The organism is Pseudomonas sp. D4002, from assembly GCF_013385665.1.
Lineage (GTDB): Bacteria > Pseudomonadota > Gammaproteobacteria > Pseudomonadales > Pseudomonadaceae > Aquipseudomonas.
Genome location: NZ_JACAPN010000018.1, coordinates 56133 through 110471, shown reverse-complemented (window position 1 = coordinate 110471; position 54339 = coordinate 56133). Strand labels below are relative to the sequence as shown.

General features: G+C 60.8%; 60 protein-coding genes (1 of these 60 cut by a window edge). 34 read left to right on the top strand and 26 right to left on the bottom strand.

What is annotated here, in order from left to right; translation table 11 throughout:
• From HX824_RS12145 to HX824_RS12135, 3 genes are all read right to left on the bottom strand, one after another.
• A protein-coding gene (locus HX824_RS12145) for a type II toxin-antitoxin system VapC family toxin (protein WP_008432929.1) crosses the window boundary here: on the bottom strand, window positions 1–98 show its 5' end (the start). It extends 307 nt beyond the left edge of the window; 98 of the gene's 405 nt are visible here — the first part of the coding sequence; the start codon lies at window positions 96–98; its stop codon lies beyond the left edge, outside the window.
• A complete protein-coding gene (gene vapB / locus HX824_RS12140) occupies window positions 91–330 on the bottom strand; it encodes a type II toxin-antitoxin system VapB family antitoxin (RefSeq protein ID WP_003211510.1) in 240 nt (79 codons plus the stop codon). The genes HX824_RS12145 and vapB overlap by 8 nt, the downstream gene beginning before the upstream one ends.
• A 284-nt stretch (window positions 331–614) precedes the next feature.
• Entirely contained in the window at window positions 615–1574 is a 960-nt protein-coding gene (locus HX824_RS12135) for a LysR family transcriptional regulator (protein ID WP_102369727.1), read from the bottom strand.
• 262 nt (window positions 1575–1836) lie between these two features.
• On the opposite strand from HX824_RS12135, the gene argH reads away from it, so the two are divergent.
• The 6 genes from argH to HX824_RS12105 all read left to right on the top strand — a co-directional run bounded on the left by argH (window position 1837) and on the right by HX824_RS12105 (window position 8248).
• Window positions 1837–3264 carry an argininosuccinate lyase gene (argH, locus tag HX824_RS12130; RefSeq protein WP_134327176.1) on the top strand — a complete coding sequence of 476 codons (1428 nt, stop codon included), beginning with the start codon at window positions 1837–1839 and terminating at the stop codon, window positions 3262–3264.
• A gap of 138 nt (window positions 3265–3402) precedes the next feature.
• The gene (locus HX824_RS12125) at window positions 3403–4281 is read left to right on the top strand and encodes an amino acid ABC transporter permease (RefSeq protein WP_003211504.1); all 879 of its coding nucleotides are present in this window, start codon (window positions 3403–3405) and stop codon (window positions 4279–4281) included.
• A gap of 23 nt (window positions 4282–4304) precedes the next feature.
• Entirely contained in the window at window positions 4305–5069 is a 765-nt protein-coding gene (locus tag HX824_RS12120; RefSeq protein ID WP_177054592.1) for an amino acid ABC transporter ATP-binding protein, read from the top strand.
• Between the two features lie 25 nt (window positions 5070–5094).
• The gene (locus tag HX824_RS12115; RefSeq protein WP_177039785.1) at window positions 5095–5916 is read left to right on the top strand and encodes an ABC transporter substrate-binding protein; all 822 of its coding nucleotides are present in this window, start codon (window positions 5095–5097) and stop codon (window positions 5914–5916) included.
• A gap of 147 nt (window positions 5917–6063) precedes the next feature.
• Window positions 6064–7233 carry an MFS transporter gene (locus tag HX824_RS12110; RefSeq protein ID WP_177054591.1) on the top strand — a complete coding sequence of 390 codons (1170 nt, stop codon included), beginning with the start codon at window positions 6064–6066 and terminating at the stop codon, window positions 7231–7233.
• Between the two features lie 64 nt (window positions 7234–7297).
• Window positions 7298–8248 carry a hypothetical protein gene (locus tag HX824_RS12105; protein ID WP_177054590.1) on the top strand — a complete coding sequence of 317 codons (951 nt, stop codon included), beginning with the start codon at window positions 7298–7300 and terminating at the stop codon, window positions 8246–8248.
• Between the two features lie 12 nt (window positions 8249–8260).
• On the opposite strand, the gene HX824_RS12100 is transcribed toward HX824_RS12105, so the two are convergent.
• From HX824_RS12100 to HX824_RS12090, 3 genes are all read right to left on the bottom strand, one after another.
• Window positions 8261–8917 (bottom strand): hypothetical protein, encoded by a 657-nt coding sequence (locus tag HX824_RS12100; protein ID WP_023659241.1) that lies wholly within the window; start codon window positions 8915–8917, stop codon window positions 8261–8263.
• Between the two features lie 43 nt (window positions 8918–8960).
• Window positions 8961–9323 (bottom strand): hypothetical protein, encoded by a 363-nt coding sequence (locus HX824_RS12095; RefSeq protein WP_177054589.1) that lies wholly within the window; start codon window positions 9321–9323, stop codon window positions 8961–8963.
• 78 nt (window positions 9324–9401) lie between these two features.
• Window positions 9402–10208, bottom strand: a complete 807-nt coding sequence (locus tag HX824_RS12090) for a sulfite exporter TauE/SafE family protein (protein ID WP_177054588.1) — start codon at window positions 10206–10208, stop codon at window positions 9402–9404.
• A gap of 115 nt (window positions 10209–10323) precedes the next feature.
• On the opposite strand from HX824_RS12090, the gene HX824_RS12085 reads away from it, so the two are divergent.
• Window positions 10324–11094, top strand: coding sequence for a helix-turn-helix transcriptional regulator (locus HX824_RS12085; RefSeq protein ID WP_023659240.1), 771 nt, complete (start codon window positions 10324–10326; stop codon window positions 11092–11094).
• A gap of 104 nt (window positions 11095–11198) precedes the next feature.
• Complete coding sequence (locus HX824_RS12080) at window positions 11199–11579, top strand: helix-turn-helix transcriptional regulator (protein WP_008432936.1); 381 nt, start codon at window positions 11199–11201, stop codon at window positions 11577–11579.
• Window positions 11580–11596: 17 nt separating this feature from the next.
• Here the strand turns inward: HX824_RS12080 and HX824_RS12075 are convergent, their stop codons facing one another.
• A complete protein-coding gene (locus HX824_RS12075; RefSeq protein WP_008432938.1) occupies window positions 11597–12535 on the bottom strand; it encodes a GlxA family transcriptional regulator in 939 nt (312 codons plus the stop codon).
• Window positions 12536–12651: 116 nt separating this feature from the next.
• On the opposite strand from HX824_RS12075, the gene HX824_RS12070 reads away from it, so the two are divergent.
• Window positions 12652–13446 (top strand): SDR family oxidoreductase, encoded by a 795-nt coding sequence (locus tag HX824_RS12070; protein ID WP_087693110.1) that lies wholly within the window; start codon window positions 12652–12654, stop codon window positions 13444–13446.
• Between the two features lie 6 nt (window positions 13447–13452).
• Here the strand turns inward: HX824_RS12070 and HX824_RS12065 are convergent, their stop codons facing one another.
• From HX824_RS12065 to HX824_RS12055, 3 genes are all read right to left on the bottom strand, one after another.
• Window positions 13453–14835: an amidase family protein gene (locus HX824_RS12065; protein WP_256346998.1), complete on the bottom strand. Its 1383-nt coding sequence runs from the start codon at window positions 14833–14835 to the stop codon at window positions 13453–13455.
• A gap of 235 nt (window positions 14836–15070) precedes the next feature.
• Window positions 15071–15835 (bottom strand): amidase family protein, encoded by a 765-nt coding sequence (locus HX824_RS12060; protein ID WP_177054587.1) that lies wholly within the window; start codon window positions 15833–15835, stop codon window positions 15071–15073.
• Between the two features lie 123 nt (window positions 15836–15958).
• Window positions 15959–17017 (bottom strand): MBL fold metallo-hydrolase, encoded by a 1059-nt coding sequence (locus HX824_RS12055; protein ID WP_003211475.1) that lies wholly within the window; start codon window positions 17015–17017, stop codon window positions 15959–15961.
• Between the two features lie 124 nt (window positions 17018–17141).
• Between HX824_RS12055 and HX824_RS12050 the strand changes: the two genes are divergently transcribed.
• From HX824_RS12050 to HX824_RS12035, 4 genes are all read left to right on the top strand, one after another.
• Window positions 17142–17762, top strand: coding sequence for a TetR/AcrR family transcriptional regulator (locus HX824_RS12050; protein ID WP_003211473.1), 621 nt, complete (start codon window positions 17142–17144; stop codon window positions 17760–17762).
• Between the two features lie 188 nt (window positions 17763–17950).
• Window positions 17951–19009, top strand: a complete 1059-nt coding sequence (locus HX824_RS12045) for a diguanylate cyclase (RefSeq protein WP_003211472.1) — start codon at window positions 17951–17953, stop codon at window positions 19007–19009.
• A 239-nt stretch (window positions 19010–19248) separates the two neighbouring features.
• Window positions 19249–20568, top strand: coding sequence for a PAS domain-containing methyl-accepting chemotaxis protein (locus HX824_RS12040; RefSeq protein ID WP_003211470.1), 1320 nt, complete (start codon window positions 19249–19251; stop codon window positions 20566–20568).
• 80 nt (window positions 20569–20648) lie between these two features.
• Window positions 20649–21164: a DUF1003 domain-containing protein gene (locus tag HX824_RS12035; protein WP_003211469.1), complete on the top strand. Its 516-nt coding sequence runs from the start codon at window positions 20649–20651 to the stop codon at window positions 21162–21164.
• A gap of 105 nt (window positions 21165–21269) precedes the next feature.
• On the opposite strand, the gene HX824_RS12030 is transcribed toward HX824_RS12035, so the two are convergent.
• Window positions 21270–22154 (bottom strand): LysR family transcriptional regulator, encoded by an 885-nt coding sequence (locus HX824_RS12030; protein ID WP_177027669.1) that lies wholly within the window; start codon window positions 22152–22154, stop codon window positions 21270–21272.
• A gap of 79 nt (window positions 22155–22233) precedes the next feature.
• Between HX824_RS12030 and HX824_RS12025 the strand changes: the two genes are divergently transcribed.
• Together HX824_RS12025 and HX824_RS12020 are read left to right on the top strand one after the other, a co-directional pair.
• Window positions 22234–22929, top strand: coding sequence for a CTP synthase (locus tag HX824_RS12025; protein WP_177054586.1), 696 nt, complete (start codon window positions 22234–22236; stop codon window positions 22927–22929).
• Window positions 22926–23249 (top strand): antibiotic biosynthesis monooxygenase, encoded by a 324-nt coding sequence (locus tag HX824_RS12020; protein WP_177054585.1) that lies wholly within the window; start codon window positions 22926–22928, stop codon window positions 23247–23249. Before HX824_RS12025 ends, HX824_RS12020 begins: the two co-directional genes overlap by 4 nt.
• 276 nt (window positions 23250–23525) lie before the next feature.
• Here the strand turns inward: HX824_RS12020 and HX824_RS12015 are convergent, their stop codons facing one another.
• Window positions 23526–23849, bottom strand: a complete 324-nt coding sequence (locus HX824_RS12015) for a DUF2025 family protein (RefSeq protein WP_177054584.1) — start codon at window positions 23847–23849, stop codon at window positions 23526–23528.
• A gap of 232 nt (window positions 23850–24081) precedes the next feature.
• Between HX824_RS12015 and HX824_RS12010 the strand changes: the two genes are divergently transcribed.
• Together HX824_RS12010 and HX824_RS12005 are read left to right on the top strand one after the other, a co-directional pair.
• Window positions 24082–25209, top strand: a complete 1128-nt coding sequence (locus HX824_RS12010) for a glycerophosphodiester phosphodiesterase (protein WP_008432958.1) — start codon at window positions 24082–24084, stop codon at window positions 25207–25209.
• On the top strand, window positions 25210–25887 hold the full coding sequence (locus tag HX824_RS12005) for a helix-turn-helix domain-containing protein (protein ID WP_177054583.1): 678 nt from the start codon (window positions 25210–25212) through the stop codon (window positions 25885–25887). It begins immediately after the preceding gene.
• On the opposite strand, the gene HX824_RS12000 is transcribed toward HX824_RS12005, so the two are convergent.
• On the bottom strand, window positions 25828–26757 hold the full coding sequence (locus tag HX824_RS12000) for a sterol desaturase family protein (RefSeq protein ID WP_177054582.1): 930 nt from the start codon (window positions 26755–26757) through the stop codon (window positions 25828–25830). The two genes, HX824_RS12005 and HX824_RS12000, sit on opposite strands and share 60 nt — an antisense overlap.
• A 140-nt stretch (window positions 26758–26897) precedes the next feature.
• Between HX824_RS12000 and HX824_RS11995 the strand changes: the two genes are divergently transcribed.
• The 4 genes from HX824_RS11995 (at window position 26898) to HX824_RS11980 (ending at window position 31521) form a co-directional block, all read left to right on the top strand.
• The gene (locus HX824_RS11995) at window positions 26898–27203 is read left to right on the top strand and encodes a PepSY domain-containing protein (protein ID WP_177054581.1); all 306 of its coding nucleotides are present in this window, start codon (window positions 26898–26900) and stop codon (window positions 27201–27203) included.
• Between the two features lie 185 nt (window positions 27204–27388).
• On the top strand, window positions 27389–28564 hold the full coding sequence (locus tag HX824_RS11990; protein ID WP_102369740.1) for a GAF domain-containing sensor histidine kinase: 1176 nt from the start codon (window positions 27389–27391) through the stop codon (window positions 28562–28564).
• 100 nt (window positions 28565–28664) lie between these two features.
• Complete coding sequence (locus HX824_RS11985) at window positions 28665–29687, top strand: transporter (protein WP_177054580.1); 1023 nt, start codon at window positions 28665–28667, stop codon at window positions 29685–29687.
• 217 nt (window positions 29688–29904) lie between these two features.
• Window positions 29905–31521 carry an inorganic phosphate transporter gene (locus HX824_RS11980; protein ID WP_008432964.1) on the top strand — a complete coding sequence of 539 codons (1617 nt, stop codon included), beginning with the start codon at window positions 29905–29907 and terminating at the stop codon, window positions 31519–31521.
• Between the two features lie 123 nt (window positions 31522–31644).
• Here the strand turns inward: HX824_RS11980 and HX824_RS11975 are convergent, their stop codons facing one another.
• From HX824_RS11975 to HX824_RS11965, 3 genes are all read right to left on the bottom strand, one after another.
• Complete coding sequence (locus tag HX824_RS11975) at window positions 31645–32619, bottom strand: biotin-dependent carboxyltransferase family protein (RefSeq protein WP_177054579.1); 975 nt, start codon at window positions 32617–32619, stop codon at window positions 31645–31647.
• A complete protein-coding gene (locus tag HX824_RS11970; RefSeq protein ID WP_008432967.1) occupies window positions 32616–33494 on the bottom strand; it encodes an allophanate hydrolase subunit 1 in 879 nt (292 codons plus the stop codon). Before HX824_RS11970 ends, HX824_RS11975 begins: the two co-directional genes overlap by 4 nt.
• A gap of 76 nt (window positions 33495–33570) precedes the next feature.
• Window positions 33571–34329 (bottom strand): 5-oxoprolinase subunit PxpA, encoded by a 759-nt coding sequence (locus HX824_RS11965; RefSeq protein ID WP_003211441.1) that lies wholly within the window; start codon window positions 34327–34329, stop codon window positions 33571–33573.
• A 232-nt stretch (window positions 34330–34561) separates the two neighbouring features.
• Here HX824_RS11965 and HX824_RS11960 point away from each other — a divergent pair, with 232 nt between their 5' ends.
• Window positions 34562–35479, top strand: a complete 918-nt coding sequence (locus HX824_RS11960; protein ID WP_003211439.1) for a LysR family transcriptional regulator — start codon at window positions 34562–34564, stop codon at window positions 35477–35479.
• Here the strand turns inward: HX824_RS11960 and HX824_RS11955 are convergent.
• Entirely contained in the window at window positions 35400–36371 is a 972-nt protein-coding gene (locus HX824_RS11955) for a LysR family transcriptional regulator (protein WP_008432970.1), read from the bottom strand. The two genes, HX824_RS11960 and HX824_RS11955, sit on opposite strands and share 80 nt — an antisense overlap.
• Window positions 36372–36482: 111 nt before the next feature.
• Between HX824_RS11955 and HX824_RS11950 the strand changes: the two genes are divergently transcribed.
• Together HX824_RS11950 and HX824_RS11945 are read left to right on the top strand one after the other, a co-directional pair.
• Window positions 36483–37241 carry an SDR family NAD(P)-dependent oxidoreductase gene (locus HX824_RS11950; RefSeq protein ID WP_003211435.1) on the top strand — a complete coding sequence of 253 codons (759 nt, stop codon included), beginning with the start codon at window positions 36483–36485 and terminating at the stop codon, window positions 37239–37241.
• 57 nt (window positions 37242–37298) lie between these two features.
• Window positions 37299–38207 carry a LysR family transcriptional regulator gene (locus HX824_RS11945; RefSeq protein WP_177054578.1) on the top strand — a complete coding sequence of 303 codons (909 nt, stop codon included), beginning with the start codon at window positions 37299–37301 and terminating at the stop codon, window positions 38205–38207.
• Window positions 38208–38264: 57 nt separating this feature from the next.
• Here the strand turns inward: HX824_RS11945 and HX824_RS11940 are convergent, their stop codons facing one another.
• Window positions 38265–38702 carry a multidrug/biocide efflux PACE transporter gene (locus HX824_RS11940; protein ID WP_008432974.1) on the bottom strand — a complete coding sequence of 146 codons (438 nt, stop codon included), beginning with the start codon at window positions 38700–38702 and terminating at the stop codon, window positions 38265–38267.
• An 89-nt stretch (window positions 38703–38791) separates the two neighbouring features.
• Here HX824_RS11940 and HX824_RS11935 point away from each other — a divergent pair, with 89 nt between their 5' ends.
• Window positions 38792–39646, top strand: a complete 855-nt coding sequence (locus HX824_RS11935; RefSeq protein WP_102369744.1) for a LysR family transcriptional regulator — start codon at window positions 38792–38794, stop codon at window positions 39644–39646.
• A 137-nt stretch (window positions 39647–39783) separates the two neighbouring features.
• On the opposite strand, the gene HX824_RS11930 is transcribed toward HX824_RS11935, so the two are convergent.
• Complete coding sequence (locus HX824_RS11930) at window positions 39784–40626, bottom strand: LysR family transcriptional regulator (protein ID WP_177054577.1); 843 nt, start codon at window positions 40624–40626, stop codon at window positions 39784–39786.
• 111 nt (window positions 40627–40737) lie between these two features.
• Between HX824_RS11930 and HX824_RS11925 the strand changes: the two genes are divergently transcribed.
• Window positions 40738–41463: an SDR family oxidoreductase gene (locus tag HX824_RS11925; protein WP_177054576.1), complete on the top strand. Its 726-nt coding sequence runs from the start codon at window positions 40738–40740 to the stop codon at window positions 41461–41463.
• A gap of 138 nt (window positions 41464–41601) precedes the next feature.
• Here HX824_RS11925 and HX824_RS11920 read toward each other — a convergent pair whose 3' ends face one another.
• Genes HX824_RS11920 through HX824_RS11905 form a run of 4 tightly spaced genes read right to left on the bottom strand, consistent with a single transcriptional unit; the run spans window position 41602 to window position 44134 of the window.
• The gene (locus HX824_RS11920) at window positions 41602–42813 is read right to left on the bottom strand and encodes an RNA polymerase sigma factor (RefSeq protein ID WP_043225961.1); all 1212 of its coding nucleotides are present in this window, start codon (window positions 42811–42813) and stop codon (window positions 41602–41604) included.
• A 2-nt stretch (window positions 42814–42815) separates the two neighbouring features.
• Window positions 42816–43298, bottom strand: coding sequence for an SRPBCC family protein (locus HX824_RS11915; protein WP_003213108.1), 483 nt, complete (start codon window positions 43296–43298; stop codon window positions 42816–42818).
• Window positions 43299–43327: 29 nt separating this feature from the next.
• Complete coding sequence (locus HX824_RS11910; RefSeq protein WP_003213107.1) at window positions 43328–43672, bottom strand: YciI family protein; 345 nt, start codon at window positions 43670–43672, stop codon at window positions 43328–43330.
• Between the two features lie 42 nt (window positions 43673–43714).
• Complete coding sequence (locus HX824_RS11905) at window positions 43715–44134, bottom strand: nuclear transport factor 2 family protein (RefSeq protein ID WP_003213104.1); 420 nt, start codon at window positions 44132–44134, stop codon at window positions 43715–43717.
• A 146-nt stretch (window positions 44135–44280) separates the two neighbouring features.
• Between HX824_RS11905 and HX824_RS11900 the strand changes: the two genes are divergently transcribed.
• The gene (locus HX824_RS11900; RefSeq protein WP_177054575.1) at window positions 44281–44766 is read left to right on the top strand and encodes an N-acetyltransferase; all 486 of its coding nucleotides are present in this window, start codon (window positions 44281–44283) and stop codon (window positions 44764–44766) included.
• Window positions 44767–44786: 20 nt separating this feature from the next.
• Window positions 44787–45392 (top strand): pyridoxamine 5'-phosphate oxidase family protein, encoded by a 606-nt coding sequence (locus tag HX824_RS11895; protein ID WP_003213099.1) that lies wholly within the window; start codon window positions 44787–44789, stop codon window positions 45390–45392.
• A gap of 46 nt (window positions 45393–45438) precedes the next feature.
• Here HX824_RS11895 and HX824_RS11890 read toward each other — a convergent pair whose 3' ends face one another.
• A complete protein-coding gene (locus HX824_RS11890; RefSeq protein ID WP_087693161.1) occupies window positions 45439–45924 on the bottom strand; it encodes a GyrI-like domain-containing protein in 486 nt (161 codons plus the stop codon).
• A 196-nt stretch (window positions 45925–46120) separates the two neighbouring features.
• On the opposite strand from HX824_RS11890, the gene alaC reads away from it, so the two are divergent.
• On the top strand, window positions 46121–47338 hold the full coding sequence (gene alaC, locus HX824_RS11885; RefSeq protein ID WP_003213096.1) for an alanine transaminase: 1218 nt from the start codon (window positions 46121–46123) through the stop codon (window positions 47336–47338).
• 134 nt (window positions 47339–47472) lie between these two features.
• Here the strand turns inward: alaC and HX824_RS11880 are convergent, their stop codons facing one another.
• Together HX824_RS11880 and HX824_RS11875 are read right to left on the bottom strand one after the other, a co-directional pair.
• Window positions 47473–48828 carry a GntP family permease gene (locus tag HX824_RS11880; RefSeq protein ID WP_008431626.1) on the bottom strand — a complete coding sequence of 452 codons (1356 nt, stop codon included), beginning with the start codon at window positions 48826–48828 and terminating at the stop codon, window positions 47473–47475.
• A gap of 84 nt (window positions 48829–48912) precedes the next feature.
• On the bottom strand, window positions 48913–49446 hold the full coding sequence (locus tag HX824_RS11875; RefSeq protein ID WP_087693163.1) for a gluconokinase: 534 nt from the start codon (window positions 49444–49446) through the stop codon (window positions 48913–48915).
• Window positions 49447–49658: 212 nt separating this feature from the next.
• Here HX824_RS11875 and HX824_RS11870 point away from each other — a divergent pair, with 212 nt between their 5' ends.
• From HX824_RS11870 to HX824_RS11850, 5 genes are all read left to right on the top strand, one after another.
• Window positions 49659–50690: a LacI family DNA-binding transcriptional regulator gene (locus tag HX824_RS11870; RefSeq protein WP_177054677.1), complete on the top strand. Its 1032-nt coding sequence runs from the start codon at window positions 49659–49661 to the stop codon at window positions 50688–50690.
• A 341-nt stretch (window positions 50691–51031) separates the two neighbouring features.
• Entirely contained in the window at window positions 51032–51268 is a 237-nt protein-coding gene (locus HX824_RS11865; protein WP_134327205.1) for a DUF6124 family protein, read from the top strand.
• Between the two features lie 199 nt (window positions 51269–51467).
• Window positions 51468–52100 carry a glutathione S-transferase family protein gene (locus HX824_RS11860; protein ID WP_177054574.1) on the top strand — a complete coding sequence of 211 codons (633 nt, stop codon included), beginning with the start codon at window positions 51468–51470 and terminating at the stop codon, window positions 52098–52100.
• A 16-nt stretch (window positions 52101–52116) separates the two neighbouring features.
• Entirely contained in the window at window positions 52117–52854 is a 738-nt protein-coding gene (locus HX824_RS11855; RefSeq protein WP_177054573.1) for an NAD(P)-dependent oxidoreductase, read from the top strand.
• Window positions 52855–52865: 11 nt separating this feature from the next.
• Complete coding sequence (locus HX824_RS11850; protein ID WP_177054572.1) at window positions 52866–54275, top strand: MFS transporter; 1410 nt, start codon at window positions 52866–52868, stop codon at window positions 54273–54275.
• Window positions 54276–54339: the final 64 nt, after the last annotated feature.

The following is a 54339-nucleotide window of genomic DNA, read 5'->3' as shown; positions in this document are numbered from 1 at the left end:
ATACGACCTACATTCGCATTGAATTTTTCCAGTATTTCCATAGGCCGACGCTTGATGATGTAGATCACGATGTTCGTATCAAGCATGTACTTAATCATCAAAGGACTCTCGCTCTTGCTGGATTTGGTCGGCGCGCTCCTCCATAAAATCATCAGATACCGATTCGCTTGCAAGGAAAAAGCTGTCCCAAGTGTTTTCAACCGGCGAAATAATCAGTTCGCGCCCCACGGCACGCACCTCTACAGTTTTCACCCCAGCGGGAAAACGCATGTCAGCAGGGATGCGGATATTTTGTGTACGGTTATTGGTGAAGATCGTTCCAGTAGACATAAGGAACACCTCTCAAGGCATGGGAAGACAGGTAAGAATGATAGTTTGCAGATGCTCTATTGCATAGCTCTATAGCAGCTACCCGACAAGCGTAGCCGAACAGGTAGCTGTTGGTGGCGGCGCAGGAAGCGCATTTTCATGCGAAGAAGAAGTTGGGCAAGTTGCGGCGGTGATGCGGGTGGATAGGGTCTGCGGGTAGACCGAGTTGATCCCATCGCAGCCTCGCTGGGGCTCGACAGCTCCCACAGGGGGTCTCTGTATGTCCTCAGGGTTGGATGAGCGGATTAGATTGGCGCTTTCAGATCCACGCCCAATGCCGTTGCGAAGGCTTTGACCAGCGGGCTTCGTGGGGCGTTGTGGCGCAGGATGAGGTTGAACGGTGTGCTCAGGTGGATCTGCTCCGGGCATAACACGCGCAGGCGCCCTTCTCTCACCAGCGGCGCGGCGTAATGTTCGGGGAGGAAGCCCAGGAAGCGGCCGGTGAGGATGAGGATGGCGACGGCTTCTACCTGTGAGGCCGAGGCGGACTGGCTGTCGTAGCTGACGAAGTTGGCCTTGTCGCTGTGGATCGCGTAACGATGGTTGACCACTTCATGCTGGCGCAACACATCTGCGTTGATGTCACTCGCTTCAAACAGCGGATGTCCGACGGCGCAGTACGCGTGGGACTTTTCTTCGTACAGCGGGAAATAATCGAATTCTTCCCGCCGCTGGTACACCGGGACGATGCCGACAATCAGCCGCCCTTCCACCACGCCCCGTTCAACTTCGTCCAGTTGCGAGGCATGCAGGCGTAATCTTATTTTTGGCGACTCTGTATGTAATCTTCCAAGCGCATTAATCAGCGGTGAATTAACGTCGGAGACGGTGTTATCAATAACGCCCACACTAAGGTCGCCGATCAGTTCGTTCTGTGCTGAACTAAGCTTGTCTCTGAAACTGTCTACCGAGGCAAATAATTCAATGGACGCTTGATAGACTAATTTGCCTTCTTCGGTCAGGCCAAACCCTTCCCGCCCTCGCGTACACAGGCGCATGCCGATGCGAATTTCGAGGTCGGAAATCTGCTTGCTGATCGCCGCCAGGCCCACATTCAGCTCGTTCTGCGCCGCGCTGAAGCCGCCCGCTTCGACCACAGCCTTGAACACCCGCAGCAATTTGAAGTCCAGGCCGCTGAGTTGCAGGGGCGGTCTTGTGCCGGGTTTTGGCGGTATGTTTCCAGAATTGGAAAGTGGGGTTTCCATAATACGTGTTGACCTCAAGTGCCATATTCAACAGGCTTTGACCTACTCCATGAACATCGCCGGGCGGCAATAATGAACATACTTAACCGCCCTTGGCAACCTTGAATATAGCGGGTTGAACAGCTTTTACCGGCTGATTTAACGCCCATAAAAACCTGACACTACGATCAGGACTTTTCGTTTTGCTACTGCCCTCCGAATCCATAAGGCCAAGCCACGTCCATCGGGCTTGTCACTTCTAAAAACAAGCGTGAGGAACACCATGTCTCAGCCCATCGATCGCCTCTGGGGTGCTCGTTTCAAGTCCGGCCCGTCCGCTGCTTTGGCGGCGCTGTCCCGTTGCCCCGAGCGCTATTTTCGCCTGACGCCCTACGACCTCGCCGGCTCCCGGGCCCATGCCCGTGAGTTGCAACGCGCCGGGTTGCTGGATGAGTCGGAAACCTTGCGCACCCTGGAAGCGCTGGACCGCATCGGTGAGGACTTTGCCGCTGGCCGCCTGCACCCGACGCTGGATGACGAGGATGTGCACACCTTCATCGAGCGGGTGTTGACCGAGCGTTTGGGCGCCCTGGGCGGCAAGTTGCGCGCCGGACGTTCGCGCAATGACCAGACGGCCAACGATTTGCGCCTGTTCCTGCGAGACCACGCGCGCACCATCACCACCGAGGTGTTGGGCTTGCAGCAGGCGCTGGTGGACCAGGCCGAGCAGCATATCGAGAGCATCTGCCCGGGCTTCACCCATTTGCAGCAGGCGCAGCCGATTGTGTTCGCCCATCACTTGCTGGCTCATGCGCAGTCAATGCTGCGGGACGTGCAGCGCCTGGTGGATTGGGATGCGCGTACGGCGTTGTCGCCGTTGGGTGCTGCGGCGATGGCGGGCTCGGCAATTGCTCGCCAGCCGGAGCATTCGGCCAAGGAGATGGGTTACACCGGGCCGTGCGAAAACTCTATCGATGCTGTAGCCAGTCGTGACCACGTGGCGGAGTTTCTGTTTGTGGCGGGCATGCTCGGGGTGAATATTTCGCGGCTGTCGGAGGAGTTTTGCCTGTGGTCGTCGCGGCAGTTTCGCTGGGTGCAGTTGGACGATGCCTACGCCACCGGTAGCTCGATCATGCCGCAGAAGAAGAACCCGGACATTGCCGAATTGGCACGGGGTAAAGCGGGGCGCTTGATTGGCAACCTGACCGGGTTGATGTCGACGCTCAAATCCTTGCCGCTGTCGTACAACCGCGATTTGAGTGAAGACAAGCACAGTGTGTTGGACAGCGTGGATACGTTGCTGCTGGTGCTGCCGGCGATGGCCGGGATGGTCGCGACGATGAAGGTGCAGGTGGAAGAGCTGCGGCGTCAGGCGCCGATGGGTTTCACATTGGCAACTGAGGTGGCGGATTGGCTGGCCACTCGTGGTGTGCCATTCAAGGAGGCCCATGAGATTACCGGTGCCTTGGTGCAGGCCTGTGAGAAGCATGAAATTGAATTGTGGGAAGCCTCGCCGGCGTTGTTGGCAGAGGTGGATACGCGGCTGACGCCGCAAGTGCGTGAGTGCCTGACCCTGGAAGCGGCGATTGCGGCGCGCAGTGGTTGGGGCGGTACGGCGCCGGATCGGGTGCGGGAGCAGATTGGGCGGTTGAAGGTGGCCCTGGCTGCGCAACAGAAGTGGGCAGAAAACTACACCGGCTTTCGAATTTAAAGATCGTTCCCACGCTCTGCGTGGGAATGCCTCTTGTGACGATCCGCGTCACGCTTTGGGGACGCAGAGCATCCCTTGCTGCATTCCCACGCAGAGCGTGGGAACGATCAGTGTATTCAGTTGTTTTGGAGAGTCACCATGAAACAAACCCCGGCAGAGCGCTTGCAAGCCGAGCGCCAGCAGACCGAGAACCAGTTCGATATCACCCAGTACGAGCATGTGCCGCGTCGCTATTACGGGCGGATGTTTTTTGCCACGTTGATCGTGATCGCACTGGCTGCCTTGCTGCGTGCATTCGCCAACGGCCAGATCGAATGGTCCTACATCGGTCAGTTCCTCACGTCCGAGGCGATCATCTGGGGCCTGGTGAACACCATCATCATGTCGATCCTGGCCATGGCGCTGGGCGTGGTGATCGGGGTGATCACGGCGATCATGCGCATGTCGGCCAACCCGATCCTGCGCTACGTGGCCATCACCTACACCTGGCTGTTCCGGGGTACGCCGCTGATTCTGCAACTGCTGTTGTGGTTCAACCTGGCGCTGATTTTCCCGGTGATCGCGATTCCCGGGCTGTTCAGCATCGACACCGTGGACCTGATGACGCCGTTCGTGGCCGCCCTCCTCGGCCTGAGCATCAACCAGGGTGCCTACACCGCTGAAGTGGTGCGCGCCGGCCTGTTGTCGGTGGACACCGGTCAGTACGAAGCCGCCAAGTCCATCGGCATGCCGAGCCTTCAGGCGCTGCGTAGGGTGATTCTGCCCCAGGCGATGCGGGTGATCATTCCGCCTGTAGGCAACGAGTTCATCAGCATGGTGAAAATGACCAGCCTGGCGAGTGTGATCCAGTACTCGGAGCTGCTGCACAACGCGCAAAACATCTACTACGCCAACGCCCGGGTCATGGAGCTGCTGATTGTTGCCGGCATCTGGTACCTGGCGGTGGTGACTGTTCTTTCATTCGGTCAGAGCCGCCTCGAGCGTCGTTTTGCCCGCGGCGCCGGCAAGCGCTCGTAAGCCCTGACTGAGGAGATTTGCCCATGAGAAGCATCGTCAAGGCCGTGAACCTGAACAAGTATTACGACCAGTATCACGCGTTGCAGGACATCAACCTGGAAGTCGAACAAGGCGAAGTGCTGTGCATCATCGGCCCGTCCGGTTCCGGCAAAAGTACCCTGCTGCGCTGCGTCAATCAGCTGGAAAAAATCGACAAGGGCGGCCTGTGGGTCGATGGCGAACTGGTGGGTTACCGGGTCGTCGGCAACAAGCTGCATGAGTTGAATGAATCACAGATCGCCCGTCAGCGCCTGGCCACCGGCATGGTGTTTCAGCGCTTCAATCTGTTCCCGCACATGACCGTGTTGCAGAACATCATCGAGGGCCCGTGCCAGGTGCTCAAGCGCTCGCCCAAGGAAGCCACCGAGGATGCGTTGGAGTTGTTGGCCCGCGTCGGCCTGGCGGACAAGCGCAATGCCTACCCGGTGGAGTTGTCCGGCGGCCAGCAACAACGTGTGGCAATTGCCCGTGCGCTGGCGATGCGCCCCAAGCTGATGTTGTTTGACGAACCCACGTCAGCCCTCGACCCGGAGCTGGTAGGAGAAGTGCTGTCGGTGATGCGCGATTTGGCCACCACCGGCATGACCATGATTGTGGTCACCCATGAGTTGGGCTTCGCCCGCGAAGTGTCCAACCGCATGATGTTTATGGATGCCGGCCAGATTGTGGAAGCCGGCAGCCCGGAAGAAATTCTAATAAGCCCACAAAACCCGCGTACCCAAAGCTTTATTTCTGCCGTTCGCACTTAACTAAAAAACTAACGAGAACGCCCCCATGAAAAATCTGTTTCTTCCAAGTTTGCTCGTAGGCCTGATGGCCTCCACTTCGGTTTTGGCGGCATTGCCGGCAGCGATCAAGGACAAGGGTGAGATCAGCGCGGCCATCGTGCCGAACTACCCGCCGATGGATTTCAAGGACACCGCCACCAACAAGCTCACCGGCCTGGACTTTGACCTGGGCAACGCCCTGGCCGAGCGTTTGGGGGTGAAGATCAAGTGGCAGGAAACCGGCTTCGAACAAATGCTCAGCGGCCTGACCACCAAGCGCGTGGACATTGTGCTGTCGGGCATGACCGACACTGCCGAGCGTCAGAAGGCGGTGACCTTTATCGACTACTTCACCAGCGGCCCGCAGCTGTACACCCTGGCCAAGCGTGAAGACCTCAAGGAATTGACTGACCTGTGCGGTAAAAAAGTCGGCACCAGCCGACGTACCACCTGGCCGTCGGAAATTGCCGCGTGGAGCAAGGAAAACTGCGAAAAGGCCGGTAAGTCAGCCATCGTGGTGATTGGTACCGAGGGCTCGGCGGATGCGCGGGCTCAGTTGCAGCAGAACCGTCTGGATGCGGCGATGCAGGGCAGTGAAACCATTCCTTACCTAATGTCGCTGGACAAGGGTAAGTACAAGCCAGTGGGCTTGGCGATTTCCAAGCAGTTCACCGGGCTTGGAATTGAGAAGAGCAATACCGAGTTGGTCACGGCCATCAGTGAGGCGTTGCAGGGCATGATTGATGATGGGACGTATGGCAAGATTCTGAAGAAGTGGGATCTGGAGCAGGGTGCGGTGGAAAAAATCAGCATCAATGCCGGCCAGTAACTCGATCTAAATGTGGGAGCGGGCTTGCTCGCGAATGCGGTGGATCAGCCAGTACAGTTGGCACTGACACACCGCATTCGCGAGCAAGCCCGCTCCCACACTGGATCTTCATCGTCTTGAAAAAAGAATAAGGACATCCGCCCCACCGTGGCCACGTACTCCCTGGTAATCCGCCGCCTGATGATCTGCTCGGTGACCATCGTCGTCAGCCGCGCCATGACCAGCCCATTGCTCGCCCTGTTGCTGAGCACCCGCCTGGGCCTCAACCAGCAAGACATCGGCTTGCTGATGGGCATCGCCGTGTTCATCGCCACCCTGCTGGGCCTCTACGGTGGCTACATCATCGACCGCCTGGAAAAGCGCAAGCTGCTGATCCTGGCGATGCTTTCCAGCTCCATCGGTTTTCTGTTGCTGACCTTTGCCAGCAACCTGTACCTGACCACCCTGACCCTGGTGATCACCGAAGCCGCTTCGGCGCTGTTCCTGATCGGCTCCAAGGCGATCATCAGCGAGAACCTGCCGGTGGGCCAGCGGGCCAAGGTGTTTTCCCTGCGCTACACGCTGACCAATGTCGGCTACGCCACCGGCCCGATGCTCGGCGTGGTGATTGCCGGGCAGATGCCCCTGGCACCGTTCCTGATCGCCAGCGCGATTGCCTTTGGCAGCCTGTTCCTGATGATCGGCATCCCACCGACCCAGCGAGACGACAGCAACAAACCCTTAAGTTTTCTCAGCACCCTGAGGACCCTGCGCAGCGATCGCACCTTGATCCTGTTCACCAGCGGCAGCCTGTTGAGCACCATTGTCCACGGGCGCTACACCCTCTATCTGTCGCAGTTTCTGCTGGTGGCCTACAAGCCGGAGAACGCGCTGAAAATTCTCTCTGCGGTGCTGGCGTGCAACGCCATCACCGTGATCCTGATGCAGTACCAGATCGGCCGCTTCCTCAAGCGTGAACAACTGCGCTACTGGATCGTGCTTGGCACCTCGCTGTTTATTGCCGGGTTGATCGGCTTCAGCATGGCGGACGGCCTGGTGTCGTGGTGTATCGCGATGTTTGTGTTCACCCTCGGGGAGATGATCATCTACCCGTCCGAGTTCCTGTTTATCGACACCATCGCCCCGGACGCCCTGCGCGGCAGTTATTACGGCGCACAAAACCTGGCGGCATTTGGCGGCGCCTTGAGCCCGGTAATCTGCGGCTACCTGCTGATCAATGCATCCCCCGCCTCGATGTTCTATGTACTGAGCGGGTTGACGGCAGTGGGTGGCACCTTGTGTTTCCTGAGTGGCCGGCGTGTGGTGGTCCGTGCGTAATTTCTACTGATATTTGCTCTATATCTCGCTATTAATAGCGAAATCTCTCACGGACCCGAGCCCCATGAAATTCGACACGGCCTACAGCCTGAGTCTCGACGACAAGCTGTCGATCTATGACGTGCGCGACCTGAATTTCGACGAAACCGCCGCCTTCGATTCCGACAAGGACAGTTTCCTGTGCCCCAACGACGAATGCCGGGCGGCGTTTGCGGCGGGCAATGTGTTGGGCACGTTCAATGCAAAAAACGTCAATTACCTGCGTACGCCGCACTTCAAGAACATCCCCAGCACCCGGCATATCGAGGGTTGCCGTTACGCCAGTCGCCCTGCCGGAAAAGGCGAATCTGAGGATGGGCCGGAGGAAAACTTCCCGTCGGAATTTGTCCTGACGCGGCGCCAGTACGAACGCAAAACGCCGGTCATCGGTGCTGAGGGTGGCACCGCACAAGAGCCACCGAAAACGCCGGCAACCCGCAACGCCTTGTCTCACAGCTCAAGCGACACCACCCCGGACAAGACCAGCGTCTTTGCCCACCCGGTGGAATGCTACGTGTCCAATATCGGCGACAAGGACAAGCTCAAAAGCATGCCCTTGAAGATCGGCGAGCACACCGCGACCTACTGGACGTTTTTCAAGAAGATCGAATACCTGCAGGACAACAAAGGCCTGATCTACTGTGGCAAGATCAAGGAGATCAAGGACTACACCAGCAGCTTTCGCATCGACTTCGAAAAGAAGGCCTGGCTCGACAAAAAGCCCTATTCCATCAACGTTTACCTGAGCAAAAAACTGATCGAGAACTACCGCAAGCGCAAGGCGTTCCTGGAGCAGATCAAGGCCGCGGTGGACAGTGATCGAGCGCTGTATTGCTTCTTCTACGGGGTGACACCGGAGCTGAAACAGGTGCCAAGCAAGAAAAACCCCGAGCAGACGTTCGGGGTATTCAGTGCCAATATCGAGAACCTGGATCACCTGATTATTCGCGAGGCGCCGGGGTTGGGAGAACGGTAATGCGATTCCAGGTCAGGCCCTTCGGCTGAATAAACGGTACTTTTCACGTGCAAGTGCGGCGCCCGCAGGGTCCAAGCCGCCTACCGTGACCAACCAGTGAATCAGCATTTCCTCATCCGGTAAATGAAGCCCCTTCACATCTTTCAAGCTTCGAGGCGTATGGTTGATTCGAGCGTCGTAATGCAGAGCGCTCCAAGGCATTGCAACAAGATCCACGCCTTCTGCGTCCATCTCAAAACTCCGCAATATTTCGTTGATTTGAGTCTGCGCACTCCGATCACCCCGCTGCTGTAGAGAGTACGACTCGACCAAACTGACGAATTGCTGTTCAGGCACAGACGGATCAACCAAATCCAAAACATCAGACTTCAAGGCGAGATCCAAAACACCACTCATCCACCGATTAATAAAGGTGCGCACGAAGCCATCGGCGTCGGCTTTTTTCATATCAAAAAACAGCATGCAATAGCGGGTTTTCAGATGTATCGCCAACAGCACATGTTTACGTTGCACCGTCGCGGCATGGACCAGCCACTGATGAGGGTCGGCGTACAGGTCATCGCCCTGGCGCTCTTGTGTCGGCGGTTTTTGAACCGGGGTAATTTTTTTGCCTTTGTGAACCCGGCTAAAAAAATTACCAGCCGCCTGCGTACAATTAAAACTAAGCATCAAGATATTTCCTGAACATTCTGACTGAAGTCTAAGACAAGACTCAGTCGCCTTGTACGTGTGCAGCAACCCACTCGATTTCGTAACGCTGCCTGACCGCGTAGCCGATAGCGCTCAATGTCTCTTCGCTTAATACCGACAACTCTGAATCACTCAACAAATCATGCCTGATCATTTGCGCAAGGCTCTCGCGGGCTTTCGAACGACTGTAGAGATCAAACATTCGGGCGACATCGTTATCGCGATCCCTGGTGAGGCTATACAGCGTCCTGTACCGAGCCTCGGCAGAAAGCGTTTCGCGCTCGCTGATGGTCTTTGCATCAGCCAGTACGCCTAGGTAAAAGCGTTCAAGCGCCAATACCCTGAGGACTTTGAACTTCTGCCAATCGCTTTCGGAAATGGACATGACATTCCCCCGGTCACTTTCTTTTGAATAGAGAAGTAACCCTAGCCTGCGGCTAAAAGAACGCAAAATCCACTTGCGTCAGACCAGCATGCTCACCATCACCACGCCCAACAACCCGATATACACCCGCGCATGCAGTGCATCCGGGATACGACCAATCCACGGCGTGGCCAGGCGAATGCCCAGCAGCGAACCCAGGGTGAGGATGGCAAACGCCAGCAAATCGACATAGCCGACAAACCACGCGCCCAATTGCACCTTGGCGAATCCCGCCATGAGCATGTAGGTGAATGTACCGGCCAGCGCCACCGGCACGCTCAGCGGATTAGCCATGGACGTGGACTGGGACATGCTCAAGCCACAACGGCGTAACAGCGGCACGGTCATCACGCTGCCGCCCACACCCAGGAAAGTCGCGATCAGGCCAATGGCGATGCCGCCGCCCGTCACTTCCACTCCGCTCAGGCGTCGTGGCTGGAGCCTGTCGTCCTGGCTGAGAAAGCCCCTGCGCAACAGGCAATCGACAATGGTGATGGCCAGGTAGGCGATAAAGGCGTACCGCATGAAATCGCCGCTGGCGAACATTGCAGCCCCTGCGCCCAGCACGGCGCCGACCCCGATGTACCCGCCCAACGGCCACAGGTAATGGCGAATCAGATTACCTTTGCGCTGGTGTTTTCCGGTGGCAAGCAGCGCGTTGACGATCATCACGCAGGTGGAGGTGGCGACCGCGATATGCATCGCTGATTCACTCACGCCCGCGTCGCGGCTGAGCTTGAGCATGCCGTAGAGCAACGGCACCACCACGAACCCGCCACCGAAGCCGAACAGCACAGCGGTCACGCCGGTCATGCAGCCGAACAGTGCCAGTAATAGATAGAACATCGGGAATCGCCTTCAGTATCAGGGAGAGCTGTCGACGATAGAGATTCAAGGCTTGGCCCGCTTGCGCATGTCGGCCAATAATGTGCGAGATATTGCCACTTCCGGGATCAGCTCCATGCGCAACGTTTCCATCGCTCAGCTCGACCTGACCCCGCGAACGGTCGTGGCAATCGGCACCGACTATCCCCACGGCTATCTGCTCAAGCGCCACAGCCATCGGCGCGGCCAGTTGTTGTATGGCGCCACCGGGGTGATGCAAGTCAGCACCCAGCAAGGCAACTGGGTTGTGCCGCCCCAGCGCGCGGTGTGGATTCCCGCCCAAGTGCCCCATGAAGTGCTGATGCTCGGCGTGTCGACGCGCAGCCTGTATATCGAACCGCACGCCGTCACCGACTTGGGCACCGACTGCCACGTCATCAACGTTTCCCCCCTGATGCGCCAGCTGCTGATGGAGGCGGTGGAGCTGCCGCTGGAATACGACGAGGCCGGGCGCGACGGTGCGCTGGTCAGCCTGCTGTTGCATGAACTGGCACGCGCCACGCACTTGCCCCTGCATATCCCGCTGCCGGAGGACCCTCGCCTGCTTGCTCTGTGCCTGGCGTTTCTGCAGCGGCCGGACGTGCACCAGTCACCGGTTCAATGGGCGCAACAATCGCACCTGAGCCTGCGTACCTTCAGCCGGCATTTCCGCCAACAAACCGGCCTGAGCTTCGTGCAGTGGCGCCAGCGGGCCTGTGTTGTGCAGGCCTTGGCGCGGTTGGCCAGCGGTGCAAGCGTCACCCGGATCGCCCTGGACCTGGGCTATGAAAACCCGGCGGCATTTTCCAGCATGTTCCGCCGGGTGCTGGGCCAGTCACCGAGCACCTACCTGGAAGGTGCGAAATAGAGCGGCGGCAGCGCTATCGGAAAATCCAGTTGATGAGCGGTCAAAACAACTGTACAAAAACACAGTATAGTTTGCCCTCCCCCCGTCGAACCTGGAGAAAGTCCATGTCCTCTCTGGCAATGAGCAGCACCGTAGAACAGCAGATCGTCCTTCATCAATTCACCCCACGGCACAGCGTCCAGGCCCGCCTGATGCTGGGCTGGAGCCGGGAAGACCTGGCCCGGGAAGCGGATGTGGAAGTGGACGCCCTTCAACGTTTTGAAAGCCATGGCGATGTGGACGATGCTGTCCGCCTGAGTGTGGCGTTTCGCCTGGAGGCTGAAGGGTTGGTGTTTTTCCCGGGCTTTGCGCCGGGTTGGGGGATGAATGTGCGGGGCCGCGCCAGCACTCCGGCACAACCGGCCGCCAAAGGGATCATCTCAAGGTTTCTGGATTCAACAGCGGCGTCCATTGACCCAACAACACCTCAGCCCAATGGTGCGTAGCGCGCAAGGCCATCAACTCACGCCTGCAACTGCAACGCCCGACGGATCATTTGTGGCGGTTGGCCAAACGCTCGCAGGAAGGCTCGACGCATGCGCTCAGGGTCACCGAAGCCCGTCTCCCGGGCGACAACGTCGATGGAGTGGCTGCCGGATTCGAGCATCAACCGGGCGGCTTCAATGCGCAGGTGTTCTACCGCCTTGGCCGGCGATTGCCCGGTTTCGGCGCGGAACAGTCGGCTGAACTGACGCGGGCTGAGGTGTGCCGCTTGCGCCAGTTGTTCTACCGAGAGGTCCTCGTGCAAGTGCCCTTTGGCCCACGCCAGGGCGGTTTGTACGCGGTCAGACTTTGGGTCCAGTTCCAGCAACGCCGAGAACTGTGACTGGCCACCGGCACGGCGATGGTAAACCACCAGTTTTTTCGCCACGTCGCGGGCCACTTCCACGCCCAAATCGTGCTCGACCAGGGCCAGGGCCAGGTCGATGCAGGCGGTCATCCCGGCAGAGGTCCAGAGCGGGCCATCGACGGTGAAGATCCGGTCTTCCTCCAGCTTCACATTGGGGTAGCGCTGGCGAAACGTCATGGCGTGGTACCAGTGGGTGGTTGCCTTGCGCCCTTCCAGCAGGCCGGCCGCTGCCAGGTGGAACGAACCGGTGCAGGCCGATGTAACCCGGCGCGACGCCGTCAATGATGCTTGCAGGTACTCCACCATGCCAGGAGTGGGCTCAAGTAGTTCGTTGTCCCCCAGCACCAGGATCGTGTCGTAGACCTGCTGCCCGAACGCCAGGCTATCAATGGCAAAGCCCATGGAGCTTTTTATCGGCCCGCCATGCTCCGACAACAAGTCCACGCGGTAGAACGGTCGCCCCACCACGAAGTTGGCAAATTCGAACACGCTGCTGGTGGACAGGCTGAGCACCTGGAAACCGGGAAAAAGCAGAATACCGACGGACACCATGGCCAAACCTCATGTCTCTAAAGGAGGGATATATGACATTGCAGCCATCACATTACACCCATAATCTTGGTTCCAACAAGGCCGATCCCCTCCCCGGCCCATTTGGAGCAACTGCCATGTCGCAACACAAAGGTTATGCCCTGATTACCGGTGCCTCGTCAGGAATTGGTGCGGTGTATGCCGACCGCCTGGCCCGTGCCGGCTACGATCTGATTCTGGTGGCCCGCAACCAGCAACGTCTGGAGCAGTTGGCAACACGCTTGAAAGCCAATACCCAGCGTGACGTGCAGGTGATAGCGGCCGATCTCAATCTGCCAGCCGACTTGGCGCGAATCGCCCGGATCGCGCACGAAGACAGCCGTATCAGCCTGCTGGTGAATAACGCCGGTGTGGGCGCCACCGCTTCGTTGCTGGAGTCGGATGCCGACAAAATGGACGCGATGATTCTGCTGAACGTACTGGCGCTGACCCGCCTGGCCAAAGCCGCGGCAACCAACTTTGTCGCCCAAGGGCGTGGCACGATCATCAACATCGGCTCGATTGTCGCTCTCGCTCCCAAAGTGCTGAACGGCGTGTATGGCGGTACCAAAGCGTTCGTACAGGCGTTCAGCGAATCGCTGCAGCATGAGCTGAGTGACAAGGGCGTGGTGGTCCAGGTGGTGCTGCCAGGCGCTACCGCCACGGAGTTCTGGGACATCGCCGGCCTGCCTGTGAACAACCTGCCGGAAGCCATGGTGATGACCACCGAGAACCTGGTGGACGCCGCCCTGGCAGGCCTTGCCCAGGGCGAAGCCGTGACGATTCCGTCCCTGCCGGACAGCGCAGATTGGGACACCTACGAACGCGCGCGGCTGGCCCTGGGTCCGAACCTGTCGCACCGTGAACCCGCCGCTCGTTATGGGTTGAAGTAATCCGGACTAGCGCAGGCCGGGTTTAAACGCAGGCTTCCTGATTGCCTGGGAGGCCTGTTCATACCCGTAGGCGACCGACAGCAACGTGGCTTCGCTCAAATTTTTCCCATAGAAGTGAACGGCTGTCGGCATCCCTTCGTCGTCCATGCCCGATGGTATGGAGATACCGGGATAACCGGCCACCGCCGAGTAGTAGTAACTGTATGAGTGAAAGTTGGACATCATTGCATCAAGCTTATGCTCGGCCAGCGGCTTATCGATGGTGCTTTTGAAAATCGGGCCGATGGCAGCCCATAACTCATTGCGCGCCTCATCACTGATATCCATCCCGTTGATCATGGTGAGCATCTGTTGATCCGGCACACCCGGACCGCTGTTGCGCTCGTTGAATTCAATCAGCTCAGCCAGCGACTTCACCGGCAAGCCTGCCCGTCCGGCCAGGTAGGCTTCAAGCTGGTGTTTAACGTCCGATAACAACGCGTCGTTATATTGTTCATGGGTTTCGTACGGGACGCCCTCACCCAGTTGACCCACGGGTACCAATGTCGCGCCCTTGCCTCGCAGCAACGTAATGGCATCCTCGAAGTGCTGCCTGTCGGCTTTTTTCGCCGGGTCGTTGGCATCTTCTGCAGATAACTCAGGCAACGGCGTATAGCCGATGCGCTTGCCCACCAAGGCGTCAGGCTTGATTCCTTGGGTGTAGCGGTTGGTATCCGTCATCGCATCCAGTGCTTGCGCCGCATCACGCACGTTACGGGTGAAGGTGCCCACCGTGTCCTGGCGGGAACTGGTCATCACCCCTTCAGTGCTCACTAACCCTTCGGTCGGTTTGAAACCAATAACACCGTTGTAAGCCGCCGGCGTAATGATTGAACCATTGGTTTCGACCCCCAATGCCAAGGGCACAATCCCTTGAGCAACGGCTACCGCAGAGCCCGTACTCGAGCCCGCCGCCTGGCCATCCAGCCGATGCGGGTTGAGGGTCAAGCCGCCCCTGGAGCTCCAGCCATCAACCGGCGCCTCAGAGCGAAAATTGGACAATTCGCTCATGTTGGTTTTTCCAATAATCACAACGCCAGCCTTCAGCAGGTTGTCCACCACCTTGGCGTTCCTTGAAGCGGGCCTGCCCACCAGCGCCATGGAGCCACCGCTGGTCTGCATCTTGTCGCCGGTTTCGAACACATCCTTGAGCGCTATCGGAACGCCATGCAAAGGCCCGCGCACTTTGCCTTCGGCCCGCTCCAGATCCAGCGCACGGGCTTTCACACGAGCGTCAGGATTGATTTCAATGAACGCATTGCCGCCCTGCAAGCCCTTGTCCATGTTGGCGATCAGCTTCAGCGAATCCCTCACCACCGAATCGGAACTGGCCCCATTGGGCCGGGTCATGGCCGCTGCCAAATCGTCGGCACTCCTGTAGGCCTGTGGCGGGTTCACCACTGCATCGAAAAGCCCCGCTGCCCATCCCGCGCCCAAACCTGGTCCGATCATAAATACTCCCCGCCTGCCTGAATGTTGGGAATACCGTTCGATATCCCTGCCTCAGTCTAAGAAGCGAAATACTCGATGACTCGGGGGCAACTCTTACCGCGGCGTACGATCACTCTCCCCATAGCGTAGGCCCTTAATGCCGCCCTAGAACCTGCTGACAACCTCGCACCAACGCCGCCAGACGATCTCTGGACCAGTGCGCACCATAGAACCAGACGACCCTCGACACCCCGTCGACGTCGGTGCCCGCGGGCACGCTGAAGCGTGGGTTATCGGCAGTCGCTGCTTTGTGGAAAGCAACACCTTGCGCATCCGCCACCACCCCATCCAGGCGGTTTTCCGTGACCCGGTCGTTAATCTCATTGCCGGGGTCCAGGGTGAAGTGACGTGTGTCATCGGTCACCCGCGCCGTCACAGGCACCAATTGCGCACCGGCTGCACGCAGTACGTCCAGTACCCGGGCAAAGTGCGAGCTGTGTTTGGCGGGTTTGCGCACATCACCGGTAACGTACTCGCTGGCAAAACCAATACGGCTGCCAGCCAGGGGCGGTGTGTTGATCAGATGACCCGGATCAGCGACGGGTGGAATCTCCACCATCACCCGCCCCTCAGGGTCGACACCGCTGAGGGCAATCAGTGATAACGCGGGATCGCGCACGCTGTGCATCATGGGGCCAGGGAGGTCGAGCCTGGGGCCGTAACCGCCCGTGGAGCCAAACTCCAGGCCGCCCTGGTGAGTGGCTGAATTGACGATCGTACCGGCCGCATGACTGCCAAACACAACACCCTGGCTGGCAGTGGGGGCGCAAGGCTGGGGAGTACAACTGTCCCCCGATCCTGAAGGCTTGAACAGGCAGCGCACGCCCGGCCCCGTGACCTTCCTACTCTTATCGTCCATACACTCCCACGCCCCGGAATAAAGTTTCGAGGCGTGATTGCATCCCTTCAGCGAGGTGGATGTCTGTCGGAAATGGCTGGTTATGGCTCGTTCAAAATCCCTGAGCGCGCGATCAGACGGTGATTATCCGCTGACGTGCGCTTCACTGCCCTGATGCTCGACTTCCAGCCACCAGGCCTGCCCGCGCTCCGGCTGGTTGAGCATGAACGCCTGCCCCATCGCCGGTGTGGTGATCGACACGTTACGCTCCCATGCCAGCGCCATGATGCGGTCGAAGGGTTCGTGCCATGCATGAAACGCCAGGTCGAACGTGCCGTTATGGATCGGCAGCAGCCAGCGGCCCTTCAAGTCGATGTGCGCCTGCAGGGTTTCTTCCGGTTGCATGTGCACGTGGGGCCAGTCGACGTTGTAGGCACCCGTCTCCATCAGGGTCAGGTCAAACGGGCCGTACTGCTCGCCGATACGCTTGAAGCCCTCGAAATAGCCGGTATCACCGCTGAAGAAAATTCGCCGTGAGCCGTCGATCATCACCCACGAACACCACAGCGTCTGGTTGCCATCGAACAGGCCGCGCCCGGAAAAGTGCTGGGCCGGCGTGGACACAAAACGAATCCCGTCCACTTCAGTGCCCTGCCACCAATCCAGCTGCCGCACCTTGCTGGCATCCACGCCCCACTTGACCAGGGTATCGCCCACACCCAGCGGCGCGAGGAAATAGCGGGTCTTGTCCGCCAGTTGCACCACCGCCTTGTGGTCCAGATGGTCGTAGTGGTTGTGGGAAAGAATCACCGCCTCGATCGGCGGCAGGTCCTCAAGGCTGATCGGCGGCTGATGGAAACGCTTGGGGCCCGCCCAACTGAACGGCGAAGCACGCTCGGCGAACACCGGGTCGGTCAGCCAGAACTTGCCGCGCATTTTCAGCAGCACGGTGGAATGGCCGAGGCGGAAAACGCTATGGTCCGGGGCGGCAAACAGTTGCTCGCGAGTCAGCGGCTGCACCGGGATCTCACCCACCGGGCGCGTGCTGCGGGGCTTCTGGAAGAGCATCTTCCACATGATGCCCAGGGTCTTGCCCAAGCCGCCATGCTGGATGGGCTTCTGATTGGTGAAGTGACCTTGATGCTGTTCGGAAGACTTGGGCGCTGTAGAAGAACTGTCGAGACGGGTTGAGATCGTGGCCATTACCGAGGAACTCCTGCAGACTGCTCTAAAAATTACACTGCACAGTGTAGTTTCTAGATTGCAACAAAACCGGGAGCAAGTAAACTACCGAGTGTAAGTTTCCCTTCAGAGCCGAACTCCCACCATGACTGTACCCCTGCGCCTCACCGACCGTAAACGCGAAGCCATCGTGGCAGCCGCCATTGCCGAGTTTCGTGACAACGGGTTCGAGGTCACCAGCATGGACAAGATTGCGGCCACGGCGGGGGTTTCCAAGCGCACGGTGTACAACCACTTCCCGAGCAAGGAAGAGCTGTTCGCCGAGATCCTGCATCAACTGTGGGCCAGCAGTGTTGCGCAACTGGACGTCAGCTACGCCAGCGACCGCCCGCTGCGAGAGCAACTGCGCGGGTTGCTGCAGGCCAAGATGACGATGATGTCGGACGCCAACTTCCTCGACCTGGCCCGGGTCGCGATTGCCGCCACCATCCACTCGCCGGAACGTGCCCAGGACATGGTCAACCGCCTGAGCAAGCGTGAAGAAGGCTTCACCCAATGGGTGCGCGCCGCCCAGGAAGACGGCCGGCTGAGCTGCACCGACCCATGCTTCGCCGCCCACCAGGTGCAAAGTCTGCTCAAGGCCTTTGCCTTCTGGCCACAGATCACCCTCGGCCAGCCGACCCTGGACGCCGACGCCCAAGCGAACGTCATCGAGTCGGCCATCGACCTGTTCCTCGCAGGCTATGAGGTCGTGCCGCAGCACTGACCTGTTGCAGGAACGACATCCAAGGTCGTTTTTATCTGATTCGCCGCGTGTCCTTTGCAAATGGCCTGGAAGGACACTGATTATTCCCACGCGAATAACTGACAATATTCACACGTATTATCCGACCAGTGGTTTTCCCGATCACGTGTGCCGTCGTACCTGCAAAAAAAGAATCGACCCAGGAATCTATGGAAAACCAACGAGGCAAAGGGCTGTCATTTGCCAGACGTATCTACAGGCCAAGGATCATCGGCCTGGGCATCGGCTGCATCAGCGTCATCGCCGCGCTCTACCCACTGCAAATGCCAGGCTGGGTCTGGGCGTTGCTGCTGTTCAACGGTTTTGGCTGGGCGCACCTGGCCTATCAACTTTCGACCCGCTCTGATTTCCCCTACAAGGCGGAACGGCGAAACCTGCTCTACGACTCACTGCTCGGCGGGTTCTGGGCGGCGACTACACAGTTCACGCCACTGACGGCCGTGACCATCCTGTCGATGATGACCATGAACAACGTCGCCGCCGGCGGCAAACGCCTGTTCCTCCACGGCATCGTGGCGCAACTGGCAGGTATCGGCGTGTCCTGGCTGCTGTTTGGCATCCACTTCAATCCCGACGTCAGCCTGGTCCAGGTCTACGCCTGCCTGCCGATGCTGACCCTGTATCCCATGGCGCTGGGCATGGTCTGCTACCGCCTGGCGATCAAATTGTCGGAACACAAACGCGCCCTGAGCGCCCTGAGCCGCACCGACAGCCTCACCGGCCTGCTCAACCACGGTTCGTGGAAAGACCTGCTGCACCTGAAGTTTCACAAGTGCCAGCAACAACATGGGAACGCCACCATCGCGCTGATCGACATTGACCATTTCAAGCAGATCAACGACAGCTATGGGCACATCATCGGTGACCAGGTTCTGCGCCAACTAAGCCTGGAACTTCGACGCAACCTGCGGGCAAACGACCTGGCCGGGCGATACGGCGGCGACGAGTTCTGTGTGATTCTTCCTGACATGCCCATGGAACAGGCCGCGCAAGTCATGGAACGCATGCGCGAGGTGTTCAGCAATTACCGCAACCCGGAAATCCCCGAGCTGCGGGTCAGCCTGAGCATTGGCCTGGCGTCTTTCCAGAGCACCTTCACCGACGCGGCCATGTGGCTCAACGCAGCGGACCGCGCGCTGTACGCGGCCAAGGACACCGGCCGTAACCGAGTCAATATCAGCGACTACGTGGTCGCCCATTCCGCCTGAATCCCGCCCTCTGCATCTCGTCTGAATTAAACGCGCCCGTCGCCGACCGATAGCATAATGCCGCCATTGGTCGACTGGCATAGAACTTCTTGCCGGCCATACGACTCAGAACCCGCTGTTCCACCCCGCTGCCAGCACAAGGAAGCTGGCAATGAGCACGTTTGCCGTATGGCCAGGCCTTACGGTGGCAGGCGCCCCCATGGATACCCCTGACGCTTGCTTCCCCCGAGCACACGACCATGCTATTCAACGCCCATAAAAAAACCATCAGTACCCTGCAAGCCACCCTTGCCCAGCAAGCCAGCCTTCTCGACGCCATCGACCGCTCAATGGCGGTGATTGAATTTGATCTGCAAGGCACGGTCCTGCGGGCCAACGAGAATTTCCTCAAGGTCATGGGCTACACCGCCGACCAAGTCGTGGGCCAGTCCCACCGCCTGTTCTGCACCCCGGCCTTTGCCCGCAGCGCCGAGTACGGCCAACTGTGGACGCAATTGCGCAACGGCCAATTCCAGTCCGGGACCTTCGAACGGGTGACCAGCGGCGGCCAGCCGATCTGGCTGGAGGCCAGCTATAACCCGGTGCGCGACGAGTCCGGCAGCGTGGTGAAAGTGGTGAAGTACGCCATGGACGTCACCCCGAAAATGCAGGCCGAGAGTGAAGCCAACGCCAAGTTGCAGGCCATCGACCGCGCCATGGCGGTGATCGAGTTCAACCTCGACGGCACCATCATCAGCGCCAACCAGAATTTCCTGCAGCGCATGGGCTACAACCTGGCGCAGGTGCAGGGCAAGCATCACCGCATGTTCTGCACACCGGAGCTGGCCAACAGCAGCGCCTACAGCGATTTCTGGCGACGGCTGAACCAGGGTGAGCTGTTCAACGGCCAATTCGAACGCATCGACAAAAACGGCCAGGTGGTGTGGCTGGAAGCCAACTACAACCCGGTGTACGACGCCAGCGGGCGCCTGTGCAAGGTGGTGAAATACGCCTCCGACGTCACGGCCATGGTGGAGAAACACGCGGCCGACGCGCAAAGCGCCACCCAGGCTTATCACATCTCGCTGCAAACCCGGGACATCGCCGAAAAAGGCGCCGAGGTGATCCAGCAGACCGCCACCGGCATGCGTGAGATTGCCGCCAATATCGACGGTTCTTCCGCGCTGATCGCCAAGTTGGGCGAGCGTTCGCAGCAGATCACCGCCATCGTCAACACCATTCGCGGGATTGCCGACCAGACCAACCTGCTGGCATTGAACGCTGCCATCGAAGCCGCACGCGCCGGCGAACAAGGGCGTGGCTTTGCGGTGGTGGCCGATGAAGTGCGGCAATTGGCGGCGCGCACCAGCGGTTCAACGGCCGAGATTTCGTCGATGATCGAGATGATCCAGACCGAAACCCGCCAGGCCATCGACAGCATGGACGGTACCCGCGACCGCGCCGCCCAGGGCGTGGACCTGGCCAACCAGGCGGGTACGGTGATCCTGCAGATTCGCGAAGGCGCCAGCGAGGCGGTGCAGGCTGTGAGTGCGTTTGCCAATGAACGGGGCAACAGGTAAGCGACAGGCTTCTTCATGTGCCAGGCCGAGGGCTCGGTCTATAGTGGTGGCTTGTCTTACGCCACGGATTCGAGCCCGCCATGACCCCGGATAAACCTGAAGCCAACGTTGACCACCTGCGCTTTCATCGTAAACACGCCCATCTCGCGCCGACCTTTGGCAACGACACCTTTGCGCTGAAAGCCGAAGCCTTCGCGCGCTTCTTTGGTACCCCGACGTTCCTGGGGGCGCAAACGGCAATCGTGATTCTGTGGGTCGTGCTCAACATGACCGGCATCACGCACTTTGACGTCTACCCGTTCATCCTCTTGAACCTGGCGTTCAGCCTGCAATCGGCCTATGCCGCCCCCTTGATTTTGCTCGCCCAGACCCGCCAGGCCGCAAGGGACAAGGCCCAATCCGACGCCGACGCCCAGCACCGCGAAGCCCTGGCCGTGGCCAACACCGAACGCCAGGCCCAGGCGGCGCAGACCACCAAGCAACTCCTGGAACTGTTGGAGCAGAACACCAAGCTCACCGAGATGACCAAACAACTGACCGAGCGCATCGAAGGGCTGACCAGCGAAATGCACGACCAATTCGTGCGCAAGACCTGACCCTGCCACACATCCCGTGTGGGAGCTGGCTTGCCTGCGATTGCATCAATGCGGTATGCCTGATGCACCACAGCGCCTGTATCGCAGGCAAGCCAGCTCCCACAGTTATCTCACCGGCAAACGCACATGCTGGCCCAACTGATCAAATAACGTCACCACCGAACGCAAGGCCCGGCAATCGGGGCGCGTCAGCAGCCACAGGGCGGTATCGTGCCCCACCAGCGGCGGGCTCAACGGTTGCAGGTCCGCGCCCAGCAGGTAATCCGGCAACGCGGCCACCCCGAGTCCCGCGCGCACCAGTTCGGTTACCGAAACCATGCTGTTGCAGCGATAGGCCGGCATCACCCCCGGCAAGTGCTGGCGCCGCCAGGTGACGGTGGGGTGATCCGGCAGGAAGTCATCCGGCGCGATCCAGTTCAGGGCCGCCAGTTCCTCCCCCCCATGCTGGCGGGCATAGTCGGCACTGGCGCACACCCGATACGACACCGTGCCCAGGCAACGTCCTACCAGATGCTCGGGCGGTGCCTTGGTCAGGCGCAGGGCAATATCCGCATCGCGGCGACTGAGGTTGGCGAAGTCATTGGACGTGCTCAGCTCCAGGGTCAACGCCGGGTAGCCCGGCATGAACTGCGCCAGGGCCGGCAGCAACAGTGACTGCAATACCGAGTCCGTGCACGTCAGGCGCACCGTACCGCTGATCACTTCACCGCCCTGCTCCACTCCCACACGTGCTGCCTCCAGCGCCTGTTCGGCACGTTCGGCCTGCTCGGCGAGGGTGGTGGCCAAGGTGGTGGGCAGGTAGCCGGCGCGGCTCTTTTCGAACAGCGTCTGGCCCAGTGCCGTCTCCAGCCGCCGCACCGCGCGAAACACCGTAGACACATCCACCCGCAGCAACGCCGCCGCCCGCGCGAGCGTGCCGCCGCGCACCAGGGCGAGGATCAGGGAAAGGTCTGGGTAGTCGATCTGATAGTGCGCCGCTGCATTGAACATGTGTGTTAACGCCAATATTGATTGCGTGAACGCCAATCTATAGTGAGCGCCAGGACTCAACAAGCCACGGATACCCTCGATGAATAAAACCACCCTGCACCTGGCCCTGATCGGCGACTACGATGCACAGGTCACCGCCCACCAGGCCATTCCCCTGGCGTTGCAACAGGCCGGCGCGGCGCTGGGCCTGACGGTGCGGTTCGACTGGCTGGCCACCGACACGATCAAATCCACCGAACAACTGCAGCACTACGACGGCTTCTGGTGCGTCCCCGCCAGCCCCTACCGAGACCTTGACGGCGCGCTGCTGGCCATCCGGTATGCCCGTGAACAAAAGCGCCCGTTCCTCGGCACCTGCGGCGGTTTTCAACACGCGGTGCTGGAATATGCCCGCAACGTGCTGGGCTGGGCCGATGCCGAGCATGGCGAACTGGCCCCCGACTCGCCGCGTGCAGTGCTGACACCGTTGACCTGCGCGCTGGTGGAAGCGACCGACACCATCCGCTTGATGGCCTATACCCGCATCGCCGAGGCCTACGCCACCCTGGATATCCATGAAGGCTACCGTTGCCGCTATGGCATCAATCCAGCGTTCGAAAGCGCATTGCTGGAAGCCGACCTGATTGCCAGCGGCCATGACTCGGCGGGCGACCTGCGGGCGGTGGAGTTGCTGGGCCATCCGTTTTTTGTCGCCACCCTGTTCCAGCCGGAACGTGCGGCGCTTAAAGGCGTCACCCCGCCGCTGGCCATTGCGCTGCTGAAGGCCTGCGCATGATCGCCAAGACACCCAAACCGCCGTACTACGCCGTGGTGTTCAGTTCATTGCGCACTGAAGGTGACAACGGTTACGGACGAGCCGCCGACCGCATGCTGGAACTGGCCCGGCAACAACCCGGTTTTCTCGGCGTGGAATCGGCGCGCGGGGACGACGGGCTGGGTATCACGGTGTCCTACTGGAGCAGCGAAGCCGCGATCCTGGCCTGGAAGCAGCACGCCGAACACACTGAGGTGCGCGAACAGGGCCGCGCCACCTGGTACTCGGCGTGCCATACGCGGGTGTGCAAGGTGGAGCGGTCTTACGCGTTCGAGCGCTGAAACCTCAGCCCGTGTAAAACACTTAATGTGGACAAGGGAGGCTCTGTGGTGAGGGCGCTTGCTGTAGTGAGGGAGCTTGTGTGGTGAGGGAGCTTGCTGTGGCGAGGGAGCTTGCTCCCGCTGGGCTGCGAAGCGGCCCCAAAATCTTGGGAGCGCTGCGCACTCCAGCGGGAGCAAGCTCCCTCGCCACAGCAAGCTCCCTCACCACAGCAAGCTCCCTGCCACAGCAAGCTCCCTAGCCACAAAAAGCGCTCCAGCCGCAGGGCTATGCGGCACTCAACTGACCAGACTGCGCACCGCACTGATCTGTGGAATCTCCACCCGACGCATGTACACCCGCAGCGGTTCCGTGATGTTGATGCGATCGTCGATGTTCTGGTCCAGCAACAACTGGATCCGCTCGCGGGACAAGGTCATGGCCTGCCCGTCGACCGGCAGCCAGACAAACTCGGCGGTTGGGATGATGCCGTCATCGGCCACGTCCATGCCGAAGGAGTCTTCGCTGAAACGGACGATGTACTGGCCAGTCTTGCGGTTCAGGCCGACAAAACCCTGGAGTTGGTCGGCGGCCTGGCAGATAAGGTCGGAGGTGATGCGCATGGTAAACCTCACTGAAAAGTCCTACTTGGACTGGAAAGATGGTTTACACGCGTGGCAGGAAAATCTGCCCTCTGATGGGGCATTTCAAAGCAAGAGTACTGCATCGCACCGCACAAAAGTGCAGAAAAATGGCCGGTGAACACGTTAATGTCGGTTTGGTGATAGCGCCATTCGCAAGCAATTGTTAAAAAGGAGCCCTTCTCAAAGTTACCTCCACGAAAGGACTTCGCATATGCCTGTTACGTTTACCAAGAGTGCCCTGCTGCTGGCCCTGATGCTGGGCCTTGGCCACGCACAGGCGGCAAGCCCGATCAGCCCTACCGAATTGGCCACCAACGAAGGCATTCCGCACCCCGCCGTGATTGCCCACCGTGGCGCCTCCTTCGATGCACCGGAATCCACCGCCGCCGCCTACAAAGTCGCGCGCGACCTGGGTGCCGACTACCTGGAAATGGACCTGCAGCGCAGCAAGGACGGCGTGCTATTCGCCCTGCATGACAACAACCTGCAACGCACCACCGACGTCGCCACCAAGTTCCCGGAGCGCAAGGACAGCCCGGCCAACGAGTTCACCTGGGCCGAGCTTAAAACCCTGGACGCCGGCAGCTGGTTCAACGCCGCCTACCCGGATCGCGCCCGCCCAGGCTTCGTCGGTTTGAAAATCCTCAGCCTGGACGAAATCATCAAGATCGCCGAAGGCAATCCGCAGCACAAACCCGGCCTGTACATCGAAACCAAGGAGCCGAAGCAATTCCCGGGCATCGAGGCCGACCTGAAGAACAAGCTGCTGGATAAAGGCTGGTTGAGTTCCACCGGCTCCAACCAGGCCCAGAAAAACATCGGCGTCGGCCAGGGCAAGGGCCGCGTGGTGCTGCAAACCTTTGAGAAAGACAGCCTGAAAGAACTGCAAAAAGAGATGCCCAACACCCCGAAAATCCTGCTGTTGTGGGTAGGTGAAGGCAGCATCGAACCGAAATCCAAGGTGCCCTTCGCCGAGTCCGGCGAGCCGAGCAAAGCCGCCTACTACGCCAAGCAGGAGCCGAAGGACGCCGCCGAGTTCGAAAAATGGATCGACGAGGCCAAGAGCCTGGGCGCCATCGGTACCGGCCCTTCGGCACAACTGACCAACCTGGGCGACCAGAGCTACTCCGACCTGGTCAAACCCGAGATGAACCAGTTGACCCACGACAAGGGCTTGCTGGTGCACGTGTACACCGTGGATGAGCCGGTGGACTTCGACAAGGTCATGAAAGCCGGCGTCGATGGCATCTTCACCAACCGCGCTGCCGAACTGCTGAAGTACTACAAGCGCTGGCCGTCCTCGAGTGTGGCCGACCTGCTGCAGGACAACGGTTACTGAGTGAGCCCCGAATGGTCAGGTCGCCTGTGGCTGGGGCCTGACTACGGGCTGATCCAGGGCATACCGGGGCGCACCGCGCCCCACGCACACTATGCCCATCAGCTGATGTTCTCCGCGGGCGGGCCGGTCACGGCCAGCCTCGATGGCCGTGCCACCACGGCCCATCGCCTGTTTATCCCGTCCAGAATGCCCCACGCCATCCTCCACTCCCACGGTGAGGTGTTGATGGTGTATGCCGAACCCGGCGCCTTTGACTTCGACTCTTTGCAGGCCGCCCTGGCCGACAGTGAACGGTCCCTGGAAGCACTCGAGCGCACGCTGCGCCAATTGCCGAGACGCGCACTGGAAGATGCCAGGGTGGAGCGCGCGCTGTCGGCGCTGGATCAGCAACTGAGTGGCAAGGTCTCGGCCCAAGCCCTGGCGCAGGCGGCGCACGTTTCGTTAAGCCAGCTGGAACGTTTGTTCGCCAACCAACTGGGTTTGCCGGTACGTCGCCTGGTGTTGTGGCGGCGCTTGCGAGTGGCGCTGGGACTGGCGCTCGGCGGCAGCACCCTGACCGAGGCTGCACATGGCGCCGGGTTCGCCGATTCGGCGCACTTTTCCCGGACCATGAAGCAACTATTTGGCGTCACGGCCGGGGCGTCGTTGCGCAACCTGAACGTACGAATCCTGGACTAGACCCGCGGGAACCGGCGGCTCCTTGCTCAAGCGCACCGTCCTGAACGGGTCGCGCAACTGCGCCACATACTCCCGCGGAAAATCCGGCCGGCTGCCAATCCCCAAGTCGCCCTGCCCCATTCGATAGTCATGGCTGTAAAACGCCGTACCCAAGAGCCAATCCCACAGATTGAAAAACAAGCCGAAATTCACATCCCCAGCCCGGCCATATTTCATGTGATGAAAACGATGCACCGGCGCCCAGGCGAACACCCAGCGCAGCGGCCCCAGGCGCATGTCGACATTGGAATGCTGCAACAGCAGCTGCACGGCAATCGCCAGGGCCAGCAGCAGCGCCACCTCCGTGGGAATGCCCAGCAGGATCAACGGCGCCAACCCGGCCGTGGCTTCCAGCATCTGGTGCAACGGATGCTTCATCAAGCCATTGAAGCCATACAGCCGTTGCACGCTGTGGTGCACCGCGTGCAGGCGCCACAAGGCAGCGACTCGGTGGCTGGCGTAATGCATCAGGGTGATGCCCGCATCGGCAATGAAGATCGCCAGCAGCAATTGCGCCCAGAGCGGCCACGCCCGCGGCCATATACCGTCGACGGCCAACAGCGCGGTCAGCACCGGCAAGATCAACAAGCCCGCCGCATTGAGGCCCTCATTGACCAACGCGTGAATCAAGTCGCGACGACGATCACCCTGGTTGCGATTCCACTGTGGCTCATAGGGCAACCACCACTCGGCGATAAACGACACCGCCACCGCCAGAACAAATACCAGCCCCAGCCACTGCAGCGTATCCCTCTGCACCAGCCACAGCGCCCACCCGATAAACCCCGCCCAAAACAAGGGCGCATACACCCAGGCCATTAACTGTTTCATCTGTGCCTCCCGTAAGTGAGACGCCAGCATGAAACCCCGCACTCGCCGCCGATTGAACAAACGGCGCAATCTTAAGGGTGAGTTAAGTTGCGCTGGTTAACCTGATCCCACTTAAACAGCTCACCCCAAAGGATCACATCATGAAAAACCTGACCGCTCTGTTCGCTGCTGCCGCCTTGACCCTTACCGCCGGTTTGGCCCAGGCCGATGTTCGCCCGGACCAGATTCCGAGCCTGCTCAAGTCCGGTGCCGTGATGGATTTTGAAAAGCTCAACGCCAAGGCCGTGGCCCAGCACAAAGGCGCCACCATCGTTGACACCGAACTGGAAGACAACGCCGGTCGCCTGGTCTACGAGACCGAACTGCGTGACACCAGCAACGTGAAGTGGGACGTGAAGCTGGATGCCAAGACCGGCGAAGTCCTGGAAAACAAGCAAGACACTTGAGTTGAACCGCAAAAACGCCGCGCCGCCTTCGGGCCGCGCGGCTTTTTTATGCGCGCTCGTCGCCCAGAAGAGCAATTAGTCTAATTAGCGTGAACGAATTTGTACCTTACGCCGCCAAGCTCGCTAGAATCCCAACCATCAGCCAAGGCACAACGCCAGCAGCATCAGGACCGGAACCGTTCGCCATGGGGCAAAAAGCCGTCGACATTGCCACCATTGGCAGAATCAGCGCCGTCCCGGCGATTCTCCAGGTAGTCAGCGAGATGACCGGCTTGCGTTTTGCGGCCGTGGCCCGGGTCACCGATGATTCATGGACCGCCTGCGCCGTGCGCGACCAACTGGACTTCGGCCTGCCCGTGGGTGGCGAGCTGGACCTGACCACCACCCTGTGCCACGAAATACGCGACTCCCACGTCTCGATCGTGATCGACAAAGCCAGCGAAGACCCGCTGTACCGCGACCACCACACGCCGCGTATCTACCACTTTGAAAGCTACATCTCGGTGCCGGTGTTCCGCACCGACGGGCGTTTCTTCGGCACCATCTGTGCCCTGGACCCGAACCCGGCGCAACTGCGCAGCAGCACCATCCAGTCGACCATGGAGTCGTTTGCCCGGGTGCTGTCGCTGCAGATCGAAGCCGAAGAAAGCCTCCAGCAGACCGAAGCCGACCTGCAGCAGGAGCGCGAAACCGCCGAACTGCGCGAACAATTCATCGCCGTGCTCGGCCACGACCTGCGCAACCCGCTGTTCGCCATCAACGTCGGCGCCGAACGGCTGCTGCGCAAACACCCGGACCCGGCCACCGACACCCTGGTGCGGCACATGCTGGCCAGCGGCCGCCGGGCCTCGCAACTGGTGGAAGACGTACTGGACTTTGCCCGCGGGCGAATGGGCAGCGGCATCCCGGTGAACATCAGTGAATGCACTGGGCTTGAAGACACTTTGCAGCATGTGGTGGAAGAGGTGCAGCACGTGCACCCCAAGCGGCTGATTCACGCCCGCATCGGCAATCTCAAGGGTGTGAAAGGCGACCGCGAGCGGCTCGCGCAACTGCTCTCCAACCTGGTGGCCAACGCCATCAGCCACGGCAGCCCCGAAGGGCCGGTTGAGGTCAGTGCACAGGTCAACGCCGGCACGTTTGAGTTAACGGTGAAAAACCTTGGGCTGATCAGTGAGCAAGCCATGCCGCTGCTGTTCCAGCCCTACTCCCGACCGACGGGCGCCCTGCCCCAGGCCGGGTTGGGCCTGGGGTTGTACATCGTCAAACAGATTGCCGACGCCCATGGCGGGCGGCTGGAAGTGTCTTCCAGCGAGCAGGGCGGCACGGTGTTCAGCTTCAGTTTGCCCGCAGGCGATTGACGGCCACCTCAAACCGTCACAAAACCGTCAAATCCTGTTGCCATGATGCGCTCAAGTGAACCTGTGAAATTTCCTACAGGCACTTTCCCTGCGAGCCTCCATGAACCACAGCATCGACCACAGCCACCAGGACTCAGACCTGTTTGGCTTGCTCTACGGTTTTCGTTTCCGCCCCGGTGAAAAGGGCGAACAGATTGATTCAGCCACTGCCCTTGCGGCCTTGCAGCAGCCCGGAGACCCCGACGAATTTCTGTGGCTGCATTTGAACCTGGCCCACGCCGCCTGTGAGCGCTGGATGCAGGCGCACCTGAACCTGCCGGAAGAATTCTTCGAAGCCTTGCACGAAGGCTCACGCTCCACCCGCATCGAACACGTGGACTCGGCCTTGCTGGCGGTGGTCAACGACGTGGTCTTCAACTTCAGCAGCATGATGTCTTCAGACATTTCCACCTTATGGGTGTGCGCCCGCAGTCGGCTGTTGATCAGCGCGCGCCTGCAACCGCTGCATTCGGTGGACAAGCTGCGCTCGTCGGTTAAGGCCGGTGAACACTTTCGCTCGCCGCTGGAACTGTTGGTGCATTTGCTGCGGGACCAGGGCGAGGTGCTGACACAGATCGTGCGCAAGACCAGCCTCAGCGTCGACCAGATCGAGGACCAGTTGCTGTCGTCACGCCTGTCCACCAACCGCGCCGAACTGGGTGCCGCGCGCCGGGTGCTGGTGCGCCTGCAACGGCTGCTGGCGCTGGAGCCCGGCTCGTTGCTGCGGCTGCTCAATCGTCCGCCCCAGTGGCTGCAGAAGGAAGACGTGAAAGAGCTGCGCAAATCCACCGAGGAGTTTGCGCTGATCATCAACGACCTGATGGCGTTGGGTGAGCGCATCAAGCTGCTGCAGGAAGAGATCGCCGCCAACCTCAACGAACAGAGCAACCGCACGTTGTTCACCCTGACCGTGGTCACGGTGCTGGCGTTGCCGATCAACATCATTGCCGGTTTTTTTGGCATGAACGTTGGTGGTGTGCCGCTTTCTACAGACCCTGAAGGCTTCTGGATTCTGGTGGCGCTGGTGGCGACATTCACCCTGATTGCCGGACGCTGGGCGTTTCGCAAGCGCAAGGATTATTGAATTTGAAATGCGATCAAGTGTGGGAGCTGGCTTGCCTGCGATAGTGGTGGTGACTGATACACCGCTATCGCAGGCAAGCCAGCTCCCACATTTTATCGGCGGTGTTTTATAGACCGGCGGCAACTTCAATTCCCTAAACACTGATTTACCGCAGCATCTCTGTAACATTCTGCAACGATCATGACGGATATCCTCCCTCAACACTGGATGTTCCGGCATGGCAACCCCTTCGCTGACCGCCTCCACCGCCTCCGTCACCAACGATCCCAAACCGCGCCTGGACAAAAAACCCGGCCTGGTGACGGTGATCATTTTCTTCGCCGTACTCGCCATGGGCCTGTTGTTCACCGCCTACAGCCTGATGCACGACATGCACGAGCTGGGCACGGTGGTCACCACCTGGACGCCGTTCCTGCTGCTGGGCGTGGCGCTGTTGATCGCCCTGGGCTTCGAGTTCGTCAACGGCTTCCACGACACCGCCAACGCGGTGGCCACGGTGATTTACACCAACTCATTGCCACCGCATTTCGCGGTGGTGTGGTCGGGCTTTTTCAACTTCCTCGGCGTGCTGCTATCCAGCGGCGCGGTGGCGTTCGGCATCATCGCCCTGCTGCCGGTAGAGCTGATTTTGCAGGTCGGCTCCTCCGCCGGCTTTGCGATGATCTTCGCGCTGTTGATCGCCGCGATCCTGTGGAACCTCGGCACCTGGTGGCTGGGGTTGCCGGCGTCGTCGTCCCACACCTTGATCGGCTCGATCATCGGCGTGGGCGTGGCCAACGCCCTGATGCATGGCCGCGACGGCACCAGCGGTGTGGACTGGGGCCAGGCGATCAAGATCGGTTATGCGCTGCTGCTGTCGCCGCTGATCGGCTTCGCCTTCGCCGCCCTGCTGTTGCTGGCGCTGCGGGCCTTCGTGAAAAATCGCTCGCTGTACAAAGCGCCGAAAGGCGATACCCCGCCGCCTTGGTGGATTCGCGGCATGCTGATCGCCACCTGCACCGGTGTGTCGTTTGCCCATGGTTCCAACGATGGCCAGAAGGGCATGGGCCTGATCATGTTGATCCTGGTGGGCACCCTGCCGATGGCCTACGCGTTGAACCGCACCATGCCGGCCGGTGAGTCGTTGCAGTTTGCCGCGGTGGCCGAAGTCACCCAGGCCGCCCTGGTAAAAGCGGCGCCGCAACTGGCCCCCGCCGACTCTCGCGGCACCTTGTCGACCTACGTACGCACCAAGGAAGCCACCCCGGAACTGGTGCCCGCCCTGGCCGCCATCACCGGGCATATCGGTGAGGAAGTGAAGAGCTACGGCTCCCTCGCCGCCGTACCGGCCGAGGCCGTGGGCAACGTGCGTAACGACATGTACCTGACCAGCGAAACCATCCGCCTGATGGACAAGGGCAAGGTCGGCAACTTCGATGCCGACACCCAGAACAAGCTGCAACTGTTCAAGCAACAGATCGACAACGCCACACGATTTATCCCGCTGTGGGTCAAGATCGCCGTGGCCATCGCCCTCGGGCTCGGCACCATGGTCGGCTGGAAACGTATCGTGGTGACCGTGGGCGAGAAGATCGGCAAGACTCACCTGACCTACGCCCAGGGCGCATCCGCCGAGATGGTGGCGATGCTGACCATCGGCGCGGCAGACATGTATGGCTTGCCGGTGTCCACCACCCATGTGTTGTCGTCGGGTGTGGCCGGGACCATGGTGGCGAACGGCGGTGGCTTGCAGATGAAGACCATCCGCAACTTGCTGATGGCCTGGGTGCTGACGTTACCGGCGGCGATTCTGTTATCGGGTAGCCTGTACTGGCTATTCACCCAATTGTTCTGACACAACCCGATAAAAATGTGGGAGCGGGCTTGCTCGCGAATGCGGTGGCTCAGTCACAGACTTATTGACTGACACTCCGCTTTCGCGAGCAAGCCCGCTCCCACATTGGGTTCAGTGGTGAGTTCAGGTGCTAAACAACCCGCCCATCAGCTTCAACCGCTTCTTGTACACCCGCCGCGCCTCCAACGCTTCCTCCAGCGTCACCGCCACAAACCCCGCCCGCTGGTTCGGTTGCATCTGCCCGATCAGATCCAGGTCGGCACTGATCACCGTGCCAATCATCGCGTAGCCCCCGCCCGACACCGCGTCCCGGTGCAGCACGATCGGCTCCAGACCCGCCGGCACCTGGATCGAACCGATGGGGTAGCAACTGTCGACGATGTTCGACGGATCGGACCCGGCGCCAAACGGCTGTTCCCGTGGCTGAAAGCTCAAGGCATTGCCGCCCTTGAAGCGATAGCCGATGCGGTCGGCCTCCGACCCTACCGTCCAGGGCTCGGCAAAAAAGCTGCTCTTGGCGGCGGGCGTCAGGCGCTCGTAATACAGCCCTGGCACCACCCGCAGGGTCACGTCCCCACCCACCGATTGGCGCAACGCCATGGGCAAACTGTTCCCCGCCCGGCCTTTGCCGCTGGCTTCGCCCACGGGCAGTTCATCACCCTCCACCAGCCGCCGCCCCTGAAACCCGCCCAATGCGCCGAGGGTGTAAGTCGAGCGGCTGCCCAACACCAGCGGCACATCGATGCCACCGGCCACCGCCAGGTAAGTCCGCGCGCCGGCCCTGGGAAATTCAAAGCGCAGTACTTGCCCGGCGCGCACTTCAAACGCGGTGTCCTGATGCACCACCACGCCGTCCAGGCGCGGCGACATCAGCGCCCCGCACAACGCCACCAGGGCATCCTGCTGAAACTCCAGCTCCGGCCCGATCAACGTGCATTCCAGCCCGGCAGCGCCGATGGGGTTGCCCACCAGGTGGTTGGCCGCGCTCAACGCGTATTGGTCCAGGGCGCCGGATGGCGGGATGCCGAGGTGGTAATAACCTTCGCGGCCAAGATCCTGCACGGAGGTGGCGAGGCCGGCTTTGAGTACCTTGATCATGCCAGCGCCTCCTGCAGGGTTTTCGGGTAACCGATGGGGTCGGCGAGAAATGCGTCGAGGGAAAACTCCACCGGGCGGATGCGCAGGTCGAAGCGCCCTGCGTCCACTTCTGCCACGGCCAGGTCATAGGCGTCGCGGTCCATGGGTTTGAACTGCACGATGTCGCCGGGGCGGAAGAACACCATGTGCTCTTTCAGGTAAGCCAACTGCTGTTGCGGGTCGTAGATCGGCGCCGGGGTGACGCCGAACATCTGGTAGCCACCGGCGCCGCGTACCGAATAGATACAGCCGAAGCAGCCGCCGTGGCCGAGGGTCAATTTCGGCGTGTCGGTGCGTGGGCGCAGGTACTTGGGCACCTGCAACTGCCGCTCGCGTTCCACCATCTGGAACATGAACGGCAAGCCCGCCACAAACCCCACCATCGAGACAAACCACGGCGCGCCACTGTGGGCCGCGATAAACGCGTCCACATCCGCCAGGCCGTTGATCCGCGCTGCATATTCCAGGTCGGTGCCGGTCGGGTCCTGATGACGGTCGCGAAAGCGCATCAGGGTTTCATGGGTCCAGGGGTCGTTGTACAGCACCGGGATTTCGATGATGCGGGTGTGCAAGGTACGTTCGGCCACGGCCTGGGCTTCGGCGCTTTGTACCGCGTCGAGCAACACGTGGGGCGCGATGCGGTCCGGGTCGAAGCGAATCTGGAACGAGGCGTTTGCCAGGCAGACGTCCAGCACACCGTCCAGGGCCAAGCGTTCCACCGCGCGGGTGACGGCCATGCCCTTGAAGAAAGCCTCCAGGGACATGCTCTCGCTGACCTCGGCAAACAGGTGTTCATCACCGCCAAAGCTGTAGCGGATCGGGGAAGATTCAGCCATGTCTGTTCCTCTTGGAATCATTGTAGAAAGGCAGGCAAAAAATCAATCAGACCCGGTGTCTGGGCACCGGTGTCGGTCAGCGGGGTGTGCGTACTTCGATGCCCGCCTGATCCAGCGCTTCACGGGTGGCTTCCACCAGTTCAAGGGCGCCGGGGGTGTCGCTGTGCAGGCAGATGGAATCGAATTCGATAAACAGGTCTTCCCCTTCCACCGTACGTACCAGCCCGGTCTGGCAAGCCCGTAGTACGCGCGCCGCAACCGTCGCCGGATCCAGCGCCCGCACATTGCGGGTAAACACGATGGAGCCGGTGAGATCGTACTCACGGTCGGCATAAAACTCCCGCACCACCGGCTGGCCGAGTTCCTTGGCGATACGCCAGATCACCGAATTCGGCATGCAATACAGCAGCAGCGTGGGCTCCAGCCGTTGCAGGTTTTCCACGAGCAACCGCGCCGCTTCTTCATCCCGCGCCAGGTGCATATACAGCGCGCCGTGGGGCTTGATGTGTTGCAGCGTGAGGCCCTGCACCCGGGCGATTTCCCGCAGGGCGCCGAGTTGATAGAGCATGTCGTCCACCAGCTCCTGGGCCGGGGCGTTGATATGGCGTCGGCCGAAACCGACGAGGTCGCGAAAACCCGGGTGCGCGCCAATCGCCACGCCCAACTGCTTGGCGCGTTCGACGGTGCGGCGCATGGTGCCCGGGTCGCCGGCGTGAAAGCCGGTGGCGATGTTGGCCGAGCTGATGTAGGCCATCAGTTCGCTGTCGACGCCGTCGCCGATGGTCCAGGGGCCGAAGCCTTCGCCCATGTCCGAATTGAAATCCACTGCCTGCATCGGGGTCGCTCCGTTGAAGTTCTTGCGATGGAAATTAGGCTGCCCCTTGACCCCTTGGGAAGATCTATTATCAGATGGCCCATCTTCTGAAAATCAGATACCCGATACTGATCGTTCCCACGCTCCGCGTGGGAATGCAGCCCTGGACGCTCTGCGTCCGCCTTTAAAATCGTGACGCAGAGCGTCACAGGATGCGTTCCCACGCAGAGCGTGGGAGCGAGCGGAGAAACCAATGTCCCTGACCCTGCGCCAAATCCGCTACTTCGTCGCCACCGCCGAAATCGGCCAGATCTCCCAGGCGGCGATTCACCTGAACATCTCCCAATCGGCGGTGACCACCGCGATCAAGGAGCTGGAAGCGATGCTCGGCGCGCAGCTATTCGTGCGCTCGGCCCAGGGCATGAGCCTGACCGACGCCGGGCGGCATTTCCTCAACCGGGCCTACGTGATTGTGCGCAGTGTCGACGACGCCCTGAACAGCCCGCTGCCGGACTACCGCGCCAGCGGCGTATTGCGGGTGGCCGCCAGCTACACCGTGCTCGGTTACTTCCTGCCGCACCACTTGCAGCGCATGGAACACTGGCACCCGGACGTGACCATCGAGGTGTTCGAACAGGAACGCCAGGCCATCGAACACGGCCTGCTCAACGGCCAGTTCGATATGGCCGTGGTGCTCACCGCCAACCTCACCCACGCGGATATCGTCTCGGAAATCCTCTTCAACTCCGAACGCCGCCTGTGGCTGCCCAGCCATCACCCGTTGTGCGAACGCCCCGCCGTGAGCCTCGCCGATGTGGCCAGGGAGCCGTACATTTTCCTCACCGTCGACGAAGCCGAACAAAGCGCCATGCGCTACTGGGAACAGGCCGGGCAAACCCCCAAGGTGCGGCTGCGCACCAGTTCGGTGGAGGCAGTGCGCAGCATGGTCGCCAACGGCAGCGGCGTGGCGATCTTGTCAGACCTGGTGCATCGCCCGTGGTCACTGGAAGGCAAACGCATCGAAACCGTGAGCGTCACCGACAAGGTCACGCCCATGAGCGTCGGCCTGGCCTGGCACCGCGAGCGCGATTTCACGCCGGCGATGCAGGCGTTTCGGGATTACTTCCATGATGCATTCCTGGCGCCGCAGCAGTTGTCTGCCCGGCGTTGAAAGCAGCCTGCAAGGTGGCGGCCAGCCAATCCATGAACACCCGCACCCGCAGCGGCAAATGCCGTTGGCCGGCGTACAGCAGGGACACGTCCAGTGCCGGCGCCGGATAGTCCGGCAGCACCGCCACCAACTCGCCGCTGGCCAGTTGATCGTGAATGCCCAGGGCGGGCACCTGGGTCAGGCCAAAGCCACCGATGCACGCCGCCCGGTAAGCGTCGGTGCTGTTGACCGTGACGCGCCCGGCCATGGGAATCCGCTGCACCTTGTTGCCTTGTACGTATTCAAACCCTGGAGAACGTGAGCCCAGCGGGCGTACGTAATGCACCAGTTGATGGTGAGCCAAATCAGCGAGCGTCCTGGGTACGCCGTGGCGTTTCAGGTACGCAGCACTGGCGCAGTTGATCATCGGCATGCTGCACAACAAGCGGGCTACCACCGACTGGTCCGGCTGCGCACCGACGCGCAAGACGCAGTCGAAACCTTCCGCCAGCAAATCAACCTGGCGGTCGGTGCTGCTGATTTCCAGCTCGATCAGCGGGTGCAGGTCCATGAACTCGGGCAGGCGCGGCAGGATCAATTCCCGGGCCATGACATTGGGCATGTCCACCCGAATGCGCCCCGCCAGCTGCGCTTCATCCTGGCGAAACAAGCCTTCCAGCTCTTCCATGTGCGACAGCAAATCCTTGCTGCGCTCATACAGCACGCGCCCGTCCTGGGTCGCCTGAACCTTGCGCGTGGTGCGCTGCAACAGGCGCGCGCCCAGCAACTCTTCCAGCGCCTGCACATGCTCGGAAACCGTGGAGCGCGGCAAGCCCAGGCTCTCGCCCGCCTGGGTGAAACTCGACAGTTCGGCAACGCGCACGAAGGTACGCAGCAACTCTAGTTTGTTCATGGGATTGTTCGCCTTATCCGGCCAGTGATTCCGGCATAGCTCTGTTTATCACGTTATGGCCGGACAAATACACTCAGTCCCACGAACCATCACACGCTCGAGGACTTCACCATGACCCGTAAAATCGCACTCATCACCGGCGCCAGCCGCGGCCTGGGCAAAAGCGCTGCGCTGCACCTGGCGGCACAAGGCGTCGACATTATCGGTACCTACAACAGCGCGGCGGACGAAGCCCAGGCCGTGGTCGCCCAAGTCGAAGCGCTGGGCGGCAAGGCGGCCATGCTGCAACTGGACGTCAGCCAGAGTTCCACCTTCGAGGCGTTCACCGCCCAGGTCGGCTCGGTATTGAAGGACGTGTTCGGCCAGGCGCACTTCAACTTCCTGATCAACAACGCCGGGATCGGCGCCCACGCCAGCTTCGCCGACACCACCGAAGCGCAGTTCGACCAACTGGTGGCGATCCACTTCAAGGGCCCGTTTTTCCTGACCCAGAAACTGCTGCCGCTGATCAGTGACGGTGGCCGCATCATCAATATCTCCAGCGGCCTGGCGCGCTTCAGCCTGCCGGGTTATTCGGCCTACGCCTCGATGAAAGGCGCGGTGGAAGTGCTGACCCGCTACCAGGCCAAGGAACTGGGTGCCCGTGGCATCACCGTGAACACCCTGGCCCCCGGCGCGATTGCCACCGACTTCAGCGGCGGCGTGGTGCGCGACAATCCGGACGTGAACGCGATGGTCGCCAACAACACCGCCCTCGGTCGCGCGGGCTTGCCGGATGACATTGGCGGAGCGATTTCCACCCTGCTGGCCGACGGCAGCAACTGGATCACCGGGCAACGGGTCGAGGCCTCGGGCGGGATGTTTCTGTAATGCGCTCGGATTCTCCGCTAGCATCAATGCTTTCGGATACCTGACAGGCAATCACCCATGAGTTTTGATCCAGGACTGGCCGGTGGCATGGGCGTACTGGCCGCCGTGGTCGACAGCGGCAGTTTCGCCCGCGCCGCCGACAGCCTGGAGATGACGCCTTCGGGGGTCAGCCGGGCCATTTCGCGGCTGGAAAAACGCTTGGGCATCCGCCTGTTCGACCGCACTACCCGCTCGGTGCAATTGACCGACGAGGGCCGGCGTTTCTACCAGGAAATCGCCCCCCTGCTGGCCGGCCTGGAAGAAGCCGCCAGCTCGGCGGCCGACAGCGCCCTGACGGTTCGCGGGCGTTTGCGGGTGAACATCGACCCGTACTTTTCGCGGCTGGTGCTGGGGCCGGTGCTGGGTGAATTCATGAGCCAATACCCGCAGCTGCAGTTGGACCTGCACACGCGGGATCAACTCGGGGACCTGGTGGCGGATGGCTTTGACCTGGCCATCCGTTTTGGCATTCCGCAATCGTCCTCGCTGATCGCCCGCAAGCTGATGGAAGTGCGAGTGCTGACGTTGGCCTCGCCAGCTTATCTCGAGCGGCATGGTCGCCCTTCACACCCCAAGGACCTGGAAGACGGCCAGCACGTGTGCATCGACTTTCGCGACTCCCAGACCGGCCGGCCGTTTGGCTGGGAATTCCACCGGCCGGGCGAGCAGGTCAACATCGCCACCAGCGGGCGGCTGGTGGTCAACGACGCAGGGACCTTGTACAGCGTGTGCGAACACGGCCATGCAGTGGCGCAAATGCTCGACCTTGGGCTGGCACCGGCGCTGGAATCCGGCGCGTTGATCGAGTTATTTCCCGACTGGCCCGACGAGCGTTTCCCGTTGTATGCCTTCTACCCGTCGCGACATTTGCCGGCGGCCAAGGTGCGGGCGTTCCTCGATTTTGTGGCCTCCCTACAACCCCTGTAGGGGCTGGCTTGCCGGCGATGACGTATCCAAAATCGCCATCGCCGGCAAGCCGGACTCCTACGCGGTGCGCATCCGTTTCTGCATAATCCGCTCCCGCGCGGCGTCATACGCCCAGTGATACACATAGGTGTACGGCAGGAAAAACAGCAACACGCCGATGTCGAGGATAAACGCCTGCATCAGGCTGATGTCCAGCCACCAGGCAATCAACGGCACACAGATCGCCACCAGCCCGCCTTCAAACATCAACGCATGCAGCACGCGGGTCCACACCCCGCCGGACAGTTGCAGGCGCGCCTTGAGACGGTCGAACAGGCCGTTGAAAATCACGTTCCAGGCCAGTGCCATAAGGCTGATGGCCAAGGTCACGACGCCCATCTCCAGGGCCGGTTTATCCATGATCCACGCCAGCAGCGGTGTACAGATCAACAAGGCCAATCCTTCAAAACCAATGGCCTGCCAAACGCGTTCAGTAATCGACTTGGTGGGTGTCATGACCCGTTCTCCGTGAGTGACGATGGTTGCCATCATTACCCTTTGACTCGATACTTCATAACCAGTAACCATCGATCAAGGCGATAGTCATGGCATCCCACGAAGTGCTTCAGGCGTTTGTGCAGGCGGCGACCCACGGTTCGTTTTCAGCGGCGGCGCGCAAGCTGGGCAAGAGCCAGTCCACCGTCAGCGCGGCGGTGGCCAGCCTGGAGATTGACCTGGACGTGGTGCTGTTTGATCGCAGCAGCCGCAAGCCCACGCTGACCCCGGCCGGGCATGTGCTGCTGCAACGCGCCGAGCAGGTGCTGGAAGCCAGCAGCCGCCTGGAGTTGGCAGCCAGCCAGTTGTCCCAGGGGTTGGAGCCGAAGTTGAGTATCGCGATGTCCGATACGTACCAGTCGGACCGTTTCGAAACCGCCCTCAGCGCCTTCGAGCAGCGCTACCCGGACCTGGAGCTGGAATGCCTGATCGCCGAATGCGAGGACTTGATCGCCCTGGTGCAAAGTGGCCGGGCGCAGATTGCGTTTATCGAGATGCAGGAGGTTTACCCGCCGGACCTCACCAGCACCACCGTGGAAGAGCGCACGGAAATCGCGCTGTTTGTCTCACCCAGACATCCGCTGGCGAACCTTGCGGACATCGACCAGCACACCCTGGAACAACACCGCGAACTGCGCCTGGCGAGCATCATCAACCCGAATGAAACCCGCGGCCTGGGCCGAGTGTGGTCAGCGCCCAGTTACCTGATGCTGATGGAAATGGCGCAGCTGGGTTTTGGCTGGGCACCGCTGCCGCGCTGGCTGGTGGAGCGGTTTGGCGGCGACCACCTGTGTGAAATCAAGGCCCGGGGCTGGCCGCGCTCGGTGGCGGTGGACGCGTTGTGGTCACGCCAGCATCCGCCCGGCCCGGCCGGCAGTTGGTTGCTGGGCAAGATGCTGGAATAACGCCGAAACACACTATTCGCAACAATGAAGATCAAATGTGGGAGCTGGCTTGCCTGCGATAGCGGTGTGTCAGTCACCACCGCTATCGCAGGCAAGCCAGCTCCTACATTGAATTTGCGGTGAATTCAAAGGCGCCGTCAGGCGGCTTCAATCTGCGGCGGGCGGTTGTTCTGGAAATACTCATGCAAGGCCCGCAACGCCGGCAACTCCAGGGCCTGGGCGGCAAAGCACAAGCCCACCCGACGCGTCGGTGCCGGCAGGTGCCAAGGGCGAATCACCACCCCGCCCCGCTCCGTCGCCAGCGACTGCGGCAACATCGCCACGCCGACACCGGCCGCCACCATGTGCAATGCCTGGGTCAACGAACCGGCATGCCCGGCCACCGCCTGGGGCGAGCGGCCGTACAAGGCCATCAGCCGTTGGTGGGAATCATGCTGCGGGCAGGTGATCCAGTCTTCGATCGGCGCCCAGGCCTGCTCCTTGCCGCCCGCCGCCATCGGGTGCGCAATCGGCAGTGCCATCACGTAGGACTCTTCCCAAAGCGGCAGGAACAATTCGTCCTCGCAGCACATTTCCTCTACCGCCAGGCGCCCTTCTCCTTCGCAGCCTTCCTGCAAGGTCAGCAGCAAACCCGGCAGGCCCTGGTGCGCCATGCGCAGGAAAGTTTCGATCTGACTGTCGGCAATATCGCCTTCCACACCCAGTTCCAGGGCGATGCGGTTTTCGCGCCCGCGAAACAAGCGGCTCAATGCGTCGGCCTCGGCCACCATGCGCCGGGCTTGCGGGTACAGCACCCGCGCCTCGTCACTGACCTCGACCCCACGAGGCTGGCGCAGAAACAGCGCCACGCCCAGTTCTTCTTCCAGTTGCTTGATGGTCACCGACAACGTCGGCTGGCTGATGAACAGGCGCTGGGCGGCGGCGGTGATATTGCGTTCCTCGAATACCGCGAGAAACGCCTTGAGATGACGCACATCCATAGTTAATACCGATGACAGACAGAGGAATAAGGCATTTTTCAGCCAGCCGAGGGCTAAATATACTGCGCTCCACGTTCAGTTATTTGTTTTTCTTATTTCAGGAGTTCCACCATGAGCAAGCCATTGATCATCATCACCGGCGCCAGTTCGGGCATTGGCGAAGCCACCGCGCGCTTGCTGTCGGCCGCCGGCCACCCGCTGTTGCTGCTGGCCCGCCGCGTCGACCGGCTGAATGCGCTGGAGTTGCCGAACACCTTGTGTCGCGGTGTCGACATCACCGACCGCGCTGCGCTGGTGGCGGCGGTGAAAGAAGCCGAAGCGCAATTCGGCCCGGCCGATGCACTCATCAACAATGCCGGCGTGATGCTGCTGGGCGCGGTCAGCGAACAGGACCCGGCACAGTGGGAGCAGATGCTCGACGTCAACGTAAAGGGCCTGCTGAACGGCATCCATGCGGTGGCCGGCAGCATGGTCAAGCGCAAGGGCGGCACCATCATCAACGTCAGCTCGGTGGCCGGGCGCAAGACCTTCCCCAACCACGTCGCCTATGTAGGCACCAAGTTCGCCGTGCATGGAATTTCGGAAAATCTGCGGGAAGAAATGTCGCCGCACAACGTGCGCGTGATCACCATTGCACCGGGTGCGGTGGAAACCGAACTGCTGAGCCACACCACCGACGAAGCGATCAAGACCGGCTACCAGGCGTGGAAACAGGACATGGGCGGCACCGTGCTGAGCGCCGATGATGTGGCTTCGGCGATTGCCTATGCCTACCAGCAGCCGCAGCATGTGTGCATTCGCGAGATCGTGTTGGCGGCGACGCGTCAGCAGCCGTAACTCATTCATCAAGACAACATCGAACAAATGTGGGAGCGGGCTTGCTCGCGAATGCGGTGGATCAGTCACTGAAATGTTGACTGACACACCGCATTCGCGAGCAAGCCCGCTCCCACATTTGGATCTCCGGCGCCTGCACTATTTGAGTTCGGCCAGACGCCGCTCGATAAAGCGCTTTTCGGGCACTTGCTGGGTCAATGCCAGCGCCCGTTCAAACGCCCGCCGCGCGTCCTCCACTCGGCCCAATCGCCGACAAAACTCGCCCCGCGCCGAGTACGCCAGGTGATAGTCCACCAACTCCCCCCGCGCCAGAATGCCGTCCACCAATTGCAAACCGGCCTGCGCCCCATCGCGCATCGCAACGGCCACCGCGCGATTCAGCTCGATCACCGGCGATGGCATCGCTCCAAGCAACACGTCATACAGCCCAACGATCTGCGGCCAATCAGTCTCATCGGCGCTCACGGCTTCAGCGTGTACCGCCGCAATCGCTGCTTGCAGGCTGTAGGGCCCGAAGCGGCGTGTGGTCAGGGATTTCTCCACCAGGGCGCATCCTTCAGCAATCAACGACGCATCCCACAGCGAACGGTCCTGCTCATCCAGCAGCACCAATTCGCCGCCCGCCGAGGTGCGTGCCGGGCGCCGCGACTCGTGGAGTAACATCAGCGCCAGCAAGCCCATCACTTCCGGTTCCGGCAACAACTCCATCAGCAAACGGCCCAGGCGAATCGCTTCGCGGGTCAGGTCTTCACGGGTCAGGTCGGCGCCCATTGACGCCGAATAGCCTTCGTTGAACACCAGGTAAATCACCCGCAGCACACTGTCCAGGCGCTCGGGCAACTCCGCCAGGGATGGCACCTGATAGGGGATCTTCGCTTCGCGGATCTTGCCCTTGGCCCGCACGATGCGCTGGGCGATGCTAGTGGGCGTGGCGAGAAACGCCCGGGCGATTTCCTCGGTGGTGAGGTCGCAGATCTCACGCAAGGTCAGCGCCGCCTGGGCATCCGCCGCCAGCGCCGGATGGCAGCAGGTGAAGATCAGGCGCAAGCGGTCGTCTTCCACGTCTTCAACGCTCCAGTCTGCCGCTTCCAGCGCATCAGCTTGCGCCTGCAACAACGGGGTAAAACGCGCCTGGCGACGTAAACGGTCGATGGCCTTGAAGCGCCCGGTCGAGACCAGCCAGGCCCGGGGGTTATCCGGCACACCGTCCTGCCCCCAGCGCTCGACTGCGACGAAGAACGCCTCGTGCAAGGCTTCTTCAGCCAGGTCGAAATCGCCAAGCAAGCGAATCAGGGTCGCCAGGATGCGCCGCGATTCGCTGCGATAAACCGCTTCAACCCGGGCCTGCACCGTCAATCGCGCAGGCCTTCGGTCACCAGCGTCACCAGCCGGTCGAGGCTCTGTCCCCAGCCCTCGTGAAAGCCCATGGCTTCGTGGGCCTGCTTGGTTTCGGCGCTCCAGTGCATGGCGCGGGCGGTATAGAGGGTTTTGCCGTCGACGTCTTCAAAGGTAACTTCTGCGGTCATGAATGGCTGGCCCGAAGGGATCCAGCCGGGGGTGAAGGCGTCGGTAAACACCAGCCGACTGGGGGCGGTAATCTCCAGGAATACGCCCTGGGTTGGGTATTCGCTGCCGTCCGGCGCGCGCATCAGCGTGCGAAATTGCCCACCCACCCAAAGGTCCATTTCGCACTCGGGAGTGGTCATGCCGTGTGGGCCCCACCACTGCTGCAACAAGGCCGGCTCGGTCCAGGCGCGGAACACGCGGCTGCGAGGGGCATCGATCAAGCGACTGATGGACAGTTCAAATTCGGCGGGTTTGGGTTGAATGCTCATGGGAAACCTCCTGGGTTTTATTGTTGTGATCAGAGATTCAATTCACGCACGGGGCGTACTTCCACACTGCCGACCCGAGCCGCCGGTATGCCGCCGGCCACCTGGATCGCTTCATTCAGGTCCTTGGCTTCGATCAGGTAAAACCCGGCGAGCTGCTCCTTGGTTTCCGCAAACGGTCCGTCGGTGATCGACAACTTGCCGTTGCGCATGCGCACGGTGGTGGCGGTGCTCACCGACTCCAGCGGCTCGGCAGCGAGCATGCGCCCGCTGGCCTGCACGGACTGGCCATAGGCGAAACATTCCGGGTCCTTGGGGCTGTCGGGCGAATCGTGCAGCACCTGTTCGTTGCTATAGATCAGGCAGAGGTATTTCATGGGATTCTCCGTTTTCGGACAACTGACTATAGTTCGCGACGCTCAAGGTTTCAGGTCGAACAGACCGGCGCCGGTTTCCATGTCGAAGGGTGCCGACCAATGTTCATGCACCACTTTCCACTCGCCGCCAACGCGCTGGTAGCCGGCGCTGACGCGCATCCAGCAGGTCTTGAGTACGCCGTCGGGCCCGGTGCCGCCACAGTGCGCGAGCCAGTGGGCAAAGGCGCTGTTATCGCCGGCGACGATACGCATCTCATGGAAGTCAAAAACCCCGGGGCCCGGGCAGAACTCCATGCACGCCTTCCAGTGCGCCTGATAGGCGGCCTTGCCCTTGAACTGCAGGGCGCTAACGGCGTCGAACGCGACGATATCGTCGGCGTAAAAGCTGACTATTTTCTCGACATCCTTGGCGGTGACCGCCTGTTTCCATTGTTCGATCAAGCTGCTGATTGCGGTGCTCATGGCGATACTCCTTGCGGGAAAAATCACTGAAGACCCCCTTAGTCGACTGAGCCCCGGGCCAATCGACAGTCCCGCAAAAAATAATTGCGACTACCGCAAACCCGCTAGAATCCGCGCTTCTTTGTAGGATTTCGGATGCTACGCCGATGGAAACCCGCCTCGTCGCCTATCAGACGTTGACTGCCCTGCAACAACAGCAACTCAACGCCCTGGAAGTGCATCCCGAACAACTGGGTTTTTCCGGCGATATCTACTGTGCGCTGAACACCCTGCTGGTCAATCCGAACCCTGGCGTGGCAGGCTTTGCGTTACTCGCCGACAACATTCCCGTGGCCTTCCTGCTGCTCAAACGCCCACCCTGCCTGCCCCATTGGGCGGATGAACACAGCGCCACGCTGCATGCGTTGCAAGTCGATCGCCATCAGCAAGGCCTGGGGTTTGGCAAAGCCTGCCTGCAAGCCCTCCCCGCCGCCGCGCGCCTGGTTTGGCCGCAGATCAAGGCGCTGGAGCTGTCGGTGGACACGGATAATGTGGCGGCGATGGGGCTGTATTTGCAGCAGGGCTGGGTGGACAGCGGGGAGGCGTATAAGGGGCGGATTGGGTATGAGCGCCGGTTGGCGTGGGTGTTTTAAACAATAAGGAGCTGGTGAAGATGCTAACAACCCTGGAACAACTCGAAACCCTCTACGGCCTCCCCCACGAGCGGGCCGTGCGCAAGGAAATCCCGTTTCTCAACGAGGATTACCAGGCCATGGTCCGCGCGTCACCCTTGGTGGTGGTGAGTTCATCCGGCCCGGACGGCATCGACGGTTCGCCCCGTGGCGACGTGCCAGGTTTTGTACGAATTATCGACGAGCGCACGTTGGCGATTCCGGATCGGCCGGGGAATAACCGCCTCGACACCCTGCGTAATCTGGTGGTGGACCCGCGTATAGCGTTGCTGTTCATCATCCCGGGGATTGGCGAGACGTTGCGGGTCAATGGCCGGGCGCAGATTTCCATCGAGCCAGAGTTGCTGGAGAGCTTTGCGGTAAATGGCAAAGCGGCCCGTTCGGTGATTCTGGTGCAGGTGGAGGCGGCATATTTCCATTGCTCCAAAGCCTTTGTGCGCTCCGATTGCTGGAACCCGGAAAAGCATCTGGATCGCTCGGCACTGCCCTCCGCCGGGGCGTTTCACAAGCGCTTGAATGATGGGGCGTTCGACGCCGAAGCCTATGACCGCGAGATGCCGGAGCGGGTCAAGGCCACGCTGTATTGAGAGGCCATTGCAGGAGCGAACGTGCTCGCTCCTGCCGGTGGCGCGGTCAGGTGGATTCGGCGTTGATGGGGATCCAGATTTCCACGGAGCCCGTGCCTTTACCCACATCGAAATCGGCGCTGTAGCGCTCAAAATCAGCCCCGACCACCTTGTACCCGGAGGCCGGCAGCCATTCGAACATGATGCGTTCATAGGTCTGCGCCAGCGCCTGCACCGGGCCAAAATGCGGGAACACGGCATAGCGATGGGCCGGGATTTCAATCGACTGGAAGTTGCTCGGTACATCGCCCTTGGCCGGTACTTCAACGCCGGCCAGGTAGTCAAATTCATCGTGTTTGGCGTTGTAGCACACGCCATAGGTTACGCCGCCGACGCGTTTCTTGATCTCTTTGAAGCAGCTGTCGAACAGCTCCCACAACTTGGGAATATCGCCAATCGTGGCCTTTGAATAACGCCCTTGCACACCCGCGATCACCAGGGCCTTGCCCTCTTCCATGCGCGGCTGTAACGGCAGTTTTGTCTGTTGATCCATCTGAACAGTCTCCTTCTTATGAGGGAACAAACCCGCGTCGAGTATAGGGGCATATCCCCGTCGCACTCCAAACAGAAATTTTTCCCACAGCATCTGGACAATTGGCCATCACCGACCGTATTGTCTGCCCCGCAGGCCACCGCAGTGGCCGACGTCGCTCGGACGGTTCCGGGCGCTTACGTATTTCGAGGCAACAATGGCCGAACCCCGTTCGCCGCGCCGCTTTGCGCGCATAGATCGACTCCCCCCTTACGTGTTCAATATCACTGCCGAGCTGAAGATGGCTGCGCGTCGGCGCGGCGAAGACATCATCGACTTGAGCATGGGTAACCCGGACGGCGCCACTCCACCGCACATCGTGGAAAAAATGGTCACCGTCGCCCAACGCGAAGACACCCACGGTTACTCCACTTCCAAAGGCATTCCGCGGCTGCGCCGGGCGATTTCGCGCTGGTACAAAGACCGCTACGAAGTGGACATCGACCCGGAAACCGAAGCCATCGTGACCATCGGTTCCAAGGAAGGCCTGGCGCACTTGATGCTGGCCACCCTGGACCAGGGCGACACGGTGCTGGTGCCCAACCCCAGCTACCCGATTCACATCTACGGTGCCGTGATTGCCGGCGCCCAGGTGCGTTCGGTGCCGCTGATTCCGGGGGTGGACTTCTTCGCTGAGCTGGAACGTGCGATTCGTGGCTCGATCCCCAAGCCGAAGATGATGATCCTCGGCTTCCCGTCCAACCCCACCGCACAGTGCGTGGAGCTGGACTTCTTCGAACGGGTGATCGCCCTGGCCAAGCAGTACGACGTGCTGGTGGTGCATGACCTGGCCTACGCCGACATCGTCTACGACGGCTGGAAAGCTCCGTCGATCATGCAAGTGCCGGGCGCCAAGGACATCGCGGTGGAGTTTTTCACCCTGTCCAAGAGCTACAACATGGCCGGCTGGCGCATTGGTTTCATGGTGGGCAACCCGGAACTGGTCAACGCCCTGGCGCGGATCAAGAGCTACCACGACTACGGCACGTTCACCCCGCTGCAAGTGGCGGCGATTGCGGCGCTGGAAGGCGATCAGCAGTGCGTGAAAGACATTGCCGAGCAGTACCGTCAGCGCCGTAACGTGCTGGTGAAAGGTCTGCATGAGCTGGGCTGGATGGTCGAGAACCCGAAGGCGTCGATGTACGTCTGGGCGAAGATTCCCGAGGCGTACGCCGCGATGGGGTCGCTGGAGTTTGCCAAGAAGCTGCTGCTTGAGGCGAAGGTGTGTGTGTCGCCGGGGATTGGCTTTGGTGAGTATGGTGACGACCACGTGCGCTTTGCACTGATCGAAAACCAGGACCGGATTCGCCAGGCGGTGCGGGGCATCCGGGCGATGTTCCGGGCGGATGGGCTGGTCAAGAAAGCTGACGCCTGACCCGATCCAACGGCAGGAATGATCGTTCCCACGCTCTGCGTGGGAATGCCGCCTTGGACGCTCTGCGTCCGCTTGTGACGCGGAGCGTCACAGGATGCGTTCCCACGCGGAGCGTGGGAACGATCACTTACCGCCTAGACCACCAGCGACAGCAACATGATAAAGCCCAACGCCACCACCGACAGGATGGTCTCCATCGCCGTCCAGGTCTTGAACGTCTCGGCCACGGTCATATTGAAGTACTGCTTCACCAGCCAGAACCCCGCATCGTTGACGTGAGACAGCACCAGCGAGCCCGCCCCCGTCGCCAATACCAGCAACTCGCGGTTCACCCCCGGGATCATCCCCACCACCGGCACCACAATGCCTGCACCGGTAATGGTCGCCACGGTGGCAGAACCGGTAGCCACACGAATCACCGCCGCTACCAGCCAGGCCAGCAGGATCGGGTTGATCTGCGCGGTCACCGCCATATGGCCGATCACATCACCTACGCCGCTGGTCACCAGCATCTGCTTGAAACCACCACCGGCACCGATGATCAGGATGATCGCTGCAGTCGGCGCCAGGCTGGCGTCGAGCAGCTTGAGGATCTGCTTGGAGCCGATGCCCTGGCGATGACCAAAGGTGTACAACGACAACAGCAAAGCCAGCAGCAAGGCGGTGATCGGGTGACCGATCATGTCCATCCAGTTGCGGATCACGTGGCCGTCCGGCAGGGCGACGTCGGCGAAGGTTTTCAGCAGCATCAGGAACACCGGCAGCAGCACGGTGATCAGGGTGATACTGAAGCTCGGCAGGGTCTTGGACTCCGGTTGCTCACTGGCCAGTTGGTCTACCAGTTCCTGGGACGGGTTGCCCGGAATGTACTTGGCGATAAACGAACCGTAGAGCGGGCCGGCGATGATCGCCGTAGGCAGCGCGACGATCAGGCCGTAGAGAATGGTCTTGCCGATGTCGGCACCGAACACGCCGATCGCCAGCAGCGGGCCCGGGTGCGGTGGCACCAGGCCGTGCACCGCCGACAGGCCGGCCAGCAGCGGAATGCCGATCTTGATCAGCGACACACCGGTACGGCGCGCAACGATAAACACCAGCGGGATCAGCAACACAAAACCGATCTCGAAGAACAGCGGAATGCCCACCAGGAACGCGGCGAACATCATTGCCCACTGCACCTTCTCCTTGCCGAAGGCCCGCACCAGGGTTTGCGCGATCTGATCGGCACCGCCGGAATCGGCCATCATCTTGCCGAGCATCGTACCCAGCGCGAGGATAATCCCGACAAAGCCGAGCACCCCGCCGAAGCCGTCCTGGAAGGCCTTGATGATCTTGTCCACGGGCATGCCCGAGGTCAGGCCGAGAAAGCCTGCGGCGATGATCAGCGCAATGAACGGGTGGACTTTGAACCGGGTGATCAACACGATCAGGCCGATGATGGTCACCACTGCATCGAGCAGCAGATAGGTATCGTGGGACAAGCCAAACATGGGGGTCTCTCCTGTTTGTTGTTGTTATTAAAGCCGGTAAAAAATTCAGTGCAGGCGGACAGCGCTATCTTGTCCGGCAAAAAATTATTTGTTTGGTTCAAAGCCGTGTTCGAGCCACCAGGCATTGGTTTGCTCGGCCAGTTCTTCAACGCTGTCTTCACTGGCGTTGAGGGCCAGGGTCAACGGCTCGCCCACCGGGGATTCCAGGGTGGCGAACTGGCTGTCTATAAGGCTGGCCGGCATGAAATGGCCGGGGCGATGGGATACACGGTCGGCGGCGACTTCGCGGGTCAGCTCCAGAAACACAAACCCCAGGCCCGGCGCGGCTTCGCGCAGGTGGTCGCGGTATTTCTTCTTCAGGGCCGAACAGGTGAGCACCGGATGCTCGCCGGCCTTGAGCGAGCGGCGCAGCTCATCGCACAGGATGTCGAGCCAGCCGGCGCGGTCTTCGTCGTTAAGGGGATGGCCGGCGCTCATCTTTTCGATGTTCGCGGCGGGGTGAAAGCTGTCGCCTTCGATGGCAGTGGCGCCGTTCAGCAGGCACAGGGCCTCGCTGACGCTGGACTTGCCACAGCCGGAAACACCCATGATCACGAGGGCAGTAACAGGTTGACTCATGAAACACCTCAAGACGCAGATAGCGCTACCTTTGCACGCTGTAAGGCTAGTGCAAAAACAGGCTTTTCCCGCGCCGTCTTGTCATTTTTATGGAGTGACGCGTGCATCTGCTCCAAAGGTTTGAACGGGAACAGGCATCCCGACGTTCAAGAATTTGCAGGGTCTTGGAGACAGCGCTACCTTAGTGCCTCGATTTTTGTTTGGCAAGCCGCCTGATGACTCCCAAGAACGATAAAAATACCCGCACCACGGGCCGCCCCACCCTCAATGAAGTGGCCCGCCTGGCTGGCGTGAGCCCGATTACCGCCTCCCGGGCCTTGCGCGGCATCAGCACCGTGGCCACCGAACTGGTGGAAAAAGTGCAAAAAGCCGCCGCCGAACTGAGCTACGTGGTCAACCCGGCCGCCCGTGCCCTGGCATCTGCCCAGAGCCAGTCGGTGGTGGTGTTGGTGCCGTCACTGTCCAACCTGCTGTTTATCGAAACCCTGGAAGCCATCCACCAGGTGCTGCGGCCCAAGGGCTTTGAAGTGCTGATCGGCAACACCCACTATTCCCGCGACGAAGAAGAAGACCTGCTGCGCAACTACATGGCCTACCAGCCACGGGGTTTGCTGCTGACCGGGTTTGACCGTACGGAAAGTGCCCGGCGCATGGTGGAATCGAGCAATGTGCCGTGTGTGTACATGATGGACCTGGACCCGGGCGCCAGACTGAACTGCGTAGGATTTTCGCAATTGAACGCCGGGGAAACAGCGGCGGCGCATTTGATCTCACGGGGGCGCAAGCGGTTGGCCTACATTGGCGCTCAGTTGGACCAGCGCACGTTGTTGCGCGGTGAGGGTTTCAGGCGCGCTTTGCAACAGGCGGGGTTGTATGACCCTGCGCTGGAAGTGTTGACGCCACGGCCATCGTCGCTGGGCCTGGGTGGTGAATTGTTCCTGCAGTTGCTGGCCAGCCATCCGGATGTGGACGCGATCTTCTTTGGCAACGACGACCTGGCTCAAGGTGCGCTGCTGGAAGCGCTGCGCCATGGCATCAAGGTGCCGGAGCAGATCTCGGTGCTGGGCTTCAACGACCTGCCGTCTTCCTCGTTCATGGTGCCGCGTTTGAGCAGCATCAGCACCCCGCGTGAAGCCATTGGCCGGCGGGCGGCAGAGCATTTGTTGACGGTGATGGCCGGCAACAAGATCGCCCGGCCGGTGGTGGACATGGGGTTTGAGTTGAAGGTGCGCGAGAGTACCTAGGCGGTAGCTGTAGGAAGTGGCTGGTGTTGATGGCAGCGCCTTGCTCCGTTACCTACAGGTACGTCAGAATCCGCCGGCTTGTGCGCCTGGGTAGGGCTCTCTAAGGTTGCCCGGTCGCTGAATTTCTCAGTGATCGGGTTTAGTAGCCTGGACAGTCATACAGAATGAGCATGAGCTTCATCTATCAGACTTACGTGTCTGTGCTTGATGGTGGCTGTGCGCAGGGCGCCCTTGTGGCGCGCCGGATTTTTGTGTGACTTTGCCGGTCTACTAACCTGCGTGCAGCCGCCACCCTTTCGTTTAGTAGCGATCAGGTGATGGCCCAGATAGAGGTCACGCTTATGTTCAAAGTTACTCCCAATCCTCCTTCCTTATTCACCGTCAGCCCCGACGCCAGCAGCGAAAGCCTGATCGCCAACAGCTACGAGACGTTTTCCTCGGTCAGCACGTTACTGCTCGACCTGTCTGATGAACTCACCGGCAAAGACCGCGACACCGCATTGGCGATTCACCAGTTGAGTGAGTTGGGCGTATTGCTGATGGGCAAGCTGATGGACCTGGAATCACCACTGATCTAACAGACCGCACGCGGTCAAACTGTGGGAGCGGGCTTGCTCGCGAATGCGGTGTGTCAGCCGACCTTTCCATCACTGATACACCGCATTCGCGAGCAAGCCCGCTCCCACATTTTTGATCCTGCCCACTTAACACCCTCGCCGTGCCTTCTGGCCCCTGCTAAATTGCCCCCTGCCTTCTCTACCTCGTCAGGAAAGCACCATGGGCCATTCGCTGAAAATCCTCGGTCGCACTTCTTCCATCAACGTGCGAAAAGTCCTGTGGACCTGCCAGGAACTGGATATCCCCTACGACCGCGAAGACTGGGGCATCGGCTTCGCCTCCACCCAGTCCCCCGAATTCCTGGCCCTGAACCCCAACGCCCAAGTCCCGGTGATCATCGACGACAACGGCGTACTGTGGGAATCCAACACCATCTGCCGCTACCTCGTGGGCCTGCACCAACGCCACGACCTGTTGCCCACCGAGCCGGTCGCCCGTGCGAGGGTCGAGCAATGGATGGACTGGCAAGCCACCGAGCTCAACCCGTCGTGGGGCTACGCCTTCCACGCTCTGGTACGCAAGAACCCGGACTACCAGGACCCGCAACGCGTCAAAGCCGGGGTAAAAAGCTGGAACGACAAGATGGGCCTGCTCGAAGAGCAACTGATCAAAACCGGCGCCTACGTCGCCGGTAACGACTTCACACTCGCCGACATCCTCATCGGCCTGTCGGTGCACCGCTGGTGGATGACGCCCATGGAGCATTCGTCCTACCTGGCGGTCAGCGCTTACTACGAAACCCTCAGCCAACGCCCCGGCTTCAAAACCTTCGCCCTCGGCGGCCATAACTAAAAACAAGGACTACCCAATGAACGGACTCAACGTACTGCTCACCGGCGCCTGCGGCCGCATCGGCAAGACATTTTTCGAAGCCTCGAAAGACCGCTACCGCTTCACCCTCACCGACCGCATCGAGCCGGATTTCGCCCTCGGCGAACACCGTTTCATCCACGCCGATCTGAGCGACAAAACCGCCCTCGCCGCCCTGCTCGACGGGATTGACGTGATCGTGCACCTGTCGGGCATCCCCCACGCCAGCGCGACCTTCGACGAGTTGTTGCCCAACAATATCCTGGCCACCACTTACCTGTTCGAAGCCGCCGTGGCCGCAGGTGTGAAGCGCCTGGTGTTCGCCAGCAGTGCCCAGACCATCGAAGGCTACCCGGTAGACCGGCAGATCACGCCGGGCATGCCGGTACTGCCCGCCAACCTGTACGGCGTGAGCAAATGCTACGGCGAAGCCCTGTGCGGTTTTTACGCGGCCAAAACCCCGCTCTCCACCATCGCCCTGCGCATCGGTGCGTTTGAATTCCCCGAAACCCACGACCTGAACAACGCCCGCGACCTCAGCGCCTGGCTCAGCCCCCGCGACGCCGTGCAACTGCTGCAACGCTCGGTGGAAACCATCGGGGTGAAACACCTGATCGCCCATGGCATTTCCAACAACCGCTTCAAACGCCTGGACCTCAGCGAAACAACCCGTGTGCTGGGTTACCAACCGGTGGATGATGCGTTCCAGGAATTCGAGATCCCGATCACTTACTGAGTCTTCTGCCCATGTCTTCACCCTCTCTTGCAGACGGTATCGACCCGATCCGCGCCGCGCACATCAGCGCGCGCATTGATCGGTTGCCCGCCGTCGCCACTGTCTGGCGCCTGGTGGCGCTGCTGTCGATTGGCGGCTTTTTCGAGCTGTATGACTTGTTCCAGACTGCCTATATCAGCCCCGGCCTGATCAGTGACGGAATTTTCCACACCGGCAGCCAGGGCGTATTCGGCTTCTCCGACCAGGCGGCCTTTGCCTCGGCGACCTTTCTCGGCCTGTTCCTCGGCGCCAGCCTGCTCAGCCCGATTGCCGACCGCTACGGGCGCCGGGCGATCTTCACCTTTGCGTTGATCTGGTACACCGTCGCCACCGTGTTGATGGGTATCCAGACCTCCGCCCTGGGCATCATCTGCATGCGCTTCCTGGTGGGCATCGGCCTGGGCATCGAACTGGTGACCATCGACGCCTACCTCTCGGAACTGGTGCCCAAGCGCATGCGCAGCTCGGCATTCGCCTTTGCGTTTTTCATCCAGTTCCTGTCGGTGCCGGCGGTGGCGTTGATGTCGTGGTGGCTGGTACCCCAGGCACCGTTCGGGATTTCCGGCTGGCGCTGGGTAGTGGTGAGCAGTGCGGTGTTTGCGCTGTTTATCTGGCAACTGCGCAAGCGCCTGCCGGAATCGCCGCGCTGGCTCGCACAAAAAGGCCGTTTCGACGAAGCCGGGCAGATCATGAACAGCCTCGAAGCGCGCTGCCGGAAAGACCACGGCAAGCCACTCGATGAGCCGGAACCGCAAGCCGTCAGCGTGCAGGGCCAAGGGCGCTTCGCCGATATCTGGCAACCGCCGTACCGGCGCCGGGCGTTGATGCTGATTGTGTTTCATGTGTTCCAGGCCATCGGCTTTTTCGGCTTCGGCAACTGGCTGCCGGCGCTGCTCTCGGGCCAGGGCGTGAGCGTCACTCACAGCCTGGGCTATGCCTTCATCATCACCCTCGCCTACCCGTTGGGGCCGCTGCTGTTTGTGAAGGTGGCGAACCGGTTTGAGAACAAATGGCAGATTGTCGGCTCGGCGCTCGGCGCGGTGATCTTCGGCAGTTTGTTCGCGCTGCAAACCACCGCCGTGGGCCTGGTGATCTGCGGGGTGATGATCACCTTCTGCAACGCCTGGCTGAGTTTCAGTTATCACTCCTACCAGAGCGAACTGTTCCCCACCAACATCCGCGCCCGGGCGGTGGGTTTCTGCTATTCGTTCAGCCGGTTGTCGACGGTGTTCAGCAGCCTGTTGATCGGTGTGATCCTCGAACACCTCGGCACGCCCGGCGTGTTGGCGTTTATCGCCAGCAGCATGTTGATCGTGATGATCACCATCAGTTGGTTCGGCCCGCGCACCCGCAACCTGGCGCTGGAGAACATTGCCCACTAGCGGCAAACAATGGCCGTCGGCACGCCAACGCTTGCCGACGGTAGCGGCCCAAAGCCCCCGTAAA

What these genes read in the sequence shown, in the direction of transcription:
- vapB (WP_003211510.1), bottom strand. Translation starts at nt 330, where the DNA reads ATGTCTACTGGAACGATCTTCACCAATAACCGTACACAAAATATCCGC.
- HX824_RS12135 (WP_102369727.1), bottom strand. Translation starts at nt 1,574, where the DNA reads ATGGAAACCCCACTTTCCAATTCTGGAAACATACCGCCAAAACCCGGC.
- argH (WP_134327176.1), top strand. Translation starts at nt 1,837, where the DNA reads ATGTCTCAGCCCATCGATCGCCTCTGGGGTGCTCGTTTCAAGTCCGGC.
- HX824_RS12125 (WP_003211504.1), top strand. Translation starts at nt 3,403, where the DNA reads ATGAAACAAACCCCGGCAGAGCGCTTGCAAGCCGAGCGCCAGCAGACC.
- HX824_RS12120 (WP_177054592.1), top strand. Translation starts at nt 4,305, where the DNA reads ATGAGAAGCATCGTCAAGGCCGTGAACCTGAACAAGTATTACGACCAG.
- HX824_RS12115 (WP_177039785.1), top strand. Translation starts at nt 5,095, where the DNA reads ATGAAAAATCTGTTTCTTCCAAGTTTGCTCGTAGGCCTGATGGCCTCC.
- HX824_RS12105 (WP_177054590.1), top strand. Translation starts at nt 7,298, where the DNA reads ATGAAATTCGACACGGCCTACAGCCTGAGTCTCGACGACAAGCTGTCG.
- HX824_RS12100 (WP_023659241.1), bottom strand. Translation starts at nt 8,917, where the DNA reads ATGCTTAGTTTTAATTGTACGCAGGCGGCTGGTAATTTTTTTAGCCGG.
- HX824_RS12095 (WP_177054589.1), bottom strand. Translation starts at nt 9,323, where the DNA reads ATGTCCATTTCCGAAAGCGATTGGCAGAAGTTCAAAGTCCTCAGGGTA.
- HX824_RS12090 (WP_177054588.1), bottom strand. Translation starts at nt 10,208, where the DNA reads ATGTTCTATCTATTACTGGCACTGTTCGGCTGCATGACCGGCGTGACC.
- HX824_RS12085 (WP_023659240.1), top strand. Translation starts at nt 10,324, where the DNA reads ATGCGCAACGTTTCCATCGCTCAGCTCGACCTGACCCCGCGAACGGTC.
- HX824_RS12080 (WP_008432936.1), top strand. Translation starts at nt 11,199, where the DNA reads ATGTCCTCTCTGGCAATGAGCAGCACCGTAGAACAGCAGATCGTCCTT.
- HX824_RS12075 (WP_008432938.1), bottom strand. Translation starts at nt 12,535, where the DNA reads ATGGTGTCCGTCGGTATTCTGCTTTTTCCCGGTTTCCAGGTGCTCAGC.
- HX824_RS12070 (WP_087693110.1), top strand. Translation starts at nt 12,652, where the DNA reads ATGTCGCAACACAAAGGTTATGCCCTGATTACCGGTGCCTCGTCAGGA.
- HX824_RS12065 (WP_256346998.1), bottom strand. Translation starts at nt 14,835, where the DNA reads ATGACCCGGCCCAATGGGGCCAGTTCCGATTCGGTGGTGAGGGATTCG.
- HX824_RS12060 (WP_177054587.1), bottom strand. Translation starts at nt 15,835, where the DNA reads ATGGACGATAAGAGTAGGAAGGTCACGGGGCCGGGCGTGCGCTGCCTG.
- HX824_RS12055 (WP_003211475.1), bottom strand. Translation starts at nt 17,017, where the DNA reads ATGGCCACGATCTCAACCCGTCTCGACAGTTCTTCTACAGCGCCCAAG.
- HX824_RS12050 (WP_003211473.1), top strand. Translation starts at nt 17,142, where the DNA reads ATGACTGTACCCCTGCGCCTCACCGACCGTAAACGCGAAGCCATCGTG.
- HX824_RS12045 (WP_003211472.1), top strand. Translation starts at nt 17,951, where the DNA reads ATGGAAAACCAACGAGGCAAAGGGCTGTCATTTGCCAGACGTATCTAC.
- HX824_RS12040 (WP_003211470.1), top strand. Translation starts at nt 19,249, where the DNA reads ATGCTATTCAACGCCCATAAAAAAACCATCAGTACCCTGCAAGCCACC.
- HX824_RS12035 (WP_003211469.1), top strand. Translation starts at nt 20,649, where the DNA reads ATGACCCCGGATAAACCTGAAGCCAACGTTGACCACCTGCGCTTTCAT.
- HX824_RS12030 (WP_177027669.1), bottom strand. Translation starts at nt 22,154, where the DNA reads ATGTTCAATGCAGCGGCGCACTATCAGATCGACTACCCAGACCTTTCC.
- HX824_RS12025 (WP_177054586.1), top strand. Translation starts at nt 22,234, where the DNA reads ATGAATAAAACCACCCTGCACCTGGCCCTGATCGGCGACTACGATGCA.
- HX824_RS12020 (WP_177054585.1), top strand. Translation starts at nt 22,926, where the DNA reads ATGATCGCCAAGACACCCAAACCGCCGTACTACGCCGTGGTGTTCAGT.
- HX824_RS12015 (WP_177054584.1), bottom strand. Translation starts at nt 23,849, where the DNA reads ATGCGCATCACCTCCGACCTTATCTGCCAGGCCGCCGACCAACTCCAG.
- HX824_RS12010 (WP_008432958.1), top strand. Translation starts at nt 24,082, where the DNA reads ATGCCTGTTACGTTTACCAAGAGTGCCCTGCTGCTGGCCCTGATGCTG.
- HX824_RS12000 (WP_177054582.1), bottom strand. Translation starts at nt 26,757, where the DNA reads ATGAAACAGTTAATGGCCTGGGTGTATGCGCCCTTGTTTTGGGCGGGG.
- HX824_RS11995 (WP_177054581.1), top strand. Translation starts at nt 26,898, where the DNA reads ATGAAAAACCTGACCGCTCTGTTCGCTGCTGCCGCCTTGACCCTTACC.
- HX824_RS11990 (WP_102369740.1), top strand. Translation starts at nt 27,389, where the DNA reads ATGGGGCAAAAAGCCGTCGACATTGCCACCATTGGCAGAATCAGCGCC.
- HX824_RS11985 (WP_177054580.1), top strand. Translation starts at nt 28,665, where the DNA reads ATGAACCACAGCATCGACCACAGCCACCAGGACTCAGACCTGTTTGGC.
- HX824_RS11980 (WP_008432964.1), top strand. Translation starts at nt 29,905, where the DNA reads ATGGCAACCCCTTCGCTGACCGCCTCCACCGCCTCCGTCACCAACGAT.
- HX824_RS11975 (WP_177054579.1), bottom strand. Translation starts at nt 32,619, where the DNA reads ATGATCAAGGTACTCAAAGCCGGCCTCGCCACCTCCGTGCAGGATCTT.
- HX824_RS11970 (WP_008432967.1), bottom strand. Translation starts at nt 33,494, where the DNA reads ATGGCTGAATCTTCCCCGATCCGCTACAGCTTTGGCGGTGATGAACAC.
- HX824_RS11965 (WP_003211441.1), bottom strand. Translation starts at nt 34,329, where the DNA reads ATGCAGGCAGTGGATTTCAATTCGGACATGGGCGAAGGCTTCGGCCCC.
- HX824_RS11960 (WP_003211439.1), top strand. Translation starts at nt 34,562, where the DNA reads ATGTCCCTGACCCTGCGCCAAATCCGCTACTTCGTCGCCACCGCCGAA.
- HX824_RS11955 (WP_008432970.1), bottom strand. Translation starts at nt 36,371, where the DNA reads ATGAACAAACTAGAGTTGCTGCGTACCTTCGTGCGCGTTGCCGAACTG.
- HX824_RS11950 (WP_003211435.1), top strand. Translation starts at nt 36,483, where the DNA reads ATGACCCGTAAAATCGCACTCATCACCGGCGCCAGCCGCGGCCTGGGC.
- HX824_RS11945 (WP_177054578.1), top strand. Translation starts at nt 37,299, where the DNA reads ATGAGTTTTGATCCAGGACTGGCCGGTGGCATGGGCGTACTGGCCGCC.
- HX824_RS11940 (WP_008432974.1), bottom strand. Translation starts at nt 38,702, where the DNA reads ATGACACCCACCAAGTCGATTACTGAACGCGTTTGGCAGGCCATTGGT.
- HX824_RS11935 (WP_102369744.1), top strand. Translation starts at nt 38,792, where the DNA reads ATGGCATCCCACGAAGTGCTTCAGGCGTTTGTGCAGGCGGCGACCCAC.
- HX824_RS11930 (WP_177054577.1), bottom strand. Translation starts at nt 40,626, where the DNA reads ATGGATGTGCGTCATCTCAAGGCGTTTCTCGCGGTATTCGAGGAACGC.
- HX824_RS11925 (WP_177054576.1), top strand. Translation starts at nt 40,738, where the DNA reads ATGAGCAAGCCATTGATCATCATCACCGGCGCCAGTTCGGGCATTGGC.
- HX824_RS11915 (WP_003213108.1), bottom strand. Translation starts at nt 43,298, where the DNA reads ATGAGCATTCAACCCAAACCCGCCGAATTTGAACTGTCCATCAGTCGC.
- HX824_RS11910 (WP_003213107.1), bottom strand. Translation starts at nt 43,672, where the DNA reads ATGAAATACCTCTGCCTGATCTATAGCAACGAACAGGTGCTGCACGAT.
- HX824_RS11905 (WP_003213104.1), bottom strand. Translation starts at nt 44,134, where the DNA reads ATGAGCACCGCAATCAGCAGCTTGATCGAACAATGGAAACAGGCGGTC.
- HX824_RS11900 (WP_177054575.1), top strand. Translation starts at nt 44,281, where the DNA reads ATGGAAACCCGCCTCGTCGCCTATCAGACGTTGACTGCCCTGCAACAA.
- HX824_RS11895 (WP_003213099.1), top strand. Translation starts at nt 44,787, where the DNA reads ATGCTAACAACCCTGGAACAACTCGAAACCCTCTACGGCCTCCCCCAC.
- HX824_RS11890 (WP_087693161.1), bottom strand. Translation starts at nt 45,924, where the DNA reads ATGGATCAACAGACAAAACTGCCGTTACAGCCGCGCATGGAAGAGGGC.
- alaC (WP_003213096.1), top strand. Translation starts at nt 46,121, where the DNA reads ATGGCCGAACCCCGTTCGCCGCGCCGCTTTGCGCGCATAGATCGACTC.
- HX824_RS11880 (WP_008431626.1), bottom strand. Translation starts at nt 48,828, where the DNA reads ATGTTTGGCTTGTCCCACGATACCTATCTGCTGCTCGATGCAGTGGTG.
- HX824_RS11875 (WP_087693163.1), bottom strand. Translation starts at nt 49,446, where the DNA reads ATGAGTCAACCTGTTACTGCCCTCGTGATCATGGGTGTTTCCGGCTGT.
- HX824_RS11865 (WP_134327205.1), top strand. Translation starts at nt 51,032, where the DNA reads ATGTTCAAAGTTACTCCCAATCCTCCTTCCTTATTCACCGTCAGCCCC.
- HX824_RS11860 (WP_177054574.1), top strand. Translation starts at nt 51,468, where the DNA reads ATGGGCCATTCGCTGAAAATCCTCGGTCGCACTTCTTCCATCAACGTG.
- HX824_RS11855 (WP_177054573.1), top strand. Translation starts at nt 52,117, where the DNA reads ATGAACGGACTCAACGTACTGCTCACCGGCGCCTGCGGCCGCATCGGC.
- HX824_RS11850 (WP_177054572.1), top strand. Translation starts at nt 52,866, where the DNA reads ATGTCTTCACCCTCTCTTGCAGACGGTATCGACCCGATCCGCGCCGCG.